The 57671-nt window shown below is 51.0% G+C and carries 51 protein-coding genes and 1 pseudogene; 40 read left to right on the plus strand and 12 right to left on the minus strand.

The features are described from left to right. On the plus strand, positions 1 to 208 hold a 208-nt coding region (locus RB620_RS21225; protein ID WP_308097808.1), incomplete at its 5' end, for a hypothetical protein. Positions 209 to 536: 328 nt separating this feature from the next. Here RB620_RS21225 and RB620_RS21230 read toward each other — a convergent pair. Next, complete coding sequence (locus RB620_RS21230; RefSeq protein ID WP_308097810.1) at positions 537 to 728, minus strand: hypothetical protein; 192 nt, start codon at positions 726 to 728, stop codon at positions 537 to 539. A 159-nt stretch (positions 729 to 887) separates the two neighbouring features. On the opposite strand from RB620_RS21230, the gene RB620_RS21235 reads away from it, so the two are divergent. The 4 genes from RB620_RS21235 to RB620_RS30400 all read left to right on the plus strand — a co-directional run bounded on the left by RB620_RS21235 (position 888) and on the right by RB620_RS30400 (position 3838). Further along, positions 888 to 2342 (plus strand): sensor histidine kinase, encoded by a 1455-nt coding sequence (locus RB620_RS21235; protein WP_308097812.1) that lies wholly within the window; start codon positions 888 to 890, stop codon positions 2340 to 2342. Between the two features lie 14 nt (positions 2343 to 2356). Beyond that, positions 2357 to 2932 (plus strand): response regulator, encoded by a 576-nt coding sequence (locus tag RB620_RS21240; RefSeq protein ID WP_308097814.1) that lies wholly within the window; start codon positions 2357 to 2359, stop codon positions 2930 to 2932. A 149-nt stretch (positions 2933 to 3081) separates the two neighbouring features. Then, positions 3082 to 3285, plus strand: coding sequence for a hypothetical protein (locus RB620_RS21245; protein WP_308097816.1), 204 nt, complete (start codon positions 3082 to 3084; stop codon positions 3283 to 3285). Between the two features lie 190 nt (positions 3286 to 3475). Continuing rightward, on the plus strand, positions 3476 to 3838 hold the full coding sequence (locus tag RB620_RS30400; RefSeq protein ID WP_374121444.1) for an S-layer homology domain-containing protein: 363 nt from the start codon (positions 3476 to 3478) through the stop codon (positions 3836 to 3838). Here RB620_RS30400 and RB620_RS21250 read toward each other — a convergent pair. From RB620_RS21250 to RB620_RS21260, 3 genes are all read right to left on the minus strand, one after another. Beyond that, complete coding sequence (locus RB620_RS21250; RefSeq protein WP_308097818.1) at positions 3742 to 4254, minus strand: DoxX family membrane protein; 513 nt, start codon at positions 4252 to 4254, stop codon at positions 3742 to 3744. The two genes, RB620_RS30400 and RB620_RS21250, sit on opposite strands and share 97 nt — an antisense overlap. Positions 4255 to 4470: 216 nt before the next feature. Continuing rightward, complete coding sequence (locus tag RB620_RS21255; protein ID WP_308097820.1) at positions 4471 to 5103, minus strand: GNAT family N-acetyltransferase; 633 nt, start codon at positions 5101 to 5103, stop codon at positions 4471 to 4473. Then, positions 5100 to 5669: a hypothetical protein gene (locus tag RB620_RS21260; RefSeq protein ID WP_308097821.1), complete on the minus strand. Its 570-nt coding sequence runs from the start codon at positions 5667 to 5669 to the stop codon at positions 5100 to 5102. The genes RB620_RS21255 and RB620_RS21260 overlap by 4 nt, the downstream gene beginning before the upstream one ends. 158 nt (positions 5670 to 5827) lie before the next feature. Between RB620_RS21260 and RB620_RS21265 the strand changes: the two genes are divergently transcribed. The 24 genes from RB620_RS21265 (at position 5828) to RB620_RS21380 (ending at position 38170) form a co-directional block, all read left to right on the plus strand. Then, complete coding sequence (locus RB620_RS21265) at positions 5828 to 6430, plus strand: TetR/AcrR family transcriptional regulator (protein ID WP_308097822.1); 603 nt, start codon at positions 5828 to 5830, stop codon at positions 6428 to 6430. A gap of 121 nt (positions 6431 to 6551) precedes the next feature. Beyond that, positions 6552 to 8282 (plus strand): histidine kinase, encoded by a 1731-nt coding sequence (locus RB620_RS21270; protein ID WP_308097824.1) that lies wholly within the window; start codon positions 6552 to 6554, stop codon positions 8280 to 8282. Then, complete coding sequence (locus RB620_RS21275) at positions 8275 to 9864, plus strand: response regulator transcription factor (RefSeq protein WP_308097826.1); 1590 nt, start codon at positions 8275 to 8277, stop codon at positions 9862 to 9864. Before RB620_RS21270 ends, RB620_RS21275 begins: the two co-directional genes overlap by 8 nt. 176 nt (positions 9865 to 10040) lie before the next feature. Beyond that, on the plus strand, positions 10041 to 13883 hold the full coding sequence (locus RB620_RS21280; protein ID WP_308097828.1) for a sugar-binding protein: 3843 nt from the start codon (positions 10041 to 10043) through the stop codon (positions 13881 to 13883). Between the two features lie 59 nt (positions 13884 to 13942). Continuing rightward, positions 13943 to 15949 carry a GH39 family glycosyl hydrolase gene (locus tag RB620_RS21285; protein WP_308097831.1) on the plus strand — a complete coding sequence of 669 codons (2007 nt, stop codon included), beginning with the start codon at positions 13943 to 13945 and terminating at the stop codon, positions 15947 to 15949. Between the two features lie 269 nt (positions 15950 to 16218). Beyond that, positions 16219 to 17199, plus strand: coding sequence for an ABC transporter permease (locus RB620_RS21290; RefSeq protein WP_308097833.1), 981 nt, complete (start codon positions 16219 to 16221; stop codon positions 17197 to 17199). 13 nt (positions 17200 to 17212) lie between these two features. Further along, positions 17213 to 18133, plus strand: coding sequence for a carbohydrate ABC transporter permease (locus RB620_RS21295; protein WP_308097836.1), 921 nt, complete (start codon positions 17213 to 17215; stop codon positions 18131 to 18133). Between the two features lie 80 nt (positions 18134 to 18213). Beyond that, complete coding sequence (locus tag RB620_RS21300; RefSeq protein ID WP_308097838.1) at positions 18214 to 19776, plus strand: ABC transporter substrate-binding protein; 1563 nt, start codon at positions 18214 to 18216, stop codon at positions 19774 to 19776. A gap of 295 nt (positions 19777 to 20071) precedes the next feature. Then, positions 20072 to 20917, plus strand: a complete 846-nt coding sequence (locus tag RB620_RS21305) for a (2Fe-2S)-binding protein (RefSeq protein ID WP_308097840.1) — start codon at positions 20072 to 20074, stop codon at positions 20915 to 20917. Positions 20918 to 20982: 65 nt separating this feature from the next. Then, positions 20983 to 21390 (plus strand): response regulator transcription factor, encoded by a 408-nt coding sequence (locus RB620_RS21310; RefSeq protein WP_308097842.1) that lies wholly within the window; start codon positions 20983 to 20985, stop codon positions 21388 to 21390. Positions 21391 to 21515: 125 nt separating this feature from the next. Then, entirely contained in the window at positions 21516 to 22520 is a 1005-nt protein-coding gene (gene sbnA, locus RB620_RS21315) for a 2,3-diaminopropionate biosynthesis protein SbnA (protein WP_308097844.1), read from the plus strand. A gap of 29 nt (positions 22521 to 22549) precedes the next feature. Next, positions 22550 to 23629, plus strand: a complete 1080-nt coding sequence (sbnB, locus tag RB620_RS21320; protein ID WP_308097846.1) for a 2,3-diaminopropionate biosynthesis protein SbnB — start codon at positions 22550 to 22552, stop codon at positions 23627 to 23629. Between the two features lie 16 nt (positions 23630 to 23645). Further along, positions 23646 to 25451, plus strand: a complete 1806-nt coding sequence (locus RB620_RS21325) for an IucA/IucC family protein (protein WP_308097848.1) — start codon at positions 23646 to 23648, stop codon at positions 25449 to 25451. Continuing rightward, a complete protein-coding gene (locus RB620_RS21330; RefSeq protein ID WP_308097850.1) occupies positions 25448 to 27283 on the plus strand; it encodes an IucA/IucC family protein in 1836 nt (611 codons plus the stop codon). The genes RB620_RS21325 and RB620_RS21330 overlap by 4 nt, the downstream gene beginning before the upstream one ends. Before the next feature lie 12 nt (positions 27284 to 27295). Then, positions 27296 to 28087: an HpcH/HpaI aldolase family protein gene (locus RB620_RS21335; RefSeq protein ID WP_308097852.1), complete on the plus strand. Its 792-nt coding sequence runs from the start codon at positions 27296 to 27298 to the stop codon at positions 28085 to 28087. Further along, positions 28080 to 29288: a type III PLP-dependent enzyme gene (locus RB620_RS21340; RefSeq protein WP_308097854.1), complete on the plus strand. Its 1209-nt coding sequence runs from the start codon at positions 28080 to 28082 to the stop codon at positions 29286 to 29288. The genes RB620_RS21335 and RB620_RS21340 overlap by 8 nt, the downstream gene beginning before the upstream one ends. 27 nt (positions 29289 to 29315) lie before the next feature. Further along, a complete protein-coding gene (locus tag RB620_RS21345) occupies positions 29316 to 31235 on the plus strand; it encodes an IucA/IucC family protein (protein ID WP_308097856.1) in 1920 nt (639 codons plus the stop codon). Next, positions 31232 to 32500: an MFS transporter gene (locus tag RB620_RS21350; RefSeq protein WP_308097857.1), complete on the plus strand. Its 1269-nt coding sequence runs from the start codon at positions 31232 to 31234 to the stop codon at positions 32498 to 32500. Before RB620_RS21345 ends, RB620_RS21350 begins: the two co-directional genes overlap by 4 nt. 26 nt (positions 32501 to 32526) lie before the next feature. Then, a complete protein-coding gene (locus tag RB620_RS21355) occupies positions 32527 to 33765 on the plus strand; it encodes a type III PLP-dependent enzyme (RefSeq protein WP_308097859.1) in 1239 nt (412 codons plus the stop codon). Between the two features lie 27 nt (positions 33766 to 33792). Then, on the plus strand, positions 33793 to 34020 hold the full coding sequence (locus RB620_RS21360; RefSeq protein ID WP_308097861.1) for a hypothetical protein: 228 nt from the start codon (positions 33793 to 33795) through the stop codon (positions 34018 to 34020). A 34-nt stretch (positions 34021 to 34054) separates the two neighbouring features. After that, the gene (locus RB620_RS21365; protein ID WP_308097863.1) at positions 34055 to 34639 is read left to right on the plus strand and encodes a hypothetical protein; all 585 of its coding nucleotides are present in this window, start codon (positions 34055 to 34057) and stop codon (positions 34637 to 34639) included. A 105-nt stretch (positions 34640 to 34744) separates the two neighbouring features. After that, on the plus strand, positions 34745 to 36019 hold the full coding sequence (locus RB620_RS21370; RefSeq protein WP_308097865.1) for a stalk domain-containing protein: 1275 nt from the start codon (positions 34745 to 34747) through the stop codon (positions 36017 to 36019). Positions 36020 to 36113: 94 nt separating this feature from the next. Beyond that, positions 36114 to 37127, plus strand: coding sequence for a FecCD family ABC transporter permease (locus tag RB620_RS21375; protein ID WP_308097867.1), 1014 nt, complete (start codon positions 36114 to 36116; stop codon positions 37125 to 37127). Further along, positions 37124 to 38170: a FecCD family ABC transporter permease gene (locus RB620_RS21380; RefSeq protein WP_308097869.1), complete on the plus strand. Its 1047-nt coding sequence runs from the start codon at positions 37124 to 37126 to the stop codon at positions 38168 to 38170. The genes RB620_RS21375 and RB620_RS21380 overlap by 4 nt, the downstream gene beginning before the upstream one ends. Positions 38171 to 38676: 506 nt before the next feature. On the opposite strand, the gene RB620_RS21385 is transcribed toward RB620_RS21380, so the two are convergent. The 4 genes from RB620_RS21385 to RB620_RS21400 all read right to left on the minus strand — a co-directional run bounded on the left by RB620_RS21385 (position 38677) and on the right by RB620_RS21400 (position 42652). Next, positions 38677 to 39426, minus strand: coding sequence for an SDR family NAD(P)-dependent oxidoreductase (locus tag RB620_RS21385; RefSeq protein WP_308097871.1), 750 nt, complete (start codon positions 39424 to 39426; stop codon positions 38677 to 38679). Between the two features lie 25 nt (positions 39427 to 39451). Further along, positions 39452 to 40414 (minus strand): helix-turn-helix transcriptional regulator, encoded by a 963-nt coding sequence (locus tag RB620_RS21390; protein ID WP_308097873.1) that lies wholly within the window; start codon positions 40412 to 40414, stop codon positions 39452 to 39454. 46 nt (positions 40415 to 40460) lie between these two features. Next, positions 40461 to 41981 (minus strand): MDR family MFS transporter, encoded by a 1521-nt coding sequence (locus RB620_RS21395; protein WP_308097875.1) that lies wholly within the window; start codon positions 41979 to 41981, stop codon positions 40461 to 40463. 389 nt (positions 41982 to 42370) lie between these two features. Further along, entirely contained in the window at positions 42371 to 42652 is a 282-nt protein-coding gene (locus RB620_RS21400; protein ID WP_308097877.1) for a hypothetical protein, read from the minus strand. A 156-nt stretch (positions 42653 to 42808) separates the two neighbouring features. Between RB620_RS21400 and RB620_RS21405 the strand changes: the two genes are divergently transcribed. After that, positions 42809 to 43201 carry a hypothetical protein gene (locus RB620_RS21405; RefSeq protein WP_308097879.1) on the plus strand — a complete coding sequence of 131 codons (393 nt, stop codon included), beginning with the start codon at positions 42809 to 42811 and terminating at the stop codon, positions 43199 to 43201. Between the two features lie 19 nt (positions 43202 to 43220). Here the strand turns inward: RB620_RS21405 and RB620_RS21410 are convergent, their stop codons facing one another. After that, on the minus strand, positions 43221 to 44498 hold the full coding sequence (locus tag RB620_RS21410; RefSeq protein ID WP_308097881.1) for an MFS transporter: 1278 nt from the start codon (positions 44496 to 44498) through the stop codon (positions 43221 to 43223). 375 nt (positions 44499 to 44873) lie between these two features. On the opposite strand from RB620_RS21410, the gene RB620_RS21415 reads away from it, so the two are divergent. The 3 genes from RB620_RS21415 to cstA all read left to right on the plus strand — a co-directional run bounded on the left by RB620_RS21415 (position 44874) and on the right by cstA (position 49321). After that, positions 44874 to 46622 carry a LytS/YhcK type 5TM receptor domain-containing protein gene (locus tag RB620_RS21415; RefSeq protein WP_308097883.1) on the plus strand — a complete coding sequence of 583 codons (1749 nt, stop codon included), beginning with the start codon at positions 44874 to 44876 and terminating at the stop codon, positions 46620 to 46622. A 13-nt stretch (positions 46623 to 46635) separates the two neighbouring features. Next, complete coding sequence (locus RB620_RS21420; protein ID WP_308097886.1) at positions 46636 to 47382, plus strand: LytR/AlgR family response regulator transcription factor; 747 nt, start codon at positions 46636 to 46638, stop codon at positions 47380 to 47382. Positions 47383 to 47527: 145 nt separating this feature from the next. After that, on the plus strand, positions 47528 to 49321 hold the full coding sequence (cstA, locus tag RB620_RS21425) for a carbon starvation protein CstA (RefSeq protein WP_308097887.1): 1794 nt from the start codon (positions 47528 to 47530) through the stop codon (positions 49319 to 49321). A gap of 99 nt (positions 49322 to 49420) precedes the next feature. Here the strand turns inward: cstA and RB620_RS21430 are convergent, their stop codons facing one another. Then, a complete protein-coding gene (locus tag RB620_RS21430) occupies positions 49421 to 50362 on the minus strand; it encodes an NADP-dependent oxidoreductase (RefSeq protein ID WP_308097889.1) in 942 nt (313 codons plus the stop codon). Positions 50363 to 50623: 261 nt separating this feature from the next. Here RB620_RS21430 and RB620_RS21435 point away from each other — a divergent pair, with 261 nt between their 5' ends. Further along, positions 50624 to 51154, plus strand: coding sequence for a TetR/AcrR family transcriptional regulator (locus RB620_RS21435; RefSeq protein ID WP_308097960.1), 531 nt, complete (start codon positions 50624 to 50626; stop codon positions 51152 to 51154). Between the two features lie 122 nt (positions 51155 to 51276). Here the strand turns inward: RB620_RS21435 and RB620_RS21440 are convergent, their stop codons facing one another. Then, the gene (locus tag RB620_RS21440; protein WP_308097891.1) at positions 51277 to 51675 is read right to left on the minus strand and encodes a hypothetical protein; all 399 of its coding nucleotides are present in this window, start codon (positions 51673 to 51675) and stop codon (positions 51277 to 51279) included. Between the two features lie 15 nt (positions 51676 to 51690). Next, positions 51691 to 52728 carry a beta-propeller fold lactonase family protein gene (locus tag RB620_RS21445; RefSeq protein WP_308097893.1) on the minus strand — a complete coding sequence of 346 codons (1038 nt, stop codon included), beginning with the start codon at positions 52726 to 52728 and terminating at the stop codon, positions 51691 to 51693. Between the two features lie 249 nt (positions 52729 to 52977). Between RB620_RS21445 and RB620_RS21450 the strand changes: the two genes are divergently transcribed. The 6 genes and pseudogenes from RB620_RS21450 (at position 52978) to RB620_RS21475 (ending at position 57546) form a co-directional block, all read left to right on the plus strand. Continuing rightward, complete coding sequence (locus RB620_RS21450) at positions 52978 to 54159, plus strand: serine hydrolase domain-containing protein (protein WP_308097895.1); 1182 nt, start codon at positions 52978 to 52980, stop codon at positions 54157 to 54159. Positions 54160 to 54306: 147 nt separating this feature from the next. Next, the gene (locus RB620_RS21455) at positions 54307 to 55425 is read left to right on the plus strand and encodes an RNA-guided endonuclease InsQ/TnpB family protein (protein ID WP_308097896.1); all 1119 of its coding nucleotides are present in this window, start codon (positions 54307 to 54309) and stop codon (positions 55423 to 55425) included. A 344-nt stretch (positions 55426 to 55769) separates the two neighbouring features. Continuing rightward, a complete protein-coding gene (locus tag RB620_RS21460; RefSeq protein ID WP_308097897.1) occupies positions 55770 to 56147 on the plus strand; it encodes a LytTR family DNA-binding domain-containing protein in 378 nt (125 codons plus the stop codon). A 10-nt stretch (positions 56148 to 56157) separates the two neighbouring features. Continuing rightward, positions 56158 to 56589: a hypothetical protein gene (locus tag RB620_RS21465; RefSeq protein WP_308097899.1), complete on the plus strand. Its 432-nt coding sequence runs from the start codon at positions 56158 to 56160 to the stop codon at positions 56587 to 56589. A gap of 127 nt (positions 56590 to 56716) precedes the next feature. Next, positions 56717 to 57225, plus strand: a pseudogene (locus RB620_RS21470) (IS1595 family transposase); the annotation flags it as partial. A gap of 78 nt (positions 57226 to 57303) precedes the next feature. Beyond that, a complete protein-coding gene (locus tag RB620_RS21475; RefSeq protein ID WP_308097901.1) occupies positions 57304 to 57546 on the plus strand; it encodes a hypothetical protein in 243 nt (80 codons plus the stop codon). The last annotated feature ends 125 nt before the right edge of the window (positions 57547 to 57671 follow it).

Genomic DNA, 57671 nt, shown 5'->3' on the forward strand with positions numbered 1-57671 from the left:
TTTCGTAAATGGTGGGTCGCACTTCCATTTTACCAAGAAACGATTTCTTTTTGTTATTTCTTTAGACAAAAACGGGGCTAGCCCTCAGGTCAATGAATTGACCTTATGGGACAGCCCCTCTAGCGTGGCCAGGGAAGCAGTGCCCTTCAATTCATTTCCTATATTATACCAACAGCATTCGTTTGCAACAATAGCTCCAGAAGAATAATTTGCCGTTACAGTTAGCGCGGTGAACATACCATAAGTAAGACGAAGGGTTTGCCGCCACAGCCAAGCCCTTATTATTCTGGTAATCGACCGTCTTCGAGATCCGAATAGCTAGCCTCCACATTTAATCCTGATGCTGAGAGCGATGAGAAGACCATAATTGAATTCCCACAATGACAACAGCAAGGCAATGCATCTCCCGGGAATCGGGCCGGACACGTCAAGATATATTCCCAAGAAAACTTCCCGAAATCGGGAAGTTTATACTCTATCCGTCGGGAAAGAGAGGCGAGTAAGATGGAGGAAGCAAACAACTAAGGAGAGCAGTATTACACTTCAGGCTTGGCTTCGGCTTTTGCCGCCGCTTCAGGTTTAGCTTCAGCTTTTTTTGCTTCAGGTTTAGCTTCAGCTTTTCTTGCCTCAGGCTTGGCTTCGGCTTTTGCCGCAAACGCCGGCACTGCTGCGCCGAACACTAAAGTCATTCCCAATACCGTCGCGACTAGAAATTTCCATTTTTTCATCATCATCATCCCTATCCTTATGATCGAATTAAGCTTGAGGATTCGTCATCCTCGCTTCTGTTCTCATTATAAAAGCATCCGGAAATATGCATAAGGTTGAACTTTTCTCACCCGGTCTAAGTGTTGTACTCAGAGTTAAATGCAATGGAGGCTATTGGGATGGTCATTCTATACTGCACCATATTTCTGTCCTTGTGGACGATCGGCACGGTGATGCTGGTCAATAATTCGGCAAATCCGCACACGCGCTGGTTCAGTTTGTTCTTGTTCGTCACTGGTTTTGCAAGCTTCTCGGTCGTGCTTAACGTGCAAGTATTGCCTTGGATGAGCGAGTCGTCCCTATTCTCGCCTGAAGCGATCGAGTCTGTAAGGTTGTTCTCGATGGCGGCTTGGGGTGTGGAATATCACTTTGTGCCGTACCTGTTGCTGATGTGCTCGCTGGTATTCACCCGATTGTTCCGCCGAAGGGCCATTATTATGTTCGGTCTGATCGGGCCTGTGCCCATTCTCGTTTACTTGACTGCGGTTCCGCCGCTATATCCCGATCTGCATTTGGGCGGTCACCTGTCGTTCCGCATGATCTCCGGCGCTTATTTTCTGACGGGGCTCGCGATTTATGCGCTGCGGTATGTAACCGAACGGAACGCGTCTTATAGGAAAAACAGCTTCCGTACCGCGGCGGCTCTAATCCCGTGCGTTAGTTTTCTATACGCTACGGATTATATCGGTATTGAACGGGTAATCATCAGCCGCGAAGGAATGGTGATGACGAGCAATAACATGTGGCTTATAATCGCTCTTGTGTTTGCGGCCTTCTTCATTTACTACGGAATGAAGTACGGCTTCATGGGGATCAAGCTCCGGATCGAGAAGCAGAAAATGGACTATTCCATGAAAAATTTGACGCAAGGGGCGCTCATTTTGAATCATACGATTAAAAATGAAGTGCAGAAAATCAACTACCTCAGCAGCAGAATGAGAAATTCCATCCTTCAAAACGATAAAGAAGACATGCTGCGCGATCTGACCCAATTGGACCGGGTGGGGGAGCATATCCTGAATATGATGAACCAAATCAAAGAAAGAACCGGCGATATCGTGCTGCATGAGGAGGAACATCGTATGGCGGACGTGCTGGAATACAGCCTCATGGCATTAGAGCCTATGCTGCAGGCCAAGCAGATTAGTGTTTCAAAAGATATACAGTGCGATCCGGTTATTCTGTGCGACAAATCCCATATCCAAGAGGTACTGAGCAACCTGCTCGTTAACGCTCTGGATGCGATTGGACCCGGAAACGGAAAAATCTCCATATCCTTGCTGGAGGCCAAGAAGGAAGTCGTAATTGGGGTCCAAGACAACGGGTCAGGGATATCAAATGAAAGCGCGGCGCGGATGTTCGATCCATTTTTTACGACGAAGAAGGGAGTAGGGAGCTACGGTCTCGGCCTGAACTACTGCTACGGCGTAATGCAGAAGCATGGAGGCAGCATCCGTCTGGCAGAGACGGAGCAGGGGAAGGGAACGCGGATGGAACTCCGATTTCCGGCCAAAAGGGTACGTATGATGAAAATACCAGATCGTTCCGCAGCTCTGCGGATCGGCGCGATATAAGGGGAATGACCGGGATGGAGCATAAAATACGAGTTATGCTGGTGGAGGATGACAGCTTCTGGCGAGAGCAGCTTGTTGCCGACTTGAATAAGGAGACGGATATCGAGATTGTCAAAGCGGCGTCGACAAAGAGGGAAGCGCTGGAAGAGGCGGGTATACTGGACATCGACGTGGTACTAATGGACATCAACTTAACCGAAAATCAATTGGACGGACTGGAGACTACCAAAGAGCTCATGATCGCCACCAAGTCGAAGATCAAGATTATTATGTTAACGTCATTGACGGAAAAAGAGATCATTATTAAGGCGTTCCAGAATGGGGCCGTAAATTACATCAATAAATCGAGCTTCTCCGATATCGTGCGCGCGATCCGCGAGGCCTATGCCGATCAGGCTTCCATCCATTCGGACGCGGCTTTGGTCATGAGAGAGGAAATACGGTTTATGCAGTTATCCCCTTCGGAACGGGAAATTCACGAGCTCAAGGAGCGCGGCTACAGCCGCACGGAAATTGCGGAGCTTCTCAGCAAATCGTTGAATACGATCAAGACGCAGATCCGGAGCATTCGGAGCAAGTTGTTGAAATAATGGGACAGCAGGTTTCTCATGCGCAGGCCTGCTGTTTTTTTTGTGCAAACGGGCGGTCACGAAGCCGGGGGGTGAGAATAGTTCAACCTCCCTGAAACTTCCAGATCATTATATATATAGAGGCGATAACAGCCGCAGACGGTGGATCGGTGCCTGGCGGTGGAGGAAATCCACCTCCGGCGAATGGCGGCAATGGCAGCGGCAGCGGCTCTTGGCTGATGGACCTTAAAGGCGGCACATTTGAAGCGTTCGAGGGTCGGTTGAAGCTGATCGTAGATCCGAATACGTTCGATAAAGGCGTGAAGCTTGCCTATAAGCTGAAGGAAGATGGAGATGCGGCAGCGCCGGCGTAGTCCCTAAGCTTCCGATAAGATTGTCCATATCTTATCAAGCAAGCTCTAATGCCGAGCGCGATGCGCGCACATTCGGTATTTAAAAAAGAGACGAGTCCGCGAGAGACGGCTGGAGCTATGTCGGCGGGGTCGTTCATGAGCAATCCGGCGTCATCAGCGTTGATGTAGAGCAGTTAGGCGAGTACGGGTCATGGTCTATGAGCCGGCGTTCGAAGATCTATTGAACCATTGGGGACATTCAGAGGTTGCAGTATTGGTTAGCCGCCATATCGCCAATGGCGTGGCAGCCGATCGTTTCGAGCCTAATCGGCCGATTACTCGAGCAGAGTTTATCAAGCTGCTTATCGAGACGGCAAGACGCGGTGGGATAGTTGAAGCGTTGGAGGCCTCTAACGTTGATACTAATGCTGGATCGGCTAAGAATACACCGTTTACGGACGTTCCAGCGAATCGTTTTTATTTGTTAGATGGTATGGGGACTGCTTGTCCTCTTTTGTTTTCATTGATGGTCAACAGAGTATCTAAATTAAAATACTTATCGAGACTGAAGTGAAATGCATCTGACCTGAAAATAATTAATGAAAACGCACTTGTATAAAGAACAAGACTTATTAAATTCATATTTCCAGAAAGAATGAAGCCTATGTGCATAAAGAGACAAATAAGGATAGAATGTATGGTAAATAAGCCCGCTATAAGGAATATGCCAAGTATAATCTGGACTATTGGGATAACATAGTTCAAAATCATCACATGTTCTAAAGCTACATTCTCAATGAAAAACTTATAAAAGGTCGGGGTATTTGGATTTTGTAATGAATCCAATAGATACTCTCTCAAAAATAACCCTGGTTCTTTAAACCATGACTTTTCAATGATTTTGGTTAACCCTGCCAACAGCCAGCCTATTCCAAAAAGAATACGCATTAAAACAATAAGAGATGAAAACACCCTTTTCATTTCTTTCATTTAAAGCTCCTCCTCTTCCGAGTTTCTCTAAGCCATTTGTTTTGCCTGAGGGAAACATTTTGGCTAAAAATTTTTAAGGATAAAATGTTTACTCCGTACATAAAAGTTTACCATGGGCAAAATTTATTGTAAATAGATATCTTGTAAATTGTCCCATGAAAGACACCGGTCCATGGAATGAGATTCTGACTTGGGGTTACGTCAATTCGAATAGGTTCATTGAGCTGGGTAAAACATGCAATAAACAGGTAATTGATCAATCTGGGTTTCTTCGGTTAAAGTAAATCCAAATCGTCGATATAAGTCTACATTTTCATGGTTTTCCGTATCCAGTGCGACTCCGTGCGATTCTGGGTCTCTTTCTGCTGCATTTAACAAGTGACTCAGCAGTGTTGTACCGACTCCCTTGCCTTGTGACTGAGGTTCGACTCCAATCATAATCAGGTAGTGATGCGATGATGAGGGAGCAACTGATCGCGTGATACGCATATAGGAATTAAGTCTGCGCAACGTTGTTCCGGGTAAATGAATAAGTAAAGGAATCAATCCCCACAGCAGCCACAAATCTCTCGCCTTCTGAACCTTGCTTGCTTGCGGCTTCTCGACCACGTAAGCGCCTAGTAAGTTATCATTTTCAAAACAACCCCACGTCTCTTCATTGAGCCAGAAGCTTTTGTCAAATAGAAAGCTAACAAAAGCGGTCACTCTTCTTCGCGCATTGCCGTCGAGTGCTGAATGACCAAACACATGCAGGAATAGAGGGTCTCGGGCAAATGCCTTGCTCATAAGCGCAACGAATAAGGGTTTGTCTGACCTTGTCAGCTTGGCGACTCGATAGATTGAACTCATACTTGTTCCTCGGTGTTATTGATCGTTTTGCTGTAATGATCAACAGAGAAGCTAAACAACACTTTCAACATAAATAGGAGACAAGTGACTAACATATAGGGCTCTATATTGGGCAATAAAGGGATACAGCTAAGTCCGATGGATAGGAGCAAGCCTGCAACAAAACGTTGTGAATGGTTGCCGATCAAGGCGTTCACGATAAAAGCCCCTATGATCGTATAAGCCCAAACAGCAATGGAGTGCCACATTTCTGTTTGCAGTAACAACGATACAAGCACGATGTGAAAGTGGATCGTTATGAACACGATTCGATTGATTTTCCGAGCTGCATAGAAGTTGCTGGTGGAAGCTGTAAAATTAGCGACGCAACCAGAGAAGATATCGAACATGAATAACAAGGCCAGAGCACTGCGCCATACTGGCAAAGATTCAGTCATTTCGGGAAATAGGAAATATAACCCCAAAGTCAGCAGTCCTCCAAAAAGCAGAATAGCCAGAAGGTTTCCTACACGCTGAACTTCTCCAAAGACATCATGTAAAAACGTAGGAATTCGCAGTTGATTCATTTCATTACACTCCCCGCGTCCTTTAAAGTTTTATAGTATATGTAATTAATCACTACAAAATGATTATAACTTTCAAGGCGTGCAGTTTCAATATATTTTGTACTTAAATTATTGAATCACTCTAAAAGTTGAGCTACACTTCTAGTGAGGTGAAGTAAATGAACGGCTACGAACGACGAAAACAGAAAAAAATCGATCAGATTTACAACGTTTCCTTGCAACTTTTTAGCAAATACGGGTATCAGAAGGTCAGCATCAACGAGATCGCCCAGATGGCGAATGTTTCGCCTGCTACAATTTATAACTATTTTGGAACCAAAGAACAGCTCTACGCCGATATGCTGATGAACTGGATGGACAAGCAGTTGCAGCAATATGAGAATATTGTTGCTTCTGGACGTTCCTTTCCTGAGAAAATGAAGAATATCATGCTAATCGAAGCTAAAAACTTAAAAATCATTTCGGATGTGTTTACGCAAGCTGCATCTTCTGAATGGAGCGGATTGGCGCAATTGATGAAAGACTACGTGGAGGAAAAGGTCGAACCCTTCTTCATGAAGTTTGTCGCGCTGGGGAAGCAGGAGGGGTATATCCATAGAGATCTGACAGAGGAACTGACGATGATGTATTTCACGATGTTCAAGAATGAGATGGGGCGCTACTGGGAAGCGGGAAGCGAAGAACTTATGCATCGACATGCGGATCAATTCATGGAGTTATTTTTCTATGGTTTATGCGGACAGCCGCGGGAGCAGAAGTAGAAATTCGCCATTAGAGTGATACATAGTCACCAAAACGTTCAAAAAATCACGCAAATGCGTGGACGTCTTTTTGCAGCCTGTGAGATAATCGAAGGTACCACAATATAAAGGATCGATTCCGATGAAGGTGATCCAGTCTCTCCAGTTCAAGCTCATTATCGGCATTGTCGTTGTTCTAGCTCCGCTTGTCGCCTATCATCTCTATACGAATTTTTACGCCATTCACGTCGTACGGGAGAAGGTTGCTTCTTCCAATAACGATTTAGTCCATATGTTTATGCAAAGCAAAGTCGATCAAGTGCTCGAGGATACGGGCAAATATATACTGACGCGGGCAGCCAGCGATCCGGATATGCTGTCCCTGAATTTGTACCCAGAGAGCGACGGGGAATATCAGCTGCGCAAAGCCCGCATTATTAACCGGCTCCGAGATGATCTCGAGCTGTACAGCACGATTGATACGTTCTTCGTGTATTCACGAAGCGCGCAGGATTTGACGGTTACTGATGGCAATTACGAGGATTTTGGCGATCTGGCTAATTGGATGAATAAAGGAAGCACCACCGACAACACCGGATGGACCGTATTCCAGAATGGCCGTGATTACGGATTAGTCATAACTGTTTATGCCTCCCGCGATGTCGTACTGGGAGCTTGGATCGACTTGGATAGTTTGCTTGCGCCATTCAGTCAATTAAATCTAGGTGGAGACGGAGAAGTTGCCGTTCTTGATTCGAGCGGCAAGCCGTTAACGCCATCCTCCTTAACCGATGACGGACTGGAAGACTTAAGACCCCATCTGGATCGAATGGACAATTCCTATTGGGTATTGGATCAACCGGGAGGCAAGAAGCTGGCCGTCGGGACCAAATCCGGACAGTCGGATATCAGTATCGTGGTCCTTGTGCCGGAGCAAAGTTTAATGCAAAGGCTCACCTTTTTCCTCCGGGCGTCTTGGATCATACCGATCGGCGCTGCGTTTGTACTAGGCCTGTATGTGCTGCTGCTCAAGAAGGTGCTCTTTGGGCCGTTAAGCGACTTGATCCGCGGCATGAGGCGGATTACCCACGGTGATTTGGACTATAGGCTGGCCGAGGACGATACAAGCGAGCTTTCCTTCCTATCGTCTACCTATAACAATATGGCCGATCAGATCAAACAGCTGCGGATCGGTATTTATGAACAAGAGCTTCGCGTCAAGGAAGCAGAACTCAAGCATCTGCAGGTACAGATCAACCCTCATTTTTATTTGAACAGCCTTCATATCATCTATAGCTTGGCAACGCTGAAGAATTACATTAATGTTCAGAAGATGGCGCTGCATTTGGCGAACTACTTCAAATTTACGATTAGAACGAACCGGACCCATGTAACGGTGAGCGAAGAGATGAAGCATATTCAGAATTACCTGGAAATCCAGAAGCTGCGGTATCCGGATATGCTGGACTTCGAGATCGAGATCACTGCTCCATGGGGAGAACAATCTATTCCCGCTTTATCGATTCAGCCTTTTGTGGAAAATGCCATCATTCACGGGATGCGGATGGAAGGCGATCCGTTCTTCATCCGTATGTACACGGAAGCGGTACCGGATCAGCCGGATCGGTTCGCCGTTGTGATCAGCGATAACGGTGAAGGGTTCCCGCCCGAGCAATTGGAGAAGCTCGCTTCGGGCAGTTATATGGAAGAAGCTGACGGCAGTCATATCGGTATTTGGAATGTCATTCATCGGCTGCAATTATTTTTCGGCGACAAGGCGGAAGTGCAATTTAGGAACAGCAATGGAGCAATCGTTCGTTTGCTGCTGCCAATTGACACTTCATCGGAAGGCGGGGGCCATAAGCATGTTTAACTTGCTAATCGTGGATGATGAGAAATATTCGGTTGCCGGCATTACACAGGGAATTGATTGGAGCGATCTGCCCATTGGTAACATCTACGAAGCCTATAGCGTTAAGCAGGCGAAGGAACTGATGAACCGGGAACATGTCGATCTTCTTCTCTCGGACATTGAGATGCCCGGCGACAACGGCATTCAGCTTCTGGAGTGGACGAGGGAAAATTTCCCGGAGGCGGAGACTATTTTTTTGACGGGACACGCCAATTTCAGTTACGCCCAGCAGGCCGTGCATCTCGGCAGCTACGAATATATATTGAAGCCTATCGATTATGAGGAACTCAAGAAGGTAATCGAGCAGGCACTTAAGGAAATCAAGGATAAACGCGAGGCCAAAGCCTATCAGGAAACGTTTCGACATTACCATGACCGCTGGGTGCAGCAAAAACCGCTGTTGATTGAACGATTCTGGCAGGATCTGCTCAGCCAGCGGATTGCGGCGACCCCGGATAATATTGATGAAGCGATCCACCTGTACAATTTGCCGCTTTCCTCCAACCAGACCGTGCTTCCAATTCTGATCAGTGTTGAGCACTGGAATAAAGCGCTTGATACGAGGGATGAGGAAATTATGGAGTATGCAATCCGTAATTCGGCTGCGGAAATATTACTAACAGGTGGACGCGGCGTTGTGCTGCAGGATCGGTCAGGTGTAAACGTTGCTTTGTTGTACAACAGCACAGTGGGGGAAGATGGACTAGCCGAACTTAAGGAACGGTGCAGGCTGCTGCTTGAAGCGGCCAGCCGTTATTTCTATTGCGAAATCTCCTGTTATATCGGGGAATCAGCGGAGCTGATCCACTTGCCTGCATCTTATAAAATGCTGCTGGAGCAGGAACAGGATAATATGACGAGATCCAATGATGTCTTTTTATGGTCTGAACCTTGGAAAAAGTCGGCACAGGTTATTCCGTTTGCCCCCGCCGAGGATTGGCTGGTCTTGTTCGAAGCGGGTAACAAGCAAGAGCTTCTCAAACGGCTGGATAATACGGTGCAGGAGCTCCGAGAGCGGGACACGACATCGGACACGATTGATATGCTGACGACTTCAATCAAGCATCTCATCTATCGGTCTTTCCACCGGAAGGGATTGCTCATCCATAGCAGTTATGCAGTAAGAGGAACAATCCGCTCTTTATCCCAGTTCCAATCGTGGGCCGAGCAGGCGCTTCATGAGTCCTACGAAGTGTATCACGGACAAGTGCCGGATACGCGGGCCGTTATTGAAACGATCCATCAGTTTATCGCACAACATTTAATGGATGAAGGGTTGAATCGGGAGGAAATTGCAAAGCATGTATACTTGAACCCTGCTTACTTATCCCGGTTGTATAAGAAAGAAACCGGCATCTCCCTTTCCGATTACATCCTTCAGGCACGAGTGGAGAAATCCAAGTCCTTTCTCTCGGATACGGACCGCAAAGTTTCGGATATCGCTGAGGCGGTCGGATATATGAATCTATCCCACTTCGCCAAAGTATTCCGTAAAATCGTAGGGATCGGCCCGAAGGAATACCGGCAAAAATACAGCAAGTAGCATCAGAAGCCTTCAACTATACGGTTGGAGGCTATTTCTATGGCGATAAAGTAACGGAATCGTCTAAATAGTCACCGTGCATGATTGAGAAAGCGCTTCCTTTGAAGGTATCATTCAGGTGAACATTGGCAAACGATGTTGACTGTGGAGTACGCAGTCGAAAAGGAGGAGATGAATTGAGGAAGAAAGGGAAGGTGTTCGGCAAATGGATGTTGATTTTCATGTTAACGCTGCCCCTCTGTTTACCCGCTCAGGGCGTATCCGCAGCGGAGGGCGCGACGGCATGGACGAATCCGTTTGATCCGGATGGATTTGCAGGCTGGGGGTTATGGGCGGGTGAAGGCAGCTCCGTTACCAAAGAGAGTGTGGACGGTGTAACCGGCAAAGCGGTGCGGATCAACTATGACCGTTCGGCGTTAGGCTGGGGGCTTGTCGCACATGCCGAACTGCCATCAGATTGGCTGGTGGACGGCATGAAGACGATCCAGTTTTATGCCAAGGGCGATGGAGAAGAGCAGACATTCTTTGTTGGCGTGGAGGAAAAGGATGGGGGAGATAAGTTCCGCAAAATGGTCTCGATCGGAGGAAGAGACTGGACGCTTGTTACGATTCCGGTGTCGGAGCTAGCGTATCAGGATGGCGGCGATCAGCATCTCGATTGGGCGAAAGTGAACGCCATCAATATTAGTCCGGAAATGAACCGTTCCGGTCATATTACGATTGACGATATGACGCTCAGCAGCTTTGAACCAAGCTTGACGAATGAATTCTCGCCTGATGTGTTCGGCGACTGGGGATTGTGGGCAGGCGAGGGCAGTCAAATTACGAAGACGGAGACGGAAGGCGCGGCGGGTCCAGGTGCCCGGTTTGACTTTACCCGTTCCGATGCCGGATGGGGCTTGGTAGCACATGGATCGACTCCTTCGGAATGGAATCTTGAAGGCACACAGTCCATTCAATTTCTCATTCACGGCGATGGAACGGACCGGCATTATTCCGTTGGCGTTGAAGAGAAGGATGGGGGAGACAAATTCCGCAAGATTATCGAAGTGAAGGGAACCAGTTGGGAGCAGGTGACGATCCCGGCTTCAGAGCTCGCTTACACAGACGGCGGAGGAGACGGGCAGCTTAACTGGAATCTGGTGAACGGGATCAACATTAGTCCGGAAGAGAACGGGACCGGCTACTGGTATCTGGATCAATTCTCCTTTTATAAAGGAGGTTTGCTGCCTCCTGTAGTGGAGGAAGCAACACTTAAAGTGATGCAGCTTGCAACCTCTAAAGCTGGTTCAGTGTTTGTAGGGAAGAGCATTCATATGGAGGCAAAGCTGTTGAATAGCGGAACGGCGCCAACAACACCGAATCTTAAGCTTCACTATTCGGTCAAGGATGACAATGGTACAACGGTGCTTTCCGGCGAAAGCGGTATTCCTGCCATTCCGGCTGGAGGAGAAGCGATCATTCCATTATCCTTCCAGGTGCCGGGTTATGGTTACTTTACGATCGAGGCAGCAGCAGAGGATGAGGGAGGTATTTCGTCCGCATTGACGAAGCCATTTGCAAGCATTATGGCGCCTTCAACGAATGAACACGACTTGTCCGATACGCTTAGAGGCTTCTCAACCCATTATGATTATTTGCCAACGGATGATCTTCGCAGTCAGGAAGCGGAGCTTATTCAGTTATCGGGTTCGAAGCTTGTCCGTAACGACTTTTTGTGGAATGTGATTGAGCCGTCGAAGGGCACATACGATTGGTCCCTCTATGACAATATCGTTGCGACGAATAAGCAACACGGCCTTCAAATGATCGGCTTGCTGGCATACAGTGCAGCTTGGGCGAGTACGGCGCCCGAACGGGCTGAAATGCCGGATCATTATCCGCCGCGCACCGTAAGCGAATATGCGGACTTTGTTTATCGGACAGTGTTGCGTTATAAGGATACCGTTCATCAATGGGAGATTTGGAATGAGCCGAATCTAGACGGATTTTTCAGGCCTACACAATCGGCGGAAGCTTATGTCGAACTGCTCAAAGCCGGTTATCTGGCGGTGAAGCGGGCGGATCCGAAAGCAACCGTTGTGATGGGCGGTCTGTCTGGAACGGGCGGTGGTTACTTGGATGAAATGATCGCTCACGGTGCAGCGGATTACACGGATGCCATTGTTATTCACCCGTATCAGGCGGGAGATCCGGAAGCAGGGGATTCCTTCGTCCATGACATTGCCGGCGTGCAGGCGAAGATGCCGGATAAACCGATCTGGCTGACCGAGTGGGGCTGGAGAACCGATGAGCAGGGAGCAGACAAACAAGCGCTCTACACGGTAAAAGGTTACCTTCTTGCCGAGGCAATGGGCGTGCAGAACAATGCGCTTTATTCCTTTAATATTGCTACAGATACGCAATATGGTCTTGCAGATTCCCGCTTAGGCGGCGAAGTAAAGCCGATCTATCCTGCTGTGGCAGCGATGAACCGGGTATTGTCGGGCCGTTCTTATGCGGGAGATGTGGCGCTTGAAGACGAGAGCATTACTGCGCTCGCATTTAATCGGACTGCTGCCGATCCTTTGTTAGCGGTGTGGTCAACGGAGTCCAAGACAATTACCTTAAGCACGAGGAGAAATGTGACCGTCTATGATTTCTATGGGAATGAGACAACGGTTGCCCCGGTACAAGGAAAGGTAACTTTGCAGCTGTCTGCGGAGCCAATCTATGTGCAAGGGGATCTTAAGCCGTATGTGAAGAGCGCAGTTCCAAGAACAGAGAAGCGGTCTAAGAGGAAGCCTGGCAAGCCGGATGAAGCATGGATTATGAACAGTCCTTACACTCGGATTGGCAACGCGTCAATAACACGCGGCTTCGACAATACGTTCTCGGTTGAAGTGTACAATTACAGTAAAAAAACGATCTCGGGCAAGCTGCAGCTGCAAGGGATTCCGGCGAATTGGTTCACTTCTGCGGCAGGCAACCTTCAAAGCTACAACGTGAAGCCGTATTCGAGTCAAATCATCAGCTTTAAGCTGCATCCGCCGGCAGATGCGGAATTAGGTACGGTACAGGCGACGGTTAAGCCTGCGAGCCAATTATCCGCTAAGACTGTCAAGCTCGATGTTGTTCCAAAGCTGGCGATCGTGGCGGATAAGAAATTTATCCGGCTGTCGAATACAACAGATCAGGCAGCCTCGGGAACCGTCTCTCTTGCCACACCTTCAGGCTGGCAATTGGCATTGGAGCAGACGGCATTCGAACTCGCCCCCGGCGCATCGGTTACGATCCCTTATTCTTTGATGCCGCTTAGCGGAACAAGAGCGGAAGGGATAGTAACCGTAGCCGGGACCGTACATGCAGATGATGAAGAAATACCTTTCAGCCAAGCCCTTTATACCGTGACGGCATCGCAAGCTGCGCAGCAACCCGTTATCGACGGATTAGCGGATGACAGCTGGACCTCTGCCGTGTCCTTAATCGTAGATGATCCGTCACAAGTTAGCGCGGATTATCGCCCAAGCTGGCAGGCCAGCGACTTATCGGCGGATGTTAAGCTGATGTGGGATTCATCGAGACTGTATGTACTCGCAACTGTGAAAGACGATATCGCTTCACAGCCGCAGTCCGGAGGCGCGATGTGGCAGGGAGATTCATTGCAGCTGGCTTTCGACGCAGCTAATGCGGCGGGAACCGGCTATGGGCCACAAGTTTACGAACTCCAGATCGGCAAGCCGGATGGCGCAGCCCCTCAAATTTTTAAAGGAATGGGCTTCGCCAAATCAGGCTTGATGGAAACTGGCAATATCGCAGTCATTCGGAATGAGACATCGGGTACAACGGTATACGAGCTGAGCATTCCGTTCGCCGAGCTCGAAGGCTTTGGCATCGGCACATCTCGGAAAGCAGCAGGCTTCTCATTCCTCATGAACGATAACGACGGAGGCGGCCGCGAGGGCTATATTGAATGGTCTTCCGGAGTAGGCGGATCGAAGAACGCATCGCAATTCGGAACGTTATGGCTTAACGATTAGCAGGATGGCGTTAGCATGATGATAAGGAACAAAAAAAATGAAAAGCAGGTGAATAATTGATGAAAGCCAGAATGAGAAAGATCGCTAAGGCTTTATCGGGAGCAGCAATTGCTGCAACGTTGGGAGTTGCTTTATTAGTTCCGGCAGGCGTAAGCTTTGCGGGAACGGCAACAACGATCACCGTAGATACCGCTTCGAATGCGGGTACTGTAAATCCGTTTGCCTGGGGCGTTGGCGCGCCGGATAAATATACGTGGTGGGCTGGCAATACGGCGCTGAAGACACGAATCAGTGACGCCAAAATGAAGGCGGTGCGCGTCAATCCGATTCAGAACATGCTGTACAACGGCAGAGATCCGTATCCGTCTTCAGGAACCTTTTCGTTGACCGATATGGATGCCATTTTGAACACGATTTTTGATGCTGGCGCGCAACCTGTATTTGTTATTGCAGGCTTCCCGGCAGGGGTACCGAATACCCGTGACGCAAGCGGTACGATTACGTCCGCGAACTGGACAGAATACGCCAACTTCATGAAAGGTGTTGTGAAACGGTACAATACGGATCAAGTATTAGGACCATCGAAGACGATAAAGTATTGGGAGCTGTGGAATGAGCCGACGATTGAAGGCGATGGCAAATTCGCGAGTCAGGCGGACTACAAAACTTTTGCTCAAACGGTAGGCAACGCGATGAAGGCACAGGATTCCTCGATCAAGCTGATCGGACCGGCAGATGCGTGGTCGGATCTCAGCTCCACCGGCTATATATCGTATGCGGCCAAACAGCTCGAAAGCCAGATTGATATTTTGAGCTGGCATGATTACGGTCCGGATCCCACTAATTCGGATGCCGCGCGTCTGGCCTGGACGAAGCCTCACTATCAGGATAATATTGCAACGGTTAAATCCGGCGGTGCGGGAGATATTTTCAAGGGACCATCCGGCAAATTGTACGGTGCGGCAATTACGGAATACAACATGAGCCACCAGGATGGCGGCAGCACTTATAACGCGAAGTACCATAATGAGTTTAATGCGATTTTCTCGGCGAGTGCGATTGTGAATGCCATTAAAGGCAAAGCAGACCTGTTTATGTCCTATAATCTGGCGGAGACAGGCACCAATCTGCTTGGTTTGCTGGATAACTCAACGTATAACCCGTATAAGCCGTATTATGCTTACCATATGTTCGGCAATCACTTCGGCAACCAGTTGCTCACGGGTACAGGAGGCGCAACGAATCTGGAATTCATATCCTCGAAGGATACTTCATCCGGCAAAACCTACATCATTGCGGTTAATAAGGATGCAAGCGTGACCTATGATGCGACTGTACAATTGCAAAATATTGCTTCCGCTACCGGTACGCTGAACGTATGGAAACTCGACGCTTCGACTATACCGACTTCAAGCACGTCACAGACTTATTCCGGCAGTCAGTTCACTTACTCGATCGCGCCAATGACAATGGTGGCCTTTGAGGTCACGCCTGGCAGCGGTTCCGGCGGCTCTGTTCTATTCAGCAACGGATTTGAAAGCACGGAAACGGCACCGACATGGCTGGATACGCTGGACGGAAGCTCCAATGTATCCGGTTATACGGCAGGCATTAATCCGGAATGTTCTCCGCGCCTCGAATCGCCTCATACGGGAACGGCAACCTTGATGTTCTCGGGTACGGATAACAGCACATCCATATCGTACGCCAAGTGCAAAGTGTTTGACGTCAATATTCCGATTACAGCCGCAACCAAGCTTGGTTATTGGCTGTACCCGCAGGTAGACAACGCCCGCTATGTGGCTGTTGACTTGATCATGACGGACGGTTCGACGCTGCGCGACAGCGGGGCTGTCGACTACAACGGATACAGCATGCACCCGAATGCAGGACATGGCGGGGCCATTCCGTTAAACGCATGGACCAATATCAAATCCAACATCGGTACAGTGCTGTCGGGCAAAACCATTGATCGAATTATTTTGAATTACGACCGTCCTTCTAACACCGGGCAGTATCGGGGTTATGTCGATGATATTGTGATTACGAATGGAACGCTGCCTTAATGCAGCGTGTATCCGCATAATTAATGCCGCAAGGGGGGGAACCTGCCTTGCGGCATTTTTTTTTGAATTCTAAGAATTAATAAGTTTTGCACCTTATCAGAGCTTAGAATTCTCGGAATGAAACGCGCTGTTCCGCTAGAAGACGGCGACAGCCGTTTCACCTTGTGTAACCAAAACGTCTTTTATGTCATGTGCCTGCGTAGAGGGAGGGGGTCATATTTTTCTATACTTTCTATAGAGGCATGAAGTGCGAAAGAGAGGTTTGAACGATGAAGACAGAATCCATGATGTCTGCCGATGCGGCAGTTACGAAGGCGGGGGCGAGCGTTTCCAGCCGTGTAGGATTCCGAAATTTGAAGCGATTCCGAATGCTTTACCTGATGATGATTCCGACGATCGTACTGGTCATTATTAATAACTATTTGCCGATGTTCGGCGTCATCATCGCCTTCAAGAAGATTAACTACGAGCAGGGGATACTGGGAAGTCCGTGGATCGGCTTCGAGAATTTTCGGTTTCTATTCGAAACAACGGATGCTTGGAACATTACCCGCAATACGCTGCTCTACAACGTTGTTTTCATCCTAACGAACCTCGTGATTGCCGTTGCTTTTGCGTTAGCGCTTAACGAGATTCGGAGCAGGATACTCGCGAAATTTTTCCAAAGCGCGATGTTTCTGCCTTATTTCCTGTCCGCGGTCGTTATTAGTTATTTGGTGTTCGCTATGCTGGGCGAAGAGAACGGCTTCGTAAACAATGTCCTGTTCAAGTGGCTTGGGCTTGATCCGGTCTCCTGGTACGCCAAGCCGGAAGCATGGCCGATTCTTCTGCCCATCATTAATGCTTGGAAAAACGTAGGTTACTTCTCGGTTGTCTATCTGGCGGCCGTAGTAGGAATCGACGAGGAATATTATGAGGCTGCACTTATTGATGGCGCGAGCAAGTGGAAGCAAATGACAAGCATCACGCTTCCGCTGCTGATGCCGGTAATCATCATAATGACGCTGATGCAGATCGGACGGATCTTCTACGCTGACTTTGGCCTGTTCTTCCAAGTAACGCTTGATACGGGAGCCTTGTACTCTACGACTAACGTTATCGACACTTACGTATACCGATCGTTTATGGTCATGGGAGATATCGGGATGTCTTCCGCAGCGGGTTTATATCAGTCAGTCGTCGGACTTCTTCTCGTGTTCATATCCAATTATGTCGTCAAAAAAATCAACAGCGACAATGCGCTTTTCTAAGGAGGTTCCCGACATGAAAGCAGCGCGAGCCGCTCATTCTCCCAATGCCATTTCGAAGAGTTCCAACTATGTCATTACGGCTTTGTTCTGGTTGTATACGATAGCCTGCGTGTTTCCTCTGGTGCTCGTTATCGCGGTGTCGTTGACGGATGAAATGTCCATTTTGCAAAATGGCTACCAGCTCATTCCGAAAGCTTTCAGCACCATCGCTTACGAGCTCCTATTCGAGGATTCTGCTCAAATCGTACGCTCATACGGCGTCTCGATATTCGTAACGGTTATGGGTACACTGCTAAGCCTCTTATTAACGGCAGCATTCGCGTATCCGATATCCCGCCGGGAGCTTCCTTACCGTAACGGCTTTGCTTTCTTCATCTTCTTCACAATGCTGTTCAACGGGGGGCTTGTTCCCTGGTATCTCGTCTATGTCAAATATCTTCATATGGGGGATTCGATATGGGCGCTTATCATACCGATGCTGGTGCAGCCGTTCAATATTCTTATCATGCGCACCTTCTTCCAGACGACGATCCCCGGCGCATTAATCGAGGCAGCGACGATTGACGGAGCCGGCGAGTTCAAAATCTTTTATAAAATCGTTCTCCCGTTATCGCTGCCGGTTATCGCCACTATCGCTTTGTTTAACACGCTATTGTACTGGAACGACTGGTTTCTCAGCCTCATCTTTATTAGCGACAACGAGACGGTCAGCGTGCAGTATCTGATGTACAAAACCATGCTCAACATCCAATATCTCACTTCCAATGTGCAAGCATCTGAAGCACTTACCCGCGGCGGCGGCACACTTCAGCTTCCAAGCGAAGCCATTCGTATGGCGATGGCGGTTATCGGGATTGGACCTATTATTCTCGCGTACCCGTTTTTCCAAAAATATTTCGTAAAAGGTCTTACGATTGGCGCTGTTAAAGGCTAATCCCGGCAAGCTATACTACTGATAATGGTTTGTCCGGTTAGCATATAGATCGTTACTTATTTACTAGGGAGGGTTATAGAATGATGAAGAGGAAAAGGAAACGGTATTCCGCGATTGCAATGGCTTGTGCACTTGGATTGGTGATGACAGCCTGCGGGACCAGCAACAATGGCAATACGGCAAATAACGCTCAGGCATCCGAACAGCCGAGCGCGAGTGCATCGGCCACAACAGAGCCGGCCGAATCAGAAGCGCCAAAACTGGAAGAAGCGGAGTTAACACTCTACTATCCGGGTTCTCCTCAAAAAGATGAAAAAGAGGTAGAAGCGGCAATCAATGATTATTTGAAAGATAAAATCAATGCCAAGCTGGATTTGGTGCCGATCGACTGGGGCAGCTGGGATAGCAAAATCAATCTTATGATTTCATCCTCTCAACCGGCAGACCTTATTTTCACAGCGGCTTGGAACGGGTTTACTGTGAATGTCGGAAAAGGCGCTTTCCTTGATCTGACCGATCTTATCGATCAATACGGCAAAGAAATGAAAGAAGTCATGAATCCGGCATTCCTGGATGGATCGAAAGTGAATGGGCGTAATTACGCCGTACCGACGAACAAAGAGCTTGCTGCATCCAGAGGCTTGCTGCTGCGCAAAGATATTGTCGAGAAATATGGTTTTGACGTCAGCACGATTCATACGGCTGCAGACCTTGAGCCCATGCTGAAGACGGTGAAAGAAAAAGAAGCAGGCATGACGCCATTCTATGTATCGAGCGATAGCGGCTTGCTGACGAATCTAAACTTCGACTCGCTTGGCGACAACACGGTTCCAGGCGTCCTGCATAAGGTTGGCAGCGAGACTGTCATTCTGAACGAGCCTGCAACACCTGAGTTTAAAGAAGCAGCGGAGCTAAGCCGCAAATGGTATCAAGCCGGTTATATCAATAGAGACGCTGCAACAACAAAGGTGAAACCGGATGAGCTGATGAAAGCCGGCAAAGTGTTCAGTTATACGGCTTCGCTGAAACCGGGAGCTGCGGAAGAAGTGATGCGTACGGTTGGTGTTCCGCTCGTACAAGTGGAGCTGACAGAACCAACGACTACTACGGGTGATACGACAGGTTCCATGCTGGCGATTTCCCGTACGTCCAAAAATCCAGAACGCGCCATGATGCTCATTAACTTGCTGCACTCGGACAAAACGTTAAACAACCTGGTGAACTACGGTATCGAAGGCAAACACTATGTGAAGGTGTCGGATAATGTCATCAAGTACCCGGAAGGTGTAGAAGCAGCGAATTCGGCATACAGCCCGGGAACAAACTGGCAGATCGGCAACCAATTCCTTAACTACTTGTTCGATACGGAAAATCCGCAGAAATGGGAACTGTTCCAAGCGTTTAACGATTCGGCCAAACCATCGGTCGCCCTTGGCTTCACGTTTAATAGCGATAGTGTGAAAAGCGAAGTTGCCGCTTCCGTCAACGTTTACAAGGAGTACTTCGGTACGCTTAACGCAGGTACCGTTGATCCGGATAAATACATCGCGCAATTCCTTGATAAGCTGAAGGCTTCCGGCGTAGATAAGATTATTGCAGAGAAACAAAAACAATTCGATGAGTGGAAAGCAGCAAAAGGCTGATACAGCTGATAGGCATTCGGCCGTCCCGGCTCCCCGATGGGGAAGTTGGGACGGTTGTTTTTGGGATGGAGGGATAAGGCAACGATTTACTTAACTCGCTTGCAAAAATTCGAATACGGTATTCAGGAATGTCTTGTCACCAACCATGATGCATCAAACGTCATTTCACTGGTCCAGCCAGAAGGTAGTTGAATCAAGTGCGGTGCCTTTCTGTGAAAGGTTTTCATTGACATTTTAAATGAGAAAGATTATCATAATCGATAACTAAATTTATTATCGTTTGGAGATCGAGTCTATGCTTTCGTTCGATATGCCTTTATTGCGAGATCGGTTCAATATCTGGTTTGAAGCAGACGCCAACGAGCAAACGGCAGAAAGAACCACCCTGTCTGCCGGGGAACAGTTCGACCGTCTGCTGAAGCATTTCGGTGCAGCTTTAAACACGTCCGACAGGAGGGTGATCGGTTCCCTATTTATTAAACGATACGGCGCGCTGATAGCCGGGGCATTATATTTATGGACGCACCGTCGAATCGGGCTTGATGTGTCGCCAAAGAACGTACGGGTAGCAACAAACGGAATCGGGTTAACCTATCATATCCTTGCTCCGATTGAATATGGTCCGCTTCTTGCCGTCCAGGATACAAATCGGAAAAATGAGCTGTATATCGGACATTTGCTATCCGAAGGTATCTATCCCGTTTTTGCCGAAATCGTGCGGCATACCGGAATAGGGGAGTCCAATCTGTGGGCTACCCTCTCCTATACGTTTGCCTATTGGAAGCGGGAGTGGATCAGAGAGGCGGTTTCGCAGCAAAATCGCGATGATATCGAGAGTGTATATCAAGTGATGACCGAGCATTTTCAACCGGAATGGTTTCCAAGGAAATATAAAAATCCGATTATTTCGCGATTCCGGTGTGTCGATGACCCGCTACATGACGGACAACAAATTTTGCTCCGGGCAAAATGTTGTTTGAATTACCGGCTGCCGGGCGAAGACCGTTACTGTTATACGTGTCCGCTCATAACGGATGAGAGACGGATTGAAAAATATGTGGCGGCCCATGCGAAAGAACATTTGCCGATAACGGCAAAGCAGACAGATCTGTCAGGTACAGGACAGAACAGGAGGAAGTAACTTGAACGGATACAAGTTGCTTCCTTTTATTTTTGATGCGCAAGCGGCGGGAGAGTGTGATAACTGTGGCAAAAATCAGACTGACGATCGATTCCAACGTAAAGGATGAGACGGATCGCGCGAAGCTGGCCGGTCTGCATCTTGTTGTCTTGGAGCAGGTGATGCGCCTGGACATCTCCGATTATGTGAAAGTAACGCTTGAGTGCAACGGGGCTTGCGCAGACAAGCAACCAATGGAGGAGGTTCCCGGCCCGGATGCGGCAGTTCCGGCCCTACTCAGCGAAAGGCAGCAGCAAATTGCCGCGATGCTCTGCGACCATTATTCGATCAAGCGAATTGCCGGGGAGTTGTACGTGTCCGAAAATACCGTAAAAAAACATATTCAGAACATGAAAAAAGCGCTCGAAATCGACAAATCGGGTGCGGATTTTATCTATGTATTAAAGCAAATGCTGCAAAAAGGGGGGAAGTAGTATAGAGGCATACTCCGATCGGATAAACGAAAATATCCGATCGGAGCATTTACCGGAGCCGGATAGCATGTTACGCTGTAAATGGATTTGATGATAATGATAATCGTTATCAAGGAGGGTCATTTGTGGTTCTGGTGCTGAAAAAGGATGAAAAGCTGTCGGCCGTAAAAAATTCGGTTGCCGAGTGCGTCGGTCAAACCCCGCTCGTCAGATTAAGCCGCCTGTTTCCGCAGCCGCACGTCGAGGTCATCGCAAAATTGGAATATATGAACCCAGGCGGCAGCATGAAAGACCGCCCTGCCCGTTTCATCATCGAAGAGGGGCTGAGGAGCGGTTTAATAAATGAGGGCACTCATATCATCGAAAGCACCTCGGGCAATCTTGGCGTCGCTCTTGCGATGATGGCCCGGATTTACGGATTGAAGGTTACCTGCGTGGTCGACCCCAAAATAGCCAAGACCAACTTGAATATTTTGAAGCAGATGGGTGCGGGCATTTCCATGGTCGAGGAACGCGACGAACAAGGCGGATATTTGCTGACGAGAATTCACAGGGTTCAGCAGCTGCTGGAGTCCGAGCCGAACGGTTACTGGATCAACCAGTACGCCAACGACAACAACTGGCGTGCGCATTACGAAGGCTCCGGAGCGGAGATCGCGGATGCGCTTGAAAATGCGGATATATTGGTGGCGGGCGTCAGCACGTCGGGAAGCATTATGGGAACGAGTCGGCGCCTCCGGCAAAAGTTTCCGAATCTTCGGGTCGTGGCCGTCGATGCGGTCGGTTCGATTATTTTCGGCAGTCCGGCAGGACCGCGCGAGCTACCGGGTATCGGAGCAAGCCGCGTTCCCGAGCTGCTGAACAGGTCGGAAATAGACGACGTTATCCACGTTGGCGACCGCGATTCGGCCAGAGGCTGCCGCGAGCTGCTGCTGAATGAAGGCATCTTCGCAGGCGGGTCTACCGGCTCGGTCGTGGCGGCGATTCAACGTTTGATTCCGACGCTTGATCCGGCTGCGGATAGGCCGATTCGCATCGTGACCCTGTTTCCCGATCGAGGTGACCGCTATTTGGATCTCGTCTACGACGACGAGTGGGTCGAACGGCTGCCGAAGTCGACTGAACAATAAGATTTTTAAGGATGGAAAGGAGTTCAATCATGACGATGAAAGCTCAAGGCGGCATCGCCCAAGCGGAAAAAAACGAACGGAAACCGTTTCAGGACGGAGGTGCGCCTTCACTGCTTTACTTGGATAGGGAAACGATTCGTTCGCTGGGAGGAGAAAGCTCCGATCTGTATGTCGAGGCGATCGAGCAGGCGCTGACCCTCCACGCGGAAGGAGCGTACGTCCAGCCGCTCAAGCCTTACTTGCGCACCGACAGCAAAGACGGGCATATCGCCGACCGCATTATTGCCATGCCGGCGCATATCGGCGGCAGCCGTCCTATGTCGGGCATCAAATGGATCGGCAGCAAGCACGACAATCCGCGGAAGAGAAGCCTGGAACGGGCCAGCGGTCTTATTGCGCTTAACGATCCGGACAGCAATTTCCCGATTGCCGTCCTGGAGGCGGGATTGATCAGCAGCATGCGGACGGCTGCGGTTACTGCAGTAGCGGCGCGCCATCTCGCGCGCATAGGGTTCCGCTATGTCTCCTGCATCGGCTGCGGCCTGATTGCAAGCGCGCAGCTTCGTACCCTGCTTGAACAATTCCCCCATATTGAAGCGATCCATCTGTTTGATGTCAGCATGGAAGCGGCGGAAAGGCTCAAAGCCGAGCTTGCTGAGCGGTTTCCGAATGTGGCTTATCATGTCGAGCAATCGGCCGAAAGCGCGGTCCGGCAAGGAGAAGTCGTCGTGACCTGCACAGTAACCGATACGCCGTACATCCCGTACGAATGGCTGCAGAAGGGGACTTTTGTCAGCAATACGTCGATCATGGACGTCCAGAAGGACGTATTCCTGAAGGCGGATAAAGTGGTCGTGGACGATTGGGACCAGTCGAACCGCGAGAAGAAAATCATCAACCAGCTCGTATTGGAAGGCCGTTTCTCCCGCGAGCAGCTGCACGCGGAGCTTGGGGAAATCGTGATCGGTCAAAAAGCCGGACGGGATTCGGACGACGAGATTATTATTCTGAACCCGATGGGAATGGCGATTGAAGATATTACATGCGCCCGCAATCTTTATTATAAGGCGCTCGAAGCGAACGCGGGCACAAGCCTGAAGCTTTATTAAGAAAGGAGCCACCGATTTGCAAGGACAACAATTATTGCCGGTTGTCGATGAGATTAGCTTGCGACTGGCTGAGCGGGCTTCGGTTCGCGGGCTGCTCAACAGTTTTTTTCGGGAAATCGGCGCGTTCGACATTAGAAGCGGATGGTCTGTGCCCGAAATACTTCTGGCGGGCGAATACGGGGAGCCGTTCTCGGTCCAGCTGCCGCACAGTAAGAAATGGCTTGCCGGACAGCTTGCTTACTATTCGGAAACCGGACAGCATCAGTACGGCGACTCGTTTTATTTGGAGAGCGACGGCGTCTTCTCCTTACTCGTAACGGATCGCCTGATCGATCTGGTGCTGGAGGAAGTCAGTCTGTACGATCAAGATTTGAAGCGGAGCGAACGGATGAATGAGCTCCGGGGACAAATCGATAACAGTATGCGAAAAATGCGCCTCTATATTGCCGATGCTCTCGAGAACAAGGAGGAAGCAGCGCCCGTTCAGCTTGATTACATCGGTTCCGAGCAGTCGCTGTTGGCGGGCCACCCGTTCCATCCAACGCCGAAGAGCTCGGAAGGTTTTACGGACGACGAGCTTCCGATCTATGCTCCGGAATTCCGGGCCTCCTTTAAACTGCACTATTTTGCCGTAAGCGCCGAGTTTGGGGAAGAGGAACATCTGAAAGATTATGAGGAAGCGATTCCTCCTGCCGTCATCGAACAGGCGAGGCGGCTGCTTGGCGAACGCTTTCCGCTCTATTGGCTCATTCCGCTTCATCCGTGGCAGGCGCAATATGTGAAGCACAGCAAGCAGGTGCAGCGTTTGCTCGAGAACAACTCGCTTATCGATCTCGGGCCGCTCGGTTCGTCCGTATACCCCACCTCATCCGTTCGAACCGTATGGGATGCGGAGCAGGGATACTTTTTCAAGCTTCCGCTGCATGTCCGTATTACGAATTTTATTCGTGAAAATACGGCCGAACAGGTTCGCCGTACGATGGATGCGGCCAAAATTTTGAACAGCCTGGGCGTGTTTGGCGAGCAGGGAAGCTTTCAAATCCTGCCGGAAACCGGCTACCGCACGATCAGGTGCGGCGAGTTCGCCGGAAATCCGGAGACGGATGAACAACTCGCAGCGAGTTTCGCGGTCGTATTCCGCAAGGCCGGCCAGCTGGCCGGCAGCGTAGGCCGCAGCAGCTATGTCGTAGCTTCACTGCTGGAATGCTTCCCTGGGGAGCGTGAGCCGAAGCTGAGTCTTGCAATCAGTCAGTCGTGTGCAGGCGGAGTGCCGGACCCGCACGAATGGCTTGAAGCTTACTTGCGCATTTCGATGCTGCCGCTGTTGAAATTGTTTACCGATAAAGGCGTCAGCCTGGAAGCGCATGTTCAAAACTCGCTCGTGACGATCGAGAACGGAATGCCGAGCCGGATTTACGTCCGGGATTTGGAAGGCATCAGTATCGACCGCAGCCGTGCGGAGCATGCCGGATGGGTTGGAATGGTTATTTCCGCAGACAGTCCTGTGCTTTATTCGGAAGAAGAAGCATGGTTCCGGCTGAAATATTATTTCTTCGTCAACCATCTGGGCGCGCTGATCCATGCGTTGGCATGGCATCATCGGACGGGAGAGGCACGGCTATGGACCGTTGTCCGCCGTCTCCTTGAAGATGCGCGAACGGAATCGAGCTGCGAAAGATTTCAAAAATATGCCGGGGATCTGCTTGAGAACGGGCACCTTCCCGCAAAAGCCAATTTGATCAGCCGTTTCCAAGAACGGGGAGAGACGCCCCTTTATGTGGACATACCCAATCCGATTCTACACTGCAAGGAGGAGCTATGAATTCATCGAAGCTGCAAGAGAAACCGGTCGCCGAGTCAGGTGCCGAATGGGTCGACACGTTGAATCCGGACGTGATGAAAGCTGTCGAAGGCCGGATTGTTTGCCAACTGCTCGAAACGCTGCTGTACGAGGGGATCGTCCCGTTCGAACGCGAGAGCTTGCCGGACGGAGAGGACCGGTTCGTTATTCCTGCGCAGACCGCAGAAGGCGCTACCGCCGAATATGTTTGCTTAGGACAAGTAAAACGCAGCTTCGGTCGTATCCGCATCCGCAGAAATTCTGTCAGGCGGGTTGAGCGGGGCGGGGAAACGACCGAAGCCCGCTTGTCGACGTTTGTGGCTGAGGTGCTGGGAAATGCAGGATGCGACGAACGTCTTCCGCAGTTTTACGACGAACTTGTTCAGACTCTTGTAAAAGATACCCAGGCGCATGCGTACAGGTCGCCTGAACCGCTTACCGAAGAGGAAAGGTCGTATGACGCTCTCGAAGGGAATGTAATTGATGGCCACCCTTACCATCCGTGCTATAAATCCAGGGTGGGCTTCAGCCTTTCGGACAACGCGGCCTTCGGACCGGAATTTAAATCGGACGTGAAGCCCGTCTGGCTGGCCGTTTCCGCCGATGATTGCCATCTGTCCCATTCGCGTTCGATTGATTATGAGGCTTTTATCCGGCGGGAGCTGGGCGACGATACGATTGCCCGTTTTCACGAGAAGATCAAGGCCGCCGGCGGAAATCCCGAAGCGTTCAGGCTGGTTGCGGTTCATCCGTGGCAGTGGAGAGAGATCATCGGGACAGCCTTTCACCGGAATATTGCCGAAGGAAGCATGATTGCGCTCGGTGAAAGCGATGAGGCGTACCGCCCGCAGCAATCGATTCGGACGCTCGCTAATGCGGTCTCCCCGCAAAAGTCGTATTTGAAGCTGCCGCTCAGCATTACGAATACGTCGACCGGCCGGATATTGGCCCGTCATACGATTCTGAACGCGGCGCTTATTTCCGATTGGCTTTATGGGCTTCTGGAACGCGATCCGGCGGCACAGCGGACCGGCGTTATTTTGCTTCGCGAATTGGCGGGGGTCGCGTTCGATCACGAGACGCTGCCGGAGCTGGCGCAGGCGAAAGCGTACGGAACGCTTGGCTTTATTTGGCGGGAAAGCCTGCACGGTTATTTGCCGGCAGGCGAAGAAGCCGTTCCGTTCAACGGGCTTTGCCATGTCGAGGCGGCCGGGCGTCCGCTCATCGCCCCGTGGGTCGAACGGCACGGCGTGCACGAATGGACGGAGGCGTTAATCCGATGTTCCGTCATCCCGCTCATCCATATGCTTTATTCGCATGGGGTGGCGCTCGAGTCGCACGCGCAAAATATGATCCTGATTCATCGCGGCGGAATGCCGGTACGCGTGGCGCTCAAAGATTTTCATGACGGGGTTCGTTTCTCGCGCCGCCATTTGGCCGATCCAGAAGCATGCCCTGAGCTGAACCCGGTGCCGGGCCATCATCCGAAAATCAACCGCAATTCGTTCATTGAAACGGACGAGGCGGCGGTCGTTCGCGATTTTGTCCACGATGCGTTCTTTTTTATTAACATCGCCGAGCTTTGCATGTTTCTGGAGGAGCATTTCGGTTTCGAAGAAACGGAGTTTTGGCGGATCGTAGCGGGAGTCATTCGCGAATACGAGCGGGAGCATCCGGAGCACCGTGAACGGTTTGAGCAGTTTGATTTGTTCGCGGATACGATTCAGGTTGAGCAGCTGACGAAACGGCGGCTTTTCGGCGACACGGAGTTCCGCGTGCATGACGTGCCGAATCCGCTCCGTCTATACCGTTAGGCGGGGTTCGGCATGTTACAGGAAAACCGGTTGAAGCGAAAGCTGCGGGACGGACATCCCGTTTTCGGACTGTTTTGCTCGATTCCGTCCCCTGTCGTCGTCGAGATGATCGGATGCGCCGATTTTGATTTTGTCATTATCGATACGGAGCATGTGCTGGTCAACCCTGAAACGCTGGAGAATATGATCCGCGCCGCCGAAGCGGTTGGCATTACGGCGCTTGTGCGTGTGTCGGAACTGAATCCAAAAGAAATTCTCCGGGCGCTCGACGGAGGCGCTCAAGGCATCGTCGTGCCCTCGGTGGAGAGCAGGGAACAGGCGCAGCAGATCGTGCGCGCCTGCCGGTATTATCCGCTTGGCACGAGAAGCCTGAACGGCGGACGGCCGGGAGCGTTCGGCAAGCACAGCCTTGTTGCATACATGGAAAAGGCCAACGAAGAAATAATGGTCGTCCCGATGATCGAAAGCCGGGCGGGCGTCGAGCGGGCGGACGAAATCTTATCCGTTCCCGGTGTCGATATGGTGCTTGAGGGAGCGGCCGACCTGTCGCAGTCTTACGGCGTACCCTGGCAGCTGCGCGAAGCAAGCGTACGCGAGGGACTGCTTCGGGCGCATGCAGCCGCAGAACGGAACGGCGTTCCGTTCTGCGCGATTCCGCGCGCCTCCGAAGATATCGAGGCTTGGCAGGAGAGAGGTGTTCGTGCATTTGTGCTCGGCGACGAGCGGGGCATTGCGTTCCGGGCGCTGCGCGGGCACTTGCAGACGTATTCAGAGAAAGTGCGGAAAGGAAAGAGTTATGAATAATGTGAGAACGGCAGACAAGGCCGTCAATTACATCGAACAGTGGTCGCAGACGCGGCCGGAACCGGTTTGCGCATTTATTTACGATTTGCAGGCGCTGCGTGAGCACGCGACCTCCCGCGTACAGTCGCTGCCCGAGCAGTGCCGGTTGTTTTATGCGGTAAAAGCCAACTCGGACCGGGAGATTCTGGAGCAGCTGGCCGATACCGTTCACGGATTCGAAGCGGCATCGCTTGGGGAAATTGTGAAAATCAGAGAGGTATCGCAGGCGGTTCCGATTTTGTTCGGGGGACCGGGAAAGACGGATCGGGAAATTGTGGGCGCGATTGACAACCGGGTCAGCCTGATCCACGCGGAAAGCGTGCACGAATTGCAGCGCATTCAGCTTATCGCGGAGCAGCGCGGGGCGGTCGTTCCGGTGCTGCTGCGGGTTAATCTCCATTCCACCCTTCCCGAAGCAACGCTGGCCATGGGCGGGAGGCCGACCCAGTTCGGCATTGATGAAGAAGATGTCCCGGAAGCGATCCGGCTCGCTCTGTCTCTGCCTGCCATCAAGCTGGAAGGTTTTCATCTGCACTCGATTTCCAATAATCTGGATGCGAGACGTCATGCGCAGCTCGTATCCTTGTACTGCACGCGCGTCCGGCAGTGGGCCGAACAATTCGGCCTGAACGTTTCCGTCTTGAATGCGGGAGGCGGCATCGGCGTCAATTATGCGGATTTAAACAATCAGTTCGATTGGGATACGTTTGTACATGAGCTGCGGAACGTACTGGACGAACAGGCATGGGAAGGGCTTCAGCTTATTTTCGAGCCCGGGCGGTACATAACGGCAGCGTGCGGCTGGTATGCGGTCCAGGTGATCGACATCAAGCGGAATCACGGCAAGCATTACGCGATCGTCCGCGGCGGAACAAACCATTTCCGGCTGCCGGTATCCTGGCAGCACAGCCACCCGTTTGACATCGTCCCTCTCCCGCGCTGGCCGTATCCTTTCCCGAGGACGGAACTGGCGGATACCGAAGTCACGGTCGTCGGTCAGCTCTGTACGCCTAAGGATGTCATGGCGAAGGATGAGCGGGTTTCGCGGCTTCGAATCGGGGATGTAATCCTGTTCCGTTATGCGGGTGCATACGGGTGGGCGATTTCGCATCATGACTTTTTAAGCCATCCGCATCCCGAGCATGTGTACCTGATGGAATGATTACGAAACCTTCGAGAGGAGAGCCATATGACAGCTGTGAGTACGGACATTCGTATTAACCGTTCGCTCGTTCAAGCCGCATCTTATGTACAGACCGATTTGGTGAACGCTTTATTGGCGGAAGAACTGTTGACCGAAGGCGAAGCGGGTAAGGTAATCGGTGTCGATGAGCTGCCTCCGGCGCTGCGCGACGCTTATCAAGCATGGGATAACGGTAATTCTCCGGATTTCGTATTTTGTCGACAGGTACGCGGGAAGGAAGAGTACAGTCTGCTTATTCCGGTAGAGCCTGCGTACCATCAACCGTACCGGATTCACGGTCAAAGGATCATTCAAGCAATGACGGATACGAATAGCGGCTTGACGTTGCGGTCATTGGATTTGGAAGCATTATTGGATGTGCTGGCTGCATGCTGGGCAGGAGCATCAGCCGCTTCTTATCACGGTGAGTCATTATTCGAGCAGCTTCGCGTCTCGGCCCTGCATAAGGCTTTATCGATACAGGCGCAAATGGCGAGCGCCGGCAATCTGCCGGCATTCCCGGCCTCCTTACTCGCGCTGGAACGATGGTCCGCGCTGAGAGATCGTCCGTTCCACCCGGCGGCGAAAGCGAAGGGCGGATGGAACGATAAGGATTACGTCAACTACAGCGCGGAATACGGCGGTACATTCCCGCTTCAGTGGATTGCCGTCAAACGGGACATTTTGTTGGCCGGAGACGGAGCGGAGGGGCGGGGTGCAGCCGATTTTCTGCTGTCCGGGGATGATCGGGGGCAGCTGGACGCCGCCATGCGACGGCTCGGCTTAGGCGGGGACGATTATGCCGCGCTGCCGGTACACCCTTGGCAGCTCGAACGGATGCTTCCCCGGGAGTTCGGCACCGAGATGGAGAACGGGGCATGCGTTCCGCTAGGGATTGCCGCCGGAGGCGATTACGCCGCGACGTCATCCGTCCGTTCGCTTGCGCCTACAGGCGAAGGGCCTCATGTTAAGCTGCCGCTAGGCATCGTATCGCTCGGCGCGATCCGGTCGCTGCCGGCCCTTTATATGACGAATGGCACCAGAGGACAAAGGCTGCTTGAACAGCTGCGGGCTGCAGATCAAACATTGGCAGGACGGCTTTACTTATGCGACGAGACGGCTTGGTGGGCGTACATGCCCAAGGCAGGCGACTGGTTTGACGACCGGCCGCGGCATTTGTCCTGCCAGATTCGGTCATACCCGGCGGAATTGCTGCGCGATCCATCGTACCAGATGGTTCCGATGGCGGCGCTGGCCGTCTGCGAACCCGGTATGGACACCCATCTGTTCGATGCCTGGATGAGGCTTCGGGGAATGCGGCCGGGCGCTGAGGCGGCACGGCATCTATTCGGTGAACTGTGCGATGAATTTTTGAGCTTGTGCATGCGAATGCTTCGCTTCGGCGTTCTGCCGGAAATCCATGGACAAAATGTACTGGTCGTCCTGAAGAACGGGACGCCGTCGGGAATCGTGCTGCGCGACCACGATACGGTTCGCCTTCATCTCCCATGGCTTGAACGCAGCGGCATGGCCGATCCCGGGTATATCGTCAAGCCTGGCCGCCCCAATTCGCTTTACAACGAAACGCCGGAGCAGCTGCTGTTTTATTTGCAGACACTCGGCATTCAGGTCAATTTATATGCGATTGCCGATTCGCTTGCCGGACGCTACCGGATGAAGGAGGAATCGCTCTGGCAGACGATGCGCGAAAGCCTGGAGCAAGCTGTTGAATGTGCCGGTTTGCCGGATCAAGACCGGATGGCGGTAGAGGAGATTTTGTTCGAACGGGAAATGTGGCCGTGGAAGCAAATTATTACGCCGCTGCTTCGGCAGCAGGGTGTACCCGGGGGCAGCATGCCTTCGGGCAGCGGGCAGGCTCCGAATCCGTTCGTGGCGCTGGTCCGCCGCAGGCGGCCGGCAAAATGAGCGGCGCCGCAGATTGGAAACGCAGCCTGCGGCTGCTTTGGGGCGCACATTTTCTATCGACTGCCAGCCTGACGGCGATCGCCCCGTTTTTGCCGATGTACATGGAGGAAATGGGCGGGAAGGAAGACGCTTTGCTTTGGAGCGGGCTGGCACTGGCGGTGCCTGCTCTTTCGTATGCGCTGACAGCGCCGCTATGGGGCAAGCTAGGGGATCGGATCGGAAGAAAATGGATGGTCGTCCGGGCGTCGATCGGCATAGCAGCCGTCCTAGCTGCAATGGGCTTCGCACAGACGCCGGCACAGCTGCTGGCGTTACGTTTGCTGCAAGGTGTGCTCGGCGGCGTTGTCGACGCAGGAGTCGCGTTTGCCGGCGGGGCTGCGCCGGAGAATGAGCGGGGAAAAGCGCTCGGGAAGCTGGAGGGGGCGGTGGCGGCCGGTTCTCTCGCCGGGCCGCTCATCATCGGACTGTTCTGGGGAACGATCGGTTTCCGCACACTGCTGCTGCTGTTCGGCGGCTTGCTGATGGTCTGGTCGGTCGCAGCGGCAATCGGTTTGAAGGAAAGCGGGGAGATGAGGGAGCAGGTGCGGGAACGTGCCTCACATCCGGCAAGTGTTCCTGTCGTTCTTCGCCGGCTGCTTGCCGATCGCAGATGCGGCGTATTTTTAATGGCCGGAATATGCGCCAATATCGGGGCATATGGTCTTCTTTCGGTATTCGCTCCGCACGTGAACCAATTGGCTGGAGACGCTAGCGGCGCGGCGGTATGGCTCGGCATTCTGCAGGGCGTAACCTGGGCCGCCTCGTGGGCGGCCGCTTCCTGGTGGGGGAAGCGGAACGACAGCGTTCCGGTCGAACGGAACTTCGCCATAGCCGCCGCTGTCTGCGGCGTGGCTGTAATGCTGCAGGCGGCCGTAGTAAGCCCCGAGTGGCTGATCCCGCTGCGCTTGCTGCAGGGCTTTGGCTTCAGTGCGCTGCTGCAATCGGTATATCTGGTGGTCGTCCGGACATCGGGAGCGGATAATCGGGGGGCGAGCATCGGATCGGCCAGCAGCCTCCTTGTTACCGGTCAAATTGCGGGTCCGCTTATGGGAGGGCTTCTTGCCGCATGGTTCAGTCCCGCGTTTGTCTTTGTTCAGTTCGGGGCGGTTTTCGTGTTTTCTGCCTTCCTGGTGCTGGTGCAGGCGAGGGTGGCGTTACATTCGCCGGCAAGAGCGACTGCTTCCGAAACGGGACTTGCTTCGAGTCCTATTCAAAGGGGCAAATGATTCACAAAACTTCGAGGAGCAGGAAGATGAAACGAATATCCAATGTTATTCACAGCTGGAAACGGGATCATCCCGGCGAACCGTTCAGCGCGTATATCTACGATCTTGGCGAGTTGAAGCGGCATGCGGCGCGCATCGTCGCCACATTGCCTGCCGGAGCAGCCTATTATTACGCGATAAAAGCTAACTCCGACCCGAAAATAATCGAAGCCCTTCTGTCCGTTGCGGCCGGGTTCGAGGTCGCTTCGCTAGGCGAAGCGGAGAAAGTGCGCGAAGTATCCCGGGAAGCAAGCATTATTTTCGGAGGTCCGGGCAAAACGGACGATGAAATCGAAAACGCGCTGCGCCTGCGGGTATCATTGCTGCATGTCGAAAGTACGGCCGAGCTGCTTCGGGTGAATTGGATTGCAGAACGGCTGGATTTGAAGGCCGATATTTTGCTGAGAGTCAATTTGCGCGGCCCACTGCCTGCCGGCACGCTGCAAATGTGCGGCGTACCTTCGCAGTTCGGCATTGACGAAGCCGATATTCCACAGGCGATTGAGCTTGCGCAAAGCTGTTCTTATGTCGCCCTTAAAGGGTTTCACTTTCATTCGCTGTCCAATCATCTGGATGCGCACCAGCATGCTGCGATGGTTGGGCATTATATCGAACGTGCGCGGCATTGGCAGAGCCGGTACGGCTTCGATTTGCACTATGTGAACGCAGGCGGAGGGGTCGGAATCAATTACGAGCATTTGGAATCGCCATTCGATTGGGAGTCGTTCGTACAGAAGCTCGGACAAATCATCGGCCAGGAAGCCGGAGAGAGCGCTCCGTCCCTTTTCCCGGAAATTCTGTTCGAATGCGGGCGTTATACGGTCGCTTCCTGCGGTTATTACGCCGCGGAAGTGCTGGACATCAAACGGATCGGGGGATCGCATTTTGCGGTCGTAAACGGTGGCCTGCACCATTTTCTGCTGCCCGGCGCTTGGAAGCATCGGCATCCGCTCTTCGTCGTACCAGTCGAGAGCTGGCCCTACCCATGGCCAAGAATGGAAATTCATGATCTTCCGGTAACGATTGTCGGCCGGATGAACAGCACTCGTGACATATTGGCGCGAAATGAACCAATGACGAGGCTCCGGGCCGGGGATGTGCTCGTATTTCCGTACGCAGGGGCATACGGTTGGTCGATTTCCGCGCACGGTTTCAGCAGTTTGGAGCATCCTCAGTTTTTTGTATCTAAGTTAGCAAAATCATGCAATCGAGTGCAGAGCAAATGATCTGCACTCGGTTGCGTTATTTGTGTTATGGAAAAAAACGATAAAAAAATGCTGATGTTGATTTCTTTATATATTGATAATGATTATCATTTATATTACAATAAGGTTGTTATTTTTCACGATGATCAGGAGGGAATAAATGGTGAGGCAATTGTTCGTATTGGCCGTCCTAGCGTGCGTGTTGATTATGGCCGGATGCGGTTCGGCAGCCGAAAACAAGGAAGCTTCGGGGAATCAGACGGCAGTGACGGCTGAGACCGATTCCGAAACAAGCTCCAACGAGAGCGGGATGAAGGAAGAAGCATCAACTGAGCCGTCGACAAATGAGACGGAAAAGGCGGCAGAAGTTAAAGAAGCCGAGGCAGCCAAAGAAACTGAAGCCACAAAAGCGACAACCGAAACAAAGGAAACCGTAGTAAAAACGGAAAAAAAAGCGGAGACGAAAGTATCCAAACAAACGAAAGAGATTCAAAAGGCGACGGTAACCAATAAAGAAACCAATGAAGCTGTCGTAGGATCGATCATGAATAAAACCGAGACGAAGGCGCCTGCCGTAAAAGCGGCCGATAAAGCCGATATTGAAAAAGCTGTGACGGTGATCCGGACGCTTGTGAAAGATTTGAAGCAAAAAGCCGAAGAGAGCAGCGCCGAAGAAGTAAAAACGCTTGCCGGACAAATCATCAAAGCCTGGGATGCCCTAAAATCGGATGTTAAAACGGCCGATGCGGAGTCGTACACGTTCCTTGACGAAAAAATAACGAAGCTTACCGAACAGATCGGTATGGATCCAATCGACTTGGAAGCTGTTATGCAAACGGACTATCAAATCTATCAAGGCTTCAGACAGCTGGCCGAAAAGCTGGGTATTGAATAATTTAAAAATTCGTACTTGACAGACGGAAGTAACAATAATATGATTCTATTTGAAAATGATTATCATTATTAAAGTACCTGTCGGCGAAAGGGAGAGAGAAAGTTCATGGTCAAATCAATGTACCGGTATTTAGCTTTATCCATTGCAATCATTCTGGCATTCGGCACGGTTCCTTTTACGGCTGTCGCCGCCGAAGCAATTTCCGTCGTTCTGGACGGCAGCAAGCTATCGTTTGACGTACAGCCGCAAACGGTAAGCGGCCGCACGGTCGTTCCTTACAGAACGCTGGCCGAGAAAGTCGGGGCCAAAGTAAGCTGGGATCAGAAGACCAAAAAAATTACGGTCGCCAAAGGTACGAAAACGGTCGAGCTCACCTTAAACAGCAAAACGGCGAAGTTAAACGGAACGTCGGTTACTCTGGACGTAGCGCCTTTCGTTAAAAACGGAGTTACGCTGGTTCCGCTGCGATTCATTGGCGAGTCGCTCGGTCTGTGGGTAAGCTGGAACGGATCGACAAAAACCGTTTCGCTCGAAAGCAAAAAGACCGTCACCCACGCCATGGGACAAACGACGTTAAGCAGTGTTCCGACACGGGTTGTCGTATTGTTTAACGGCATGGTGGACATCTCGCTCACGCTTGGTGTCAAACCTGTAGGCGCGGTAGAATCCTGGGTTCAAAAGCCTTGGTACCACTACTTGAGAGCGGACATGGGCGGCGTCAAAAATCTCGGTAACGAAAATCAGCCGAACCTGGAAGCGATTGTCGCATTGAAGCCGGACCTCATCATCGGATCGAAGCTGCGTCATGAGAAAATTTACGACCAACTGTCCCAAATTGCTCCGACGGTCATGACAACGGACGTCTTTGACTGGAAAACGAATATGGAGATCGCGTCCGTTGCATTGAACAAACAGGATGTTGCAGCTGAATTTATGGCAGATTGGAATAAACGGGTCGCAACGTTCAAATCGAAAATGGGCAGCAAGCTGAAAACTAAAGTATCCATCATCCGATTCCAGCCGGATGGAAGCGCGCGTTTTTATGTTAGCGGATTTGCGGGTACGATGCTGAATGAGCTTGGCTTATCTCGTCCTAAAGCCCAGCAAGTCGAGGGGAAAATCGTCGTTGGCTTGACTTCGAAAGAACAGATTCCGCAACTTGACGGAGACGTCATCTTTGATATTACGTCCGATTGGGCCGGTGACGAGGCATCGTTCAAATCGCAGGCGGATTGGACTTCGAATCCGCTCTGGAACAATTTGAAGGGTGTCAAGAACGGCAGATATTATAAGGTAAACGATGTTACCTGGAATATGTCCGGCGGCGCGACTGCAGCCAAAATGATGCTGGACGATCTGTATTTCTACTTCGATCTGTAATCGATCGGATCAGGTAATGAATCGATAAGCGACATAAAAGAATGGGCGATTACGCTCATTCTTTTATGCGTATGGAGAGACTGGAGAGAAGTGTATGGGGAACGTTTTACCGGGGATTGCCGCCAAGAGCGCAGGGATCGTCATCGGAGCCATCCTGCTGCTGGTTTGCCTGTACGCAAGCATCGCTCTTGGAGCGACGAAGGTCGGATTCAATGATGTCGTACAGTCGTTTACGAATTACGATGAAAGCTCGAACAATCAGATTATTATAAAAACATCCCGTATGCCGAGAGCGTTCATCGCGGCTGCCATAGGCGCAAGCCTCGCTATTGCGGGAGCCCTTATCCAGGCCATTACCAGAAATCCGCTCGCCGACCCGAATGTGCTCGGCATTAACTTCGGTGCATCTTTTTTTGTTGTCCTGGCGGTTACCGTATTGTCCGTTTCATCGACAACTTCGATCATGTGGATTGCTTTCCTGGGGGCGGCGATCGGAGCGGCAGCTGCCTATCTGCTTGGTTCGGTCGGCCGGGACGGGTTGACGCCGCTCAAAATCATTATGGCGGGCGCGGCATTAAGCGCTTTATTTTCTTCTTTTACGCAAGGGATGCTCGTCCTCGACGAACAAGGGCTGGATGCAGTGCTTTTCTGGCTGACGGGCTCGGTCGCAGGACGGACGATGGAGATGCTGTCAGCCGTTTGGCCCTTCATGGTAGTTTGCTGGCTTGCAGCGCTGCTGCTCGCAAGGCACATCAACGTGCTGATGATGGGGGATGACGCGGCGAAAGGCTTGGGCCAGCGGACGCTCGCGGTGAAGATCGCGGCCGGAGTGATAATCGGCATTCTTGCGGGATGCTCGGTTGCGGTCGCGGGCCCGGTCGGATTTATCGGCATGGTGATTCCGTATATGGCCCGTTTTTTTGCCGGTATGGATTACCGTTGGATTATACCGTATAGTGCGATGCTTGGCGCGATACTGCTGCTGCTTTCCGACATTGCCGCGCGGTTCGCCATCATGCCGGAAGAGCTTCCAGTCGGCGTCGTGACCGCTCTGATCGGGATTCCCTTCTTCATATACGTTGCGCGAAGGGGGCTTGAGAAATCATGAAGTACGATTCTCCGCCTCGTTTCGGCAGGCTGCCGGTTTCTATTTTGCTTCATAAAAAAACGTTTTCGATTACAGTCGCGTTAATATTGGCCAATTTGGCGGCTCTTCTCGTCAGCACGGGCTTGGGCGATATGTACATAAACCCGCTTGACGTCGTGAGAACGATATTCGGCAAAGGAACGGAAGACCATACGATTGTCATCCATACATTAAGATTGCCTCGTATTATAGCCGCCTTTCTGGTCGGCGCTTCGCTCGCTGCGGCGGGCGCCATTCTGCAGGGCGTAATACGCAACCCGCTCGCTTCTCCGGATATCATCGGCATAACGAGCGGGGCGTCCGTCGCTGCGGTTGCGTTCATTACTTATTTTGCGGGAACGGTCAGCATCAAATGGCTTCCAGTCGCCGCTATGGCCGGAGCCGGTATCACGTCGATGATCATTTACATGCTGGCATGGAAGAAAGGCGTAACGCCGATCCGTCTCGTGCTCATCGGAATCGGAATGAACTTTATGCTGGCCTCGTTAACGAAAGTCATGCTCGTGTTAAGTCCGATCACGGTGGCCGGCGAAGCGTATATATGGTTGACGGGAACGGTTTACGGTACGAGTTGGGAGATGGTTTGGACCATGCTTCCGTGGACGCTTTTCTTTATCCCGCTTGCAATCCTTAATGCGCGGCAGGTGAACGTATTGCAGCTTGGTGACGAGATTGCGACGGGCGTCGGCAGTTCCGTGGGGCGCCAGCGATTATTATTGGTGTGGATCAGTGTGGCGCTTGCCGGAAGTGCAGTCGCAGTGGGCGGTGGGATCGCGTTTATCGGCCTCATCGCACCTCATATGACACGCAAAATGATCGGGCCGTCGTTCGGCGGCGTTCTTCCGGTGTCCGCATTAATCGGCGGTCTGATTGTCGTCGTTGCCGATCTGATTGCTAGAACGGCGTTTACCCCTTACGACATTCCTGTTGGCGTTTTTACCGCAGGAGTAGGCGCGCCTTTCTTCATCTATTTGCTATATCGGAACAGAAATGTTAGAACGTAAAGATCAGATGGCGGCCATCCGTCGATTAAGAAGACCGTTAAGGCTAAATGTCTAATAACGGTCTTCTTTTTTATTAACCACCGCCCTAGCCCGTACTGTAATGACCACAACACTAATCGTGGTAACATTACTGGTTCGGGAAAATCAACGACTGCACAGTTTATATAATAATGTTCCGTATGGGATACAGTCACAAGTGGTGGTTTGAGGAAGAGCAAGGACATCCAGTTTAAATTTACGATGATTATAGAACTATGCAAAAAATCGTTGATGACTTACAGAGCGGTAGTTACTACGAAGTTATGAATAAGGCTCTAAAGAGGTGGAAAATATTTGTTGCTTCTGTTCTGTCATCTTCAGAACCTACCTTATTGGATGGGACAGTTGATTATCAATTCACCAAAAAGAGTTAAATAACGATGGTAACGAGCGAAAATGGCAATAGTCGCGCTTGGCGAACCCGGCGTTTTGTAAATGGTGATACTCGTACCACATGCCTTTCACGCTTACTCCATAATAAGCCCGCCGGTTACAGGCGTGTAGGTTCCTGTTAGGAATCGAGCGTCATCGCCAGCGAGGAAAGAAATGACACCCGCCACATCTTCCGGCTCGGCGATACGTCTGAGCGGTGTGAAGCTGCCAACAACCCGGCCCTCCTCCTCCGAAATCATAAGGGGATCATCGGATCTAACGAAGCCGGGTGCAACGACATTCGCCGAGACGCCATAGGGTCCGAATTCTTGTGCAATATATCGGGCGAAGGTATCGAGTCCGCCCTTCCCCGTGCCGAATGCGATATATTGCGGGCTAGGATCTCTGCCTTCCGTGCTGGATAGATAGACGATTCGGCCGAATTGCTGTGCCATCATCGTGGGGATGACAGCCTTTGTCGGTATGAACGCCGCCTTCAATTCATCCGTCAACTGCCGTTCGAATTGTTCCCATGGGAGCTCGGCAAAGGTTGTAGCATGAACGCCCATGTTGGCAGTACATACAAGAACATCGACACGTCCGAATGTGTTCTTTACGGTTTCTACGAGTTTGCCGACTTGCTCTGCGCTGCGGACATCCGCTTGAATCGAAATCGCTTCTCCGCCATCCGCGATAATTTCGGCCACGATGGATTCGGCAGCCACATCACTCTCGAAGTCGTTGACGACAACCTTCGCTCCCTGTCTAGCAAGCTGAATGCACGTCGCTCTCCCTATTCCCCGAGCGCCGCCGGTAACAATCGTTACTTTTCCATGTAAGGACATGTTATTCCCCCCTCCTTCTCGCAACTTAGACCTGATCGGATGCTGAATATTGCTCCGCAATTTCTAGTGCAACCTGCCTCACCTTCGCGGCAATCGAAGCAGGCTTCAGCACGATGACATCTGTACGATAATAAAGCACCGTACCGATCAGCCAATTCTCGCTCGTGTAGGTTGTTCGCACAATGAGTTTTCCATCCGCTAACCGTTCAATATCCCGTTCATCGAAGCGGTCCATCACGGAAACGGCTACGGATGCCTCAAACAACAGGGCAACATGAATCGCCTCATTTGCTTCATTCGTCTCGGGTTTTTTCCACCGATCATTTAGCTCCGCTAGCGATTCCGTTCGACGAATGAAGGTGTCTGATTGTATGCTTAACTCCCTAATTCGCGACAGCTTGAAGATTCGGTAATCGCCGCGCAATCGGCAATAGCCGTGAAGGTACCATGAATAGGTTTTGAGCACGAGCGCCATCGGCTCGACCTCGCGTTCTTGCTCTTCCCCTTTTCTGCTCGTGTACGTGAATCGAATGAGCTTCCGATCATTCACCGCTTGGCGAAGCGAATCGTACCGGCTTCGATCCTCTTCGCTATTCTTCCAAGGGGTAAAATCAATATGAATGCGATTGCCTTCTCCAGCCCGGCCCTGCTCCGCTTGCGCCACCATCGCGCCTACCTTGCTAAGCAGAAGATCCATATTTGATCGATCATAAGCTTTCGTCGTCTCAAGACCGCGGAGCGCGGTTGAGAGGGCGGTCAGTTCGTCGAAGGACAACAATTGCCGGTCCAGCCGGAAGCTGTCCATAATCTCGTAACCGCCCTCCATGCCCGTATAGGAGACGATGGGAATGCCAGCTTGACCGAGCGTATCGAGGTCGCGATATACCGTGCGCAAAGACACTTCAAGTCGATCCGCCAATTCCTGCGCCTGTACCCTCTTCCGATTAAGCAGCAGAATCGTAATGGCCATTAGCCGTTCAAGCTTCATTGTCATCTCTCCTAAGTCGGCATGCTGCAGCTCGCCGATCTATGAATTAGTGCGCGGTTGCGAGTTCATCGCCATCGGTAACCGGATTCATCTTACCCTTCGTCATCATGAATGCCGCAATCAGCGCTAAAACAGCGGGTATGAGGCTCCAGGCAAAGGTTGCTCCAATGGAGCTCGACAGCCCGGCGGTAATCGTATCAAGAAGCTGAGGATCGACAGATTGACGAAACGCCGGATTCAACAGCGAATGGGGATCGCTTAAGTTCAAGTCGGCCGGGACCGCTACGTCGCCTTTGCCAAGCGATTCGGTGAGTTTCGAGAGCAGGCTATGGCTTTGAATAATCCCGAAAATGGTAATGCCAAGCGCCATGCCGAGCGAGCGATTAAAATTCAAGGTCGAGCTTGCCGCCCCGCGCTGCGCCGGTGGAAACGAATCCATCACGGCCGTGCTAAGGACCGAGAAGGAAGCGCCGATTCCAAGACCGATTAGAATCATAATTCCCGTAATGGAAAGTCGAGAAGATTCTACCGTAATTTGCGAGAGGAGAGCAAGCCCTACCAGCAGCATTGCCAGCGTCCCGATCATGATGGTCCGGTATTGCAGCTTCGTCATCAGAAATCCGCCAAGCGTTGCGGTGACAACCGAACCCACCATCATCGGCAACAAGGTTAACCCCGAATTGGAGGCGGAACCGCCAATTACGCCCTGCACGTAGATCGGAATAAATATCGCCGCCGTCATGTATGCCGCGCCACTGAGCATAGCGACCAGATTGCTTGTCGTGTACAGTCTGCTGCGGAACAAGCCGAAGGAGATAATCGGTTCAGCGGCTTTTCTCTCAACCAGGACAAGCAAGAAAGCAAGAACCGCGAAACCGGCGAACAACCCGATAATTTGCGGGGAATCCCAGGCATACGTTTTGCCGCCTAACTCAAGTCCGAGAATAAAGCAGACAATGGCCCCGACGAGAAGAATAGAACCCGCCCAATCGATTTTTTGCCGCGAATGCTCTGCCGATTCCTTGTAGAACAAGGCAATCATCAGCAAGGCAATGAAGCCCAGGGGCAGATTGATGTAGAAGATCCACGACCAGCTGATGTGATCGGTGATATACCCGCCGAGCAGCGGACCGACGACGCTCGACAAACCGAACACCGCTCCGAATGCTCCCATCATCTTCCCGCGATCCTTAGGGGACACGACATCGAACAAAATCGTGAACGCAATGGATACCATCGCTCCGGCGCCGACCCCTTGCACCGCCCGATAAATGCTTAACTCTACGATGGATTGCGCCATTCCGCACAACGCGGAACCGATCATGAACACGATGATTCCAAAGATGAAAAAACGTTTGCGCCCATACATATCGGACAACTTGCCGAAGATCGGCATACATGCCATCTCCGCGACCATATACGCCGTGGTGACCCAAACGAATTTGTCGAGTCCCCCCATCTCTCCGACGATCGTGCCGATTGCCGTCGAAACGATCGTGTTGTCCATGGACGCCATCAGAATGGCAAGCAACAGTCCTCCAACGATTGCTGCTAGTTTGTTTTTCATACGCTCACTTTCCTTTCTTGTACCTGAATGGATGGGTTAACAATCATCTGAGATCATCATAACCCCCCTTTGTTGACAACAGTGTGTCAGGGAAGAAACGCCGGGGCGCAGCATTTTTAAAAAGGGTCTCTTCCATGCAATTGATCAGAAAAAAGGCAGGCGCCGAGAGATCGGCAGCCTGCCTGTTATTATCGTTTTGTTGGAGAACATTAAATTAAGCAAAAGTGCAAACGGAATCCGGTACAAATGTATGCGAAAAACGCTGTGACGTTATTGCACAACGAGAGCATAATCTATGTATTGTATTCACGTACAATAGCCAAGGAGTAGACCAAAGCAGAGCATCAACCTTTCAGGTCGGTGCTTTTTTACTAGCTGAACATAGCTTTTCAAGCAGAGCTCTGAAATAGCATTCTATTGTTTTCGCACCAAATCTGCCATTCGGTACGCGGGTTGCGGGGAGGGCTTTTCTGTATCGGGACGGACGGCTGCTGCGTCTCACTATTCTTTTTTATATCCGGCAAGACGGATATCGATTGCTTCTGTATCAAGTAAGCTTCAAACGAATAGACAATGCCGAGACATTCTGGTTTACTTTTATCGGTATGTTTTGCAGTATCACTTTTGATTGCCTTTATAAGATTCCAAATGAAGAGCAAAATGGCTTTCATTTTGTTACACCCCCAACTTAGTATTAAGAGTTAACTAGATTATAGCAAGTTTGCAATACAACTTCTGTCGAGTTATAACCCTGACGCAAAAAAATATTTAGACAAAATTTTTGTAGACCTTGATTCGGGCATATTACCTTTAAGGGGTGAAACTGTATGTTTGGAAAGATACTTTACTTGCTCATTCTGTCTTGCTTGTGTGTTTCAAATGCACAAGCGCATCCATTTCTGAAAATAGAAACAATTCCTGCCCCCGAGGGGAACTGGACTTATATCCCGGAGGGTAGCGGAGAAATGTTCATTCATGTCGAAACCGCTCATGCAAAGAAAATAAAAGTGTGGAGAGTTCCAACAGGAACACAACAGTGGAAGAACCGAAAACTCGTTTGCGAAGAATCAGGCTATAAAGATAATTGGAATTGTGTTTGGAGATATGATAAGGACGAGACCATACACGATCATTTTGTCGTTCAGGTATTTGGTGAGGGTTGGGAAATACAAGATAGTATCAATGTCACTCGCAGGCATGCTGAAGATCATCCGCAATAATGATTTCTGAATCGAAAGATTAATCGTTCGCCTCGCTTGGAGCTGTTGTACGGAAGGATCGGAGGCCGAGAAGGCCAACCACGAATGCCAGCAGGGTAAGGCCTGCTGCAGACAGGTACAAGTTCACGATGCCGAACCGTTCGGCAAGCCAGGCCATCACGAGCAGCGAAATGCAGAATACCAGATGCAGCAAGGTGGCTTGGGCGGACAACACTTTGGGCAGCATAAGCTTGTCCACGCTGCGCTGAATCAACGTGCGCCGGTTAATGATCGACAGCTCCGCGAACGGACCCATTAGCAATACGAGAATAAGCGCGATGAAAGGCTGGCTGTTGAGCGCGTAGAAGCTCGTCAGGATACCATACCCCGCCATGCCGATTAACATGGCCGTCAAGAAGCGGTTGCCAATGGCTCGCGCCAGCGCAAGCACCAGCAGCCCGCCGCCAACCGTCCCCGCGAAATACGCCGCGTTAATGAAGCCCCACCACTCTTCGCCTTGCCCAAGCGCGACCTGAACGAAGGCGAGCGTGAAGGCGCCGACCCAGACCGATCCGCCTAACATATCGATGATGTCCATTAAGGTGAGCAGCCGCAGACGTGGCATCCGCCAGATCTGCTTCCAGCCTTCGGTCAGCGTGTGCCATCTGGACGAAGAAGCGGCTGTGTTTGGTTCAGTCGAAACGACTTGATGCCGTTGCTGCAACGTCTCGGCATCCGCCGGCTCCTTGACGCCTAACGTAAAAGTTGCCGCCAGTCCATAGATGACGGCCGTCAGCATTAGCGTGGGGCTGGCACCCAGCAAAGCAACGATCACGCCGCTAAGCCCCCAGCCGGCAAACTGCACGACCTGGTCGCTAACGCTGAGGAGACCGTTGGCCTTGAGCAAACCTTGTTCATGCGCCACAAGCCGCGGCACGAGCGCGTTGCGGGCGGGAACTGTCCACCCGTCAAGGAACGACATGGCGAACACGAGCGTAAAAACAAGAACAAGCGAAAAATCGCTCCCGCTAAGCTGCAAGTATACGGCTAGGCATGCGAACAGAAGAAGCTGACCCGTCTGCGACAAGAGCAGCAGAGCGGGCAGCTTGAAGCGATTGATCAGCAACGGCGCGATCAGGCCGCTCAGCATCTGGGCACCGCTGCGCATAAACGGCATGAGCGCCGCCGAGACCAGCGATTGGGTCTGGTCTAGCACCAATACCGTAAGTGCCATTATGTAGAGCACATCCGCGGCGTTGGCCGCCGTCTGGGTGGTCCATAGGAAATAGAAAGGTCGAGTTAAGTTCGATGATTTCATGGCGGGTCTAGTCTCCGTTTCTGTATACAACAAGAATAAGGATACGGGAGTTGGTGCGGATTTACAATCGCGAGGGAAGATATAGCCTATGGCATCCTCCCTGTGTCCATTATGATGTCATTGTAATGGGAAGGATCATTTGCCCCTATCTCCCCATTTGGGGAGTTTTTTTACATCGGCAAAATGAAAGTGATGGTGCAGAATGTCGAGTACTTTCTATGGCTTTTATAAATATGTAGAATTGAAGGCACCCTACCCGGGTGCCTTTCGCTTTCGATTTCGGCGTATAGATGATAAAGTGAAACTTCAACGCCAATGATAGTAAAGCGGAAAATGGAGCTTCCTGTCCCAAAGCCAAACAAGAAGGTGAAGCGAATGATTCATTTATTGCCGCTCATGCTGGAGCGGGTCGGCATCCTGCTTATTGTCGTCTTTCTGCTTTCCAGAATGAGATCCTTTCGTCAAATCATTCATCATGAGCATCGGCTGAAGGAAAAGCTGTCGCTGATCGCGATCTTCGGGATCTTCGGGATCATCAGCAACTATACCGGGATCGAGATCAACCAGGGCGTCATTACATCGCCGGAATGGCAGGCGGATGTCGATTATGACAGCGCACTGGCCAATACGCGCGTGCTGGGGGTCGCGCTTGGCGGGTTGCTTGGCGGTCCGCTCGTCGGATTCGGAACCGGGCTCATTGCCGGCTTGCACCGGGTATCGCTAGGCGGATTTACGGCGTACGCGTGCGGCGTCTCCACGATATTGGCCGGCATTGCGACCGGTCTGCTCGGGGCCTATCTCCGCAAGAGAGGCCAAATTACGCCGTGGCGGGCGGTAGCGATCGGGATTGTTATGGAATGTGCCCAGATGGGGATTATTCTGCTCGCCGCAAAGCCGTTCGAAGCCGCGTTGGAGCTTGTCCGCGTCATCAGCGTTCCGATGATCGTCATCAACGGGTTCGGCACGCTGCTCTTCATGCTGATCGTGCAATCGATCATGCAGGAAGAGGAGCGGACGCGCGCGCTGCAAACGCATAATGTGCTGTATATCGCGGATCAGACGCTGCCGTATTTCCGCCAAGGGCTTAACGCGCATTCCTGCCGGGAGGCCGCAGCGATTATTCTCAAGTGGACGCATGCGGACGCGATCTCGATTACGAACCGCCATCAAGTATTGGCGCATGTCGGCGTCGGCTCCGACCACCATATTCAGATGCAGAGCCTGTCAACGCAATTAACGCGCAACGTGCTCGATCAAGGGCGGCTGCTCAAGGCGAAGTCGCGCGAAGAAATTCAATGCGATCGCCACGGCTGTCCGCTGCAGGCCGCGATCGTACTGCCGCTGAAGGTGCACCGGCAGATCGTCGGCACCTTGAAGCTTTATTTTACGAATCCGCATCAGATGGACAGGGTCGAGCAGGAATTGGCGGAAGGGCTGGGCAATCTGTTTTCGACGCAGCTGGAATTGGCCGAAGCCGAGCTGCAGAGCAAGCTGCTGAGGGACGCGGAGATTAAAGCGCTTCAGGCGCAAGTCCATCCGCATTTCCTGTTCAATGCGATTAATACGATATCCGCCCTCTGCCGAACGGACCCGGAGCAGGCGAGGAAGCTGCTGCTGCAGCTAGGCGTCTTCTTCCGCAGCAATCTGCAGGGAGCGCGGCAGATGCTCATTCCGCTCCGCAAGGAGCTGGAGCATGTCGAGGCGTATCTGATGCTGGAGAAGGCCCGATTTCCCGGCAGATACACGGTTCATCTGGACATCGAGCCGTCGCTGGAGCAGGTGCTCATCCCGCCTTTCACACTGCAGCCGCTCGTGGAGAACGCGGTGCGGCACGCATTCGGGAAGTCGAAAGGAAATCGCGGCGGACAGGTGACGATCCGGGGCCGCAAAGAGAAGGACCGGATGCTACTCATCACAGAGGATAACGGCAGCGGGATTCCGGCAGACTTGCTCGACACCCTTGGGAGACAAACGGTGCAATCGAAGACGGGAACCGGGACGGCTTTGCATAATATCAAGAAACGAATCGAGGAAATCTATGAGGGAGAGGCGAGCTTTCGGATTGAAAGCGATCGGAATGAAGGCACGAAAGTGATCATTACGGTGCCGATAAGCCATCATTAATGGGGGGAACAGAATGCTGAAGGCGTTTATCGTGGATGATGAACCGCTGGCAAGGGACGAACTGACATACATTCTTCATCGCACGAAACGGGTGGAGGTCGTCGGGGAAGCCGAATCGATCGATGAGGCGCTCCGGCATATCCGGCAATCGACGCCCGACGTTGTGTTTCTCGATATTCAGCTCGTCGAGGAGACAGGCTTGGAGCTGGCGCGACAGCTGCAGGGGCTGGATCGCAGGCCGGAGATCGTCTTCGCGACCGCCTATGATGAATATGCGCTCAAAGCGTTCGAGCTGAACGCCATCGATTATATTTTGAAGCCCTACGATGAAGTCCGCATCCAGCAGACGGTGGACAAGATCGCCAAGCTTCAAGAAACCAGAGGCGGCGATCAAGCCATGGCCGCATTCAGGCCATCCGCCGCTCCGGAGAGGACGGGCAAGCTGGCGGTTACCGTCGAGGAGCGAATTATTCTCGTGAATATAAGCCAAATCCTGTATATCGCCTCGGAGGAAGGGAAGACGCTGCTCGTCACGGATGCTCAGACCTACAAAGTGGGCGAGCCGCTTGTCGTGTTCGAGCATAAGCTGCAGGGCGGCTTGATCGTGCGCGTCCATCGTGCCTATCTCGTGAACGTCGACGCGATCGTGGAAATTCAGCCGTGGTTCCATTCGACGTTCACTCTGATTATGAAGAACGGATCGAAGGTGCCGGTCAGCCGAACTTACATGAAGGAGCTTAAGCAGCTGCTCGGACTGTAAACGCTCTCTTTGACATTGAAACCGCTTACGACTCATCTTTAGGTTTTTGCATTTCAACCTCAAACCTCTGCGCTCTATCGTGAAAACGCCATGCGGATCGTTTCATTTAGTATGATTCGTCTATAAAGGTATAGGGGGTTATAAAATGAATGCGATTTCAATCGTCATCGGCTCCATCTGTATTCTGATGATTGCCTATCGCCTGTATGGCACGTTTTTTGCGGCCAGGGTGTTGAAGCTAAATGATGCGAAGCCGACGCCGGCTCATACGATGAACGATGGGAAAGACTATGTACCAACGAATAAATGGGTTTCGTTCGGCCATCACTTCGCCGCCATTGCAGCAGCGGGTCCGCTGGTCGGTCCGATTCTGGCCGCGCAGTTCGGTTATCTGCCCGGCTTGCTGTGGCTTCTTATCGGTGCGGTCATCGGCGGAGCGGTGCACGATGCCGTCGTCCTGTTCGCTTCGATGCGCAGGAACGGCAAGTCGTTGTCCGAGGTCGCCAAGGAAGAACTCGGCCCGGTCGCCGGCTTCTGCACGGGTCTGGCCATGCTCTTCATCATCACGATTACGATGGCGGGCTTGTCCATGGTTGTCCTGCATGCGCTCGAGAATAACCCGTGGGGGACGTTCGCCGTCGCCATTACGATCCCAATCGCAATGGGCGTCGGACTCTTCTACAAGAAGACGGGCAACTTGAAGCTGGCTTCGACGATCGGGTTCATCTTGCTCATGATCGGCGTCTTTGCCGGTCCTTCGATTCAAGGCACGGTCATCGGCGATTGGCTGACATTCGATACGAAGACGCTTGCTATCATTCTGCCGATCTACGCTTTCTTTGCGGCGGCGCTGCCGGTCTGGCTGCTGCTTGCCCCTCGCGATTACTTGAGCAGCTTTATGAAAATCGGGGTCTTCATTGCGCTTATTATCGGCGTATTCATCATTAACCCGGCGATCCAATTCCCGGCTCTGACCGAGTTCGTGGGCGGCGGAGGTCCGATTCTGGCGGGTCCCGTATGGCCGTTCATCTCGATTACGATCGCGTGTGGCGCGATTTCCGGCTTCCACGCTTTCATCGGATCCGGCACGACTCCGAAGATGCTGAATCGCTGGACGGATATTAAAACGGTCGGATTCGGCGCGATGCTGGTCGAATGTGTCGTTGGCATCATGGCCTTGATCGCCGCGACCGCGCTGCAGCCGGCCGATTACTTCGCGATCAACTCCAAGCCGGAAGTGTTCGAGAAGCTCGGAATGACCGTGGTCAACTTGCCGGCGCTTAATGAAGCGATCGGGCTGGATCTGGAAGGCCGTACGGGCGGAGCGGTTACGCTTGCCGTCGGCATGACGTATATTTTCACGAAAATTCCGTGGTTCGAGAACCTGGCGCCTTACTTCTTCCAGTTCGTCATTATGTTCGAAGCGGTGTTCATTCTGACGGCTATCGACGCCGGCACGCGCGTCTCCCGCTATCTGATTCAAGACTTCTTTGGGGAGTTTTACAAGCCGCTTAAGAAGGTCGATTGGGTTCCGGGCACGATATTCGCCAGCGCGCTCGCCTGCTTCATGTGGGGCTACCTGTTGTTCTCGGGCGATATCGGCTCGGTATGGGCGCTGTTCGGCGTATCCAACCAGCTGATGGCCTCGATCGGACTCATTATTGGCGCAACCGTCATTCTGCATATCGCCGACAAGCGCCGCTATATGCTCACTTGCCTCATCCCGCTTGCCTACCTGTTCGTGACGGTCAACTATGCGGGGTTCTGGATGGTGAAGAACGTTTACCTCAATTCGTCCGCGGCCGGCTATAACGTGCTGAACGGGGTGTTGTCGATCATCATGCTGACGCTGGGCGTCGTTATCTTGGTCACGGCGGTCCGCAAATGGATTCGCATGTTCAACTCTCCGCGCGCGCAGATGGAATCGATGACCGCGTAAGTCATATTGTAACAGCGAGGCACCCAATGGATGGGTGCCTTTTCGTTTTCGGAATTTAGAGTGATAGGCTGAACCGTACCACAAGTAACGGCAAGTTTTTTATCGCACGCGGATGACGATTTTGCCACGCACCCGACGGCTTTCGCTTTTCTCATGAGCCTTGGCCGTTTCCTCCAAAGGGAATACGGAATCGATTGCCACTTTGATCAGCCCGGTGTCAACCAGTCGGGCAAATTTTTCTAAATAAGCGGCAGCAATCGGAGGATACTGAACCTCCTGAACCGAAATAGACGCTTTCGCTGCTTTTTCGGACGAGTATCGCCCCCATGCGATCGGTATAAGCCGACCTCCCGGCTTTAGAGTGTCCAGCAGCCAGTCCCCATTATCGCCACCGACCGTATCGAGTACTACGTCTACGCTCTGTGTGATTCCCGTTGGCAAGGCTGCCGCGTAGTCTACAAACTTGTCGACACCCAACTCGCGCAGGAAGGGCTCGTTTCGGGCGGAAGCAGTTCCAATGACGTTGGCCCCCTTCCATCGGGCCAACTGCAGGGCAAGATGACCAACACCTCCGGCGGCGCCATTAATCAGCACGGTCTGGCCCGCCTCCAGTTTGCCTTGCACGAACAGCGCATGCCAAGCTGTGAATCCGGACTGGGGTAAAGCCGCCGCCTCTACGAAATCGATCGAGCCGGGCATCAGTACTAAATGCCTGGCTGGAACGGCGACATATTCCGCACAGCCACCGCTGTTGGCGGTCATCCCGAAGACCATGTCACCAGGGCGAAAACCGGTCACATTGTCATCCACGCTGACGACAACTCCCGATACATCCCAACCGGGGATATAAGGAAGCTCGAACCGGTCGCCGGCAAAGCCCGATCGGATCTGCCAATCGCCCGGATTTACACCGACACCATGAACGCTGACGAGCACCTCGCCTTCGCCGGTATTCGGTACAGGTACCTCTTCTAAGCGAAGCACGTCCGGCCCTCCGTGATTATAGTAACGAATCGCTTTCATCGTACTTGCCAGTTCCATCGCTATGTCTCCTCCTCTGTTTCTGTTGAATGAACAGCCACCGTTTATTAAAATAGTAGAAAAAACAGTGATTGGGAACAACGGACAGTATTACTTCTGCGTCGGTTATACGACAAATAGGTCTTTTTGTCGGGTGGCTAGAGCGCGGCGGGTTCAAACCTGAATAAGGAGCTGGTGGAAGCGATGGAAAACGGCAGGAACGACAAGGATAGAAGGCGTAACCGTTCGCAGCGGCTTTTAAAGCAGGCATTTGCCGAACTGATGCGAGAGAAGGGATTTACTGCAATGACGGTCCAAGATATCGCCGATCGGGCGGATGTGCATAGGGGGACGTTCTATGCGCACTTTCCGGATAAATTTGCGCTGCTGGAGCAGTCCATCCGCGACAAGTTCCGCCACCTGCTGGAGCGGGAGCTTCCACCGGATTCCGGCTGGCACCCGGATCATATACGCATTCTGGTCAGAACAGTGCTTGAGCATATCCGATCGCTATATGGCCGATGCAGCCCGATCGACACCGTCAATCCACTGTTCGAGCATTCGATCCGCGACGAGCTCGCCAATCTGCTGCGGCAATGGCTTGCACAGCTTCGGGTGGATCGATCCGACAGACAAGTCTCTGTCGATACGATGGCGCTCATGACGAGTTGGTCGATCTTCGGGGCCGCAGTGCAGTGGAGCAAAAGTTACGAGGAAATAAGTGTGACGGAGATGACCGACCGCGTGCTGGCCGTGCTGACAGAGGGCGCTATCCGATTCGCGACGGATCCTTCTGCGGATCAGATTCGATGAAAGAAGCCTTCCTGAAAATAAAGAGACCCTTAGAAAAAGGGTCTTCGTACCGGGTTTATCGGTCAATCGCATAACGCAGTTGAACGACACCACCGCCGCTAAAGCTGGCTATTAGGAGGCTGCTAATCCTTGTCCTTCGTAAGGACTGTGACTTCTCCGGTATATCGGCCGCTGCATAAAGTGGTCATATTACAAGCCACAATAGTGGGGTCGCACTCGCAGCTAATCGTCAAAAAGGTTACACCCGTAGAGGCGAGTGATTTTTGCTGATTAATAACGACAGTTTGACCAGGCAGAGCGGGATCGGGAGCACTTACACGATGATTAATCGTTTCGCTAACTAGAACATTTCCATTTGAATCTTTTAAACGGGCTGTAATAATACATGATGAACTTGCATTGAAGACGTTGACAACCATGGTGACTGGCTTTTTTGCATGAAAATAAACGACTTCCGTTTGGTTGCAGAGTTGGGCAATATCACCCGATATAGAATATAAATCATGGATAGGGTCAGACATGTTTACTTCCTCCTTTTATAGTTCACCATTTTTTTGAAAGCGGGTTGCGATATGTTGCGGGTTGTTCCCAACCGCTATCGTTTGAATATTTGTATTGGTCTGGATATCGATCACCGTAACGCTGGCGGAACCATCATCCGCTACATAGGCCCGTTTACCGTCCGGCTCGATCGCTACGTGGAAAGGGGTAACTCCAACCCCAATCGTTTTAATATTGGTGTTGGTCAATATATCAATCACGGAGACGCTATTGGAACCGGCACCTCGATTAACAACATAGGCCCGTTTCCCGTCTGACGTAATCGCGATATGGAGAGGATTATTTCCAACGGTAATATCCGTTATCTTCGTATTGGTTTGAATATCAATCACCGATACGAAGGTGGTCAAAAAATTCGCTACGTAGGCCCGTTTGCCGTCCGGAGTGATCGCGGCATAGATGGGAGTGTTTCCTACCGTTATATCTGTTATCTTCGTGTTGTTCTGGATATCAATCACCGAGACATTGGCGGAGCCGTTATTGATGACATAAGCCCGTTTCCCTTCTGGCGTGATCGCGATATGGGCGGGATTCGATCCAACAGTTATATCAATGATCTTCGTGTTCGTCTGGATATCGATCACCGATACAGTGGTGGACCCTACATTTGCGACATAGGCTCGTTTCCCGTCCGGCGTGATCGCGATATGGAACGGACTCGTCCCTACCGTTATATCCGAGATCTTCGTATTGGTCAGAATATCGATCACCGATACTGTGGAGGGCCCTAGATTTGCGACGTAGGCCCGTTTTCCATCCGGCGTGATCGCGATGTGTTTGGGGGTGCTGCCTGTCACTATATCTGTAATCTTCGTGTTGGTTTGGATATCGATTACCGATACAGTAGTGGAACTGAAATTCGCAACATAGGCCAGTTTTTCATCCGGCGTAATCGCGATTTGCCGTGGAGAGTTTCCTACCGGTATATTAGAGATATTCGTGTTCGTCTGGGTATCAATCACAGAGACATTGTTGGTGATGCCGGCATTCGCAACATAGGCACGACCGATCATATTCATTCAACCTCCTTTCTCTATTCTTTATTCAATAGAGTATGAGTAATAGATTTAACGGGTAATAGACGATTCAGCACATTTTTTTACTCATATGGCCGATTGGCTGAAATCACAGAAACATCGTTAGCCCCGCAAAAAAGTCCACTTAACCTTGAATTTAGACCGCTTAGTTTAGAAGCGTTTCAAAATTTCCAACCACCGATTAGATTAATGTATGAAAAGTACATGAAGCGAAAGGTGGTCCCTATGAAATTAGTAATTAGAATCGTGCTTGGCTTTATCCTCGTAGCTGGAATCGGATTTGGTGTATTAGCCTATATGAATAGGCCGATATCGAAAGAGGCCGTTACTGAGAAAATCGAACAACGCTTAACAAACGTACTGGAAAAAAACGATTCGTTATCCAGCGCGCTATTGACGATTTACTCTGGCGAAACAGGTTACTTTGAACAATTTGCAGTAGGGACGACCAATCGCTCCTCCGACCAACCAGTTCGAACCGATAGTCCCTATCATGCGGCCAGCATCGGCAAAACCATGAATGCCGTTATCTATGGCCTATTAGTTGACGAAGGTAAAATCAGCTTTGACAATAAAATCGATTCTTGGCTGGAGGATGACATCCTTAAGGGATTATTCGTGGTAAACGGCACGGATTATAGCGACAAGGTCACGCTCAAACACTTACTGAGTCATACATCGGGCGTTGGCGATTATTTCGAAGGGCCGGTTAGAAGCGGGAAACCTTTACTGGAGATGATCACAGCGAATCCGGATCTTTCGTTTACCCCGGAGGAGTTGATTGCGTTCGCTAGAGATCACCAGGATCCTGTTGGAACGCCGGGACAACAATTTTATTATTCCGATACGGGCTATGTTTTGCTTGGTCTGATCCTAGAGGCGATCGAGGGGAAATCGTATTCGGATATTTTGGAAGAACGAATATTCGAGCCCCTGGGCATGAAGAATAGTTACCTTATGTTTTACCAGGAAAAACCGGCTGACATCCTTGGGATTTATTTGAATGGCATCGACTTAAGCGACCGAAACGCATTGTCGGTTGACTGGGCAGGCGGCGGCGTTGTTACCACGATGGATGATCTGCTGGCGTTCATGAGGGCTTTGGAAAATGGGGCATTCCTGTCGGATGAGGTTTATGGACAGATGACGGACTTTAGTCACCGCTATGACAAAGGGATCTATTACGGCATGGGCATGATGCGATTCGACTTCAGCGAGTTGTCGTTTCTGTTAGGCTCAATGACGGATGTTTATGGCGGCGTCGGAGCCACGGGAACCTATGTCTTATACGATAAAGCTAAGGATACCTTTTTTATTGCCAATTTTGGATCGCTTGGTTTTGCGGAAAAAGGGATAGAAGAATTAGTAAAAATAAGAATGATTTATGATAGAATGAAAGTTGAATAACTCATCCATAAGTTGTCATCAAAATCGCACAGGATACTCCCGCTTCAAGTGGGGGAGGAATGTACGTCAGGCGCTAGCCTGAATGATTTTTCATATGTTCTTGACCTCCAATATATGCTATCATAAGTATAGAGAGGAGGCGAACATATGATCGTAACCGTCACGGCAAAAATCAAGATTAAGCCGACGGATAGTCAAATTGAGGCGCTGCATCAAACCATGATCGCTTATCGGCGAGGCTGCAATCTGGTCTCTGACTGTGTGTTCGACTCGAGCGAATTAAAGCAGCCTGCTTTGCACCGAATGACCTATCAAACCCTTCGCGGCACGATTGGTCTGCGCTCCCAAATGGCTCAGTCGGTGATGAAAACCGTCATTGCCAGATACAAGACGATTCGGAGCAGCGGCCACGATTGGACGCGCGTGCAGTTTAAGAAGCCGGAATATGATCTTGTCTGGAATAGGGATTATTCGCTGAACTCGCAGCTGTTCTCCGTGAATACACTTCAGGGCCGCATCAAAGTCCCCTTCGAATCCAAAGGAATGGAAGCTTATTTCGACGGCTCTTGGACATTCGGCACAGCAAAGCTTGTCTGGAAAAAACGCAAATGGTTTCTGCATATTCCTGTATCTAAGGAAATAGCAGTCCCTGGGCTGCAGGACATCGAACAAGTTGCTGGGATCGATCTAGGCATCAACTTTATTGCCACGGCATACGGCTCCGATGGCAAGACCGTCTTCTATCGAGGCAGGGCGCTGAAACGAAAACGAGCGAACTACAAACGATTGCGTTCCGAGCTTCAGCGCAAACAAACAGCCTCGTCACGCCGCAGGCTAAAACAAATCGGAGAGCGAGAAACCCGCTGGATGACGGATGTGAATCATCAGGTCAGTAAGGCACTCGCCCGCCGGTACGGGGCGAATACGCTGTTCGTGCTGGAAGATTTGACAGGTATTCGTCGTGCAACGGAAAAGACCAGGTTAAAGGATCGATATGTGACGGTATCGTGGGCGTTCCACCAGCTTCGCAAAATGGTGGAGTACAAAGCGCAGCTTGTGGGATCGATCGCGATTGCAGTTGATCCGAGGCATACCTCGCAAGCGTGTCCGGTATGCGGCCACATCGCAAAAGAAAATCGGGATAAAGGGAAGCATCGTTTCCAATGCCGGGACTGCGGATATGCAAGCAATGATGACCGCATAGGCGCTATGAATCTCTGTCTGAAGGGAAAACAGTACCTTCTTCAAGGTGCAGGCGTAGCATGACTAGGCTTGCAGGGCAGCTGTCAATCTGCCCATCGATAGGCGTATGCTTATCGTGGATGTAACACCACGTTCTTCTGAACGCAAAGAGATCGGAGTTGCAGAGACGTTACCACGACCCTGGTAGTTACAAGCTCCACTTCAAACAATAGTTAAGTGGGAGTCATTGACTAGGAGACACATGATGGTTCAATTATTGTGTTCGAATAAAGTGTACGAGAAGTTGAAACAAGAATGTTCCAAATACCAAATCGAGATTAAGCAAGACAGTGATTTGGTGCTCGTCGAACAAGGCTACGACATCCCGAGCGGAAAGTTTTTGCATTGTATTCGAAGCCATCGATTACATGGACGTCATCAAGCTTTTGGTGTCCGGCGTTCGAGAAGACATTCACTTTTTGAATACTCTTACAGGTTTTAGCGATAATAAATTCGCGGTTATTGAACCAAGGGATGTGTTATACCTGGAAGCGGGTCCCGATGGCCTTATGGCGCATACAAAATCCAAACCTTACAGTATCAAAGAAACGCTGCACTATTATGAGAACATATGGGCAGCCAAAGGTTTCGTACGGATCAATAAATCGCAGCTCGTTAATTTGCTGCATGTAAAAGAAATCGTCCCTTGGTTTAACTCCAGATACGTGCTTAGAATGGATAATCACGCTGAATTGGAAGTATCGAAGATGTTTTCGAAAAAGCTTAGGAACACACTCAACATATAGGAGTACCCTCATGGAGAATATTCATTTCGCTAATATTATCAAGTCCTTTTTTCTTGGTCTCTTCATAGGCGTGATCTTGCAGGTTTACGACAATTCGGATGTGTTATTCGAATATAAAGTTTTGACGGTATTAGCCAGCGGAAGCATTGGCTTCCTGGTCGGTTTGATTACGGAATGGCTGACCTCCATTCTCCCGATTCGTATGGCCAACGCTCGAATGTACTTCTTTATGAACAACTTGATCGCGCTAGTCGTGACTACGATTATTATGGCATCCTTGATCATGATCACAAGCTCTAAAATGGTGAGCAAAGGAGAATTCGCGCCCCTCTTATTGATCGTGCTTGGCATTATCTGTATAGCGAATCTATTTGATTATTTGATGTATCGACGAGCTCAAAATAAATTGAAAAGATTTAAAGACGAATTTAACGAAAACTAGAGAGAAGTACGGAGGCGGCGATTCGCGAATCGCCGCCTTTTTTCTTTTTTTTAGGCTATGTTAACCTTCATTGTTGATATTTGAAGTTAACGAACATTTGTTCTATAATAAGGGTGATCATACCGAACGTAGGCCGCGTAAGCGCGGCGGAAAAGTGAAGCACCGTGGTATCAGCAACGAGCAAATCTGCGTACTGGTCGCCAGAGACCGTCAGAAAATGACCTTTTCGGGCGTTCTTGGACGTGGGCGTATCCGTACTACGAAACTGGATGAAGCAATTGGTTCTCCCTGTCGAACTCCAATGTGCTTTGTACGGATTCCTGGCGTGCGTTCAGTTCCTATGCCAATCAAAAGGGTTTGGCACATTACCGTTTCAAGTCCGATGGGAAACAGCGCGTTAAAGGCGTTTACCATATCCAGAACGTCAATAGCTACCATAGCCGTCTGAAGAAATGGATGGACCGCTTCAACGGAGTAGCAACCAAGTATTTGGAGCATTACCTGGCGTGGTTCCGCTATCTTGACAGCAAGGAATATGAGAATACAACGTCGAATAAGAAAAACATGTTGGTCTCCTCATGCCTGTTTTCTGTGAAGGATACGAACGCCAGACTTCGACGAATGGCTTACTGTTGAGTTTACGGGAGGATAATTCCAACTTGTGGCATTATCGTATATACACGAAAAAGGATAGTATAAGGTGGGTCGCTATTTATGGAGTATGTTGAAAGATATATTGTTGAATTGGAAGATGGGACATTCGCGTTATGGGGGCAATTTGAAAAAGGTGGAGAACATAGTATACTGCCGATGAAGGATTTCTACAATGCGACATTATTTCGAAAAGAACATGCTGAGCTCAAAGTTGTTCAGATTAATAAAGGAGAATGGCTCTATTATGGCGATGAACCCAAAAAAGCCGTAGGCATTCGTAAAATTGAAATGAAAATTGTATAAAAGACACGTTCCGCTAACGGTGAACGATAGCTTAATAAACCGCTCTTTACGGGGCGGTTATATTTTTGGCTGAAAATCAACATTGAGATTTAACATAGCCTTTTTTTAAGATTCACTAAAGGATT

This window comes from Paenibacillus sp. LHD-117 (genome assembly GCF_030929555.1).
In the GTDB taxonomy this organism is placed as follows: Bacteria; Bacillota; Bacilli; order Paenibacillales; family Paenibacillaceae; genus Pristimantibacillus.

What these genes read in the sequence shown, in the direction of transcription:
- RB620_RS21230 (WP_308097810.1), bottom strand. Translation starts at nt 728, where the DNA reads ATGAAAAAATGGAAATTTCTAGTCGCGACGGTATTGGGAATGACTTTA.
- RB620_RS21235 (WP_308097812.1), top strand. Translation starts at nt 888, where the DNA reads ATGGTCATTCTATACTGCACCATATTTCTGTCCTTGTGGACGATCGGC.
- RB620_RS21240 (WP_308097814.1), top strand. Translation starts at nt 2,357, where the DNA reads ATGGAGCATAAAATACGAGTTATGCTGGTGGAGGATGACAGCTTCTGG.
- RB620_RS30400 (WP_374121444.1), top strand. Translation starts at nt 3,476, where the DNA reads ATGGTCTATGAGCCGGCGTTCGAAGATCTATTGAACCATTGGGGACAT.
- RB620_RS21250 (WP_308097818.1), bottom strand. Translation starts at nt 4,254, where the DNA reads ATGAAAGAAATGAAAAGGGTGTTTTCATCTCTTATTGTTTTAATGCGT.
- RB620_RS21255 (WP_308097820.1), bottom strand. Translation starts at nt 5,103, where the DNA reads ATGAGTTCAATCTATCGAGTCGCCAAGCTGACAAGGTCAGACAAACCC.
- RB620_RS21260 (WP_308097821.1), bottom strand. Translation starts at nt 5,669, where the DNA reads ATGAATCAACTGCGAATTCCTACGTTTTTACATGATGTCTTTGGAGAA.
- RB620_RS21265 (WP_308097822.1), top strand. Translation starts at nt 5,828, where the DNA reads ATGAACGGCTACGAACGACGAAAACAGAAAAAAATCGATCAGATTTAC.
- RB620_RS21270 (WP_308097824.1), top strand. Translation starts at nt 6,552, where the DNA reads ATGAAGGTGATCCAGTCTCTCCAGTTCAAGCTCATTATCGGCATTGTC.
- RB620_RS21275 (WP_308097826.1), top strand. Translation starts at nt 8,275, where the DNA reads ATGTTTAACTTGCTAATCGTGGATGATGAGAAATATTCGGTTGCCGGC.
- RB620_RS21285 (WP_308097831.1), top strand. Translation starts at nt 13,943, where the DNA reads ATGAAAGCCAGAATGAGAAAGATCGCTAAGGCTTTATCGGGAGCAGCA.
- RB620_RS21290 (WP_308097833.1), top strand. Translation starts at nt 16,219, where the DNA reads ATGAAGACAGAATCCATGATGTCTGCCGATGCGGCAGTTACGAAGGCG.
- RB620_RS21295 (WP_308097836.1), top strand. Translation starts at nt 17,213, where the DNA reads ATGAAAGCAGCGCGAGCCGCTCATTCTCCCAATGCCATTTCGAAGAGT.
- RB620_RS21300 (WP_308097838.1), top strand. Translation starts at nt 18,214, where the DNA reads ATGATGAAGAGGAAAAGGAAACGGTATTCCGCGATTGCAATGGCTTGT.
- RB620_RS21305 (WP_308097840.1), top strand. Translation starts at nt 20,072, where the DNA reads ATGCTTTCGTTCGATATGCCTTTATTGCGAGATCGGTTCAATATCTGG.
- sbnB (WP_308097846.1), top strand. Translation starts at nt 22,550, where the DNA reads ATGACGATGAAAGCTCAAGGCGGCATCGCCCAAGCGGAAAAAAACGAA.
- RB620_RS21330 (WP_308097850.1), top strand. Translation starts at nt 25,448, where the DNA reads ATGAATTCATCGAAGCTGCAAGAGAAACCGGTCGCCGAGTCAGGTGCC.
- RB620_RS21335 (WP_308097852.1), top strand. Translation starts at nt 27,296, where the DNA reads ATGTTACAGGAAAACCGGTTGAAGCGAAAGCTGCGGGACGGACATCCC.
- RB620_RS21340 (WP_308097854.1), top strand. Translation starts at nt 28,080, where the DNA reads ATGAATAATGTGAGAACGGCAGACAAGGCCGTCAATTACATCGAACAG.
- RB620_RS21345 (WP_308097856.1), top strand. Translation starts at nt 29,316, where the DNA reads ATGACAGCTGTGAGTACGGACATTCGTATTAACCGTTCGCTCGTTCAA.
- RB620_RS21350 (WP_308097857.1), top strand. Translation starts at nt 31,232, where the DNA reads ATGAGCGGCGCCGCAGATTGGAAACGCAGCCTGCGGCTGCTTTGGGGC.
- RB620_RS21355 (WP_308097859.1), top strand. Translation starts at nt 32,527, where the DNA reads ATGAAACGAATATCCAATGTTATTCACAGCTGGAAACGGGATCATCCC.
- RB620_RS21360 (WP_308097861.1), top strand. Translation starts at nt 33,793, where the DNA reads ATGGAAAAAAACGATAAAAAAATGCTGATGTTGATTTCTTTATATATT.
- RB620_RS21365 (WP_308097863.1), top strand. Translation starts at nt 34,055, where the DNA reads ATGAAGGAAGAAGCATCAACTGAGCCGTCGACAAATGAGACGGAAAAG.
- RB620_RS21370 (WP_308097865.1), top strand. Translation starts at nt 34,745, where the DNA reads ATGGTCAAATCAATGTACCGGTATTTAGCTTTATCCATTGCAATCATT.
- RB620_RS21375 (WP_308097867.1), top strand. Translation starts at nt 36,114, where the DNA reads ATGGGGAACGTTTTACCGGGGATTGCCGCCAAGAGCGCAGGGATCGTC.
- RB620_RS21380 (WP_308097869.1), top strand. Translation starts at nt 37,124, where the DNA reads ATGAAGTACGATTCTCCGCCTCGTTTCGGCAGGCTGCCGGTTTCTATT.
- RB620_RS21385 (WP_308097871.1), bottom strand. Translation starts at nt 39,426, where the DNA reads ATGTCCTTACATGGAAAAGTAACGATTGTTACCGGCGGCGCTCGGGGA.
- RB620_RS21390 (WP_308097873.1), bottom strand. Translation starts at nt 40,414, where the DNA reads ATGAAGCTTGAACGGCTAATGGCCATTACGATTCTGCTGCTTAATCGG.
- RB620_RS21395 (WP_308097875.1), bottom strand. Translation starts at nt 41,981, where the DNA reads ATGAAAAACAAACTAGCAGCAATCGTTGGAGGACTGTTGCTTGCCATT.
- RB620_RS21400 (WP_308097877.1), bottom strand. Translation starts at nt 42,652, where the DNA reads ATGAAAGCCATTTTGCTCTTCATTTGGAATCTTATAAAGGCAATCAAA.
- RB620_RS21405 (WP_308097879.1), top strand. Translation starts at nt 42,809, where the DNA reads ATGTTTGGAAAGATACTTTACTTGCTCATTCTGTCTTGCTTGTGTGTT.
- RB620_RS21410 (WP_308097881.1), bottom strand. Translation starts at nt 44,498, where the DNA reads ATGAAATCATCGAACTTAACTCGACCTTTCTATTTCCTATGGACCACC.
- RB620_RS21415 (WP_308097883.1), top strand. Translation starts at nt 44,874, where the DNA reads ATGATTCATTTATTGCCGCTCATGCTGGAGCGGGTCGGCATCCTGCTT.
- RB620_RS21420 (WP_308097886.1), top strand. Translation starts at nt 46,636, where the DNA reads ATGCTGAAGGCGTTTATCGTGGATGATGAACCGCTGGCAAGGGACGAA.
- cstA (WP_308097887.1), top strand. Translation starts at nt 47,528, where the DNA reads ATGAATGCGATTTCAATCGTCATCGGCTCCATCTGTATTCTGATGATT.
- RB620_RS21430 (WP_308097889.1), bottom strand. Translation starts at nt 50,362, where the DNA reads ATGGAACTGGCAAGTACGATGAAAGCGATTCGTTACTATAATCACGGA.
- RB620_RS21435 (WP_308097960.1), top strand. Translation starts at nt 50,624, where the DNA reads ATGCGAGAGAAGGGATTTACTGCAATGACGGTCCAAGATATCGCCGAT.
- RB620_RS21440 (WP_308097891.1), bottom strand. Translation starts at nt 51,675, where the DNA reads ATGTCTGACCCTATCCATGATTTATATTCTATATCGGGTGATATTGCC.
- RB620_RS21445 (WP_308097893.1), bottom strand. Translation starts at nt 52,728, where the DNA reads ATGATCGGTCGTGCCTATGTTGCGAATGCCGGCATCACCAACAATGTC.
- RB620_RS21450 (WP_308097895.1), top strand. Translation starts at nt 52,978, where the DNA reads ATGAAATTAGTAATTAGAATCGTGCTTGGCTTTATCCTCGTAGCTGGA.
- RB620_RS21455 (WP_308097896.1), top strand. Translation starts at nt 54,307, where the DNA reads ATGATCGTAACCGTCACGGCAAAAATCAAGATTAAGCCGACGGATAGT.
- RB620_RS21460 (WP_308097897.1), top strand. Translation starts at nt 55,770, where the DNA reads ATGGACGTCATCAAGCTTTTGGTGTCCGGCGTTCGAGAAGACATTCAC.
- RB620_RS21465 (WP_308097899.1), top strand. Translation starts at nt 56,158, where the DNA reads ATGGAGAATATTCATTTCGCTAATATTATCAAGTCCTTTTTTCTTGGT.
- RB620_RS21475 (WP_308097901.1), top strand. Translation starts at nt 57,304, where the DNA reads ATGGAGTATGTTGAAAGATATATTGTTGAATTGGAAGATGGGACATTC.